The sequence below is a fragment of the Sandaracinobacteroides hominis genome, from assembly GCF_016464365.1.
In the GTDB taxonomy this organism is placed as follows: Bacteria; Pseudomonadota; Alphaproteobacteria; order Sphingomonadales; family Sphingomonadaceae; genus Sandaracinobacteroides; species Sandaracinobacteroides hominis.
Genome location: NZ_JADCUC010000003.1, coordinates 113,836 through 169,222, shown reverse-complemented (window position 1 = coordinate 169,222; position 55,387 = coordinate 113,836). Strand labels below are relative to the sequence as shown.

Sequence of the window (55,387 nt, the reverse complement as noted above, 5' to 3'; positions counted from 1 at the left end):
GGAGACACCCCTTGAATCGCAACTATTTGCCGCAGGGGGTAACAGATTTAGGCGCGATATATGTCAATGAATTTTACACCTAATCAACCGGTTAGTGTTTGCAAGCGTTAACCATGTTGTTCAGACGCGGAACGCGCCGATCAGCCCGTCGATGACAATCTGCGCGGCAAGCGCGGCCAGGATCACCCCCAGCAGCCGGGTGATCATCCCCTCCACCTTGGCCCCGACCCGCTGCATGATCGGGCCGGCGGCCAGCAGCGCCGCCAGCGTGAGCAGGAGGACGATGGCGAGGGCCAGATAGACCGCGAAGGACTGCATCGGGCCGGTCGCCTTGGAGGTCAGCAGCATCACTGCGGCTATCGATCCCGGGCCGGCGATCATCGGCATCGCCATCGGGAATACCGAGACATCCTCGACTGCTTCGTCGTTCACGGCCTGGGCGCGTTCCTCGCGCCGCTTCACGCGGGTTTCGAACACCATGTCGATGGCGATCAGGAACAGCATGATGCCCCCCGCCACCCGGAAGGCATCGAGGCTGATGCCCAGCGCGCGCAGGAAAGGTTCGCCGAAGGCCGCAAAGCCGAACAGGATGGCCGAGGCGATGAGGACCGAGCGATAGGCCATCGCCCGCCGTGCCGCATCGGTGGAGCGGGTGGTGAGGCTGGCGAAGATCGGCGCCGCGCCGGGCGGATCGATGACGACGAGAAGCGTCACCAGCGCCGAGATGAAGAGGTCGAGCGGGAAGCTCACTGGAGCGAGGCTGCCTTCAGCGTGTTTTCCAGCAGGCAGGCGATGGTCATCGGGCCTACGCCACCGGGCACCGGGGTGATGTGCGCGGCGACTTCGGCTGCCTCCGCGAAGGCGACGTCGCCGACCAGGCGAGTGCCTTCGCCGGATTCTTTCGGGACCCGGTTGATGCCCACGTCGATCACCGTGCAGCCGGGCTTCAGCCAGCTGCCGCGCACCATTTCCGGGCGGCCGACGGCGGCGATGACGATGTCGGCCCGGCGGACGAGGCCCGGGAGATCGCGGCTGCGGCTGTGGGCGACGGTGACGGTGGCCGAGGCGCCGATCAGCAGCGAGGCCATCGGCCGGCCGACGATGTTGGAGCGGCCGATGACGATGGCCTCGGCGCCCGCAATGTCGCCGAGCGTCGACTGCAGCAGGCGCAGGCAGCCGAGCGGCGTGCAGGGGACGAAGCCGTCTAGGCCGGTCGCCAGTCGCCCGGCGTTTACGGGCGAGAAGCCATCGACATCCTTGTCCGGCGAAATGGCCGAGATGATGCGGGCGCTGTCGATATGGGCGGGAAGCGGGAGTTGCACGAGGATGCCGTCGACGGCGGGGTCGCGGTTCAGCTGCTGGACCAGTGCGAGCAGCTCGGCCTCGGGCAGGGTGGCATCCCGCCGGTGCTCGATCGAGGTGATCCCGGCTTCGCGGCAGGCGGCGGTCTTGTTGCGGACATAGACGTGGCTGGCCGGATCGTCGCCGACAAGCACCACGGCGAGAGCGGGCGCACGGGCGCCGGCCGAGGCGCGGGCAATGACTGCCTGGGCGATATCGGCGCGCAGGCGGGCGGCGTGGGCCTTGCCGTCTATGATCTGGCCGGAGCCGGTCATGCGATGAGGTCCATCGCGAGGCCCTGCAGCAGGCTCTGCGTGAGGATGATGCCGAGCACGAGCACCAGCGGCGACAGGTCGATGCCGCCCATGTCGGGCAGGAGGTTGCGGATGGGGCGCAGGAACGGGTTTAGGAAGCGTTCGAGGCCGTTCAGGACGCTCCAGACGAAGCGATTCTGGGTGTTCACCACGTTGAAGGCGACCAGCCAGGACAGGATCGCCTGGATGACGATGACATAGATGAACAGCTGCAACACATAGACGAGGAAGCCGATCAGTTCCGCCACGGTATGCATGCTGGCTGTTGTCCTTGGCTAGGGAAGGGATGTGACGCCTCTAGCGGCTTGGGCGCCCGACCGCTAGACCGGCGCCGTGCCTCAGCCGCTTCATGTTGCATCTCTGACACTCGCCGGGTTTCGCAACCATGCGATGACGCGGATTGCGCCGGGGGCGGCGCCGTTCGTGCTGCTGACCGGGCCGAACGGCGCCGGCAAGACCAATGTGCTGGAGGCGCTGTCTTTGCTGGTGGTGGGGCGCGGGCTGCGTGGGCAGGCGCTGGGGCAGATGGCGCTGGCTGGCGGCGAGGGCGGCTTTCAGGTGCGCGCCGAGCTGGTCCCGGATGCGGCGCTGCCGCCGGTGGTGCTGAAGACGGGGACGCTGCCCGATGCGCCGGAGCGGCGCAGGTTGAGCGTGAACGGAGCGAATGCGCCGTTGTCGGCGTTGGGCGAGTGGAATGCGCAGCTGTGGATGACGCCGGCGATGGACCGGCTGTTTGCTGAAGCCGCCTCGGCGCGGCGGCGGTTTCTGGACCGGCTGGTGCTGGCGCTGAGCCCCGGCCATGCCGGGCATGCGACGCGCTATGATGCGGCGATGCGGGCGCGGACGCGACTGCTGACGGCGGATGCGCCGGCGGACCCGGCCTGGCTGGGCGGGCTGGAAGCGCAGATGGCCGAGCATGGGGCGGCGCTGGCAGAGGCGCGCAGCCTTACGGTTCGGGCGCTGGATGCAGCGCTGGCAGCGGTGCCGGACGGGGCGTTTCCGCGCCCTTCGCTGGCGCTGGAAGGGGAGCCGCCTGCCGATCTGGCGGCCGCCTTGCGCGCGGCGCGAGCTGTGGACCGGGCGGCGGGACGCGCGACGGTTGGGCCGCACCGAAGCGACCTGGCGGTGACGCATGCCGACAAGGCTTATGGGGTCGGCGCGATGCCGGCGGCGCTGGCCTCGACCGGTGAGCAGAAGGCGCTGTTGATCGCCATCCTGCTGGCGCATGCGGCGCTGGTGGCGGAGCGGTCGGGGCGGGCGCCGTTGCTGCTGCTGGACGAGGCGGTGGCGCATCTGGACCCGGAGCGGCGGCTGGCGCTGTTCGCGCGTTTGGCGACACTGGGCGGACAGGTGTGGCTGACGGGGACGGACGCGGCGCTGTTCGAAGGGCTGGAGGCGGCGCGGTTCGATGTGCGGGATGGGGCTGTGTTGCCGATTTAAGGCAGGATTTCTGGCGCTTTTTCTGGTGTTTCCCCGGCCTTGCCCCTATAGACTTTGCATGAGCGACGACGTGATGAATTCCGCCACCCCGACCGGTGACTATGGTGCTGATTCCATTCAGGTTCTTAAGGGACTTGAAGCGGTGCGCAAACGGCCGGGGATGTATATCGGCGATACCGACGATGGTTCGGGGCTGCACCATATGGTGTTCGAAGTTTCCGATAACGCGATCGACGAGGCGTTGGCGGGCTATTGCGACAGGATCCTGATCCAGCTGAACGCCGACGGCAGCGTGACGGTTGAGGACAATGGGCGCGGAATTCCGACCGGGATTCATGCCGAGGAGGGCGTTTCCGCCGCCGAGCTGGTGATGACGCAGCTGCATGCGGGCGGCAAGTTCAACAACCAGGAAGGCAATAGCTACAAGGTGTCGGGCGGTCTGCACGGCGTCGGTGTATCGGTGGTGAACGCGCTGTCGGACTGGACCGAACTGCGCATCTGGCGCGACGGTCACGAGCATTTCATGCGCTTCCGCCACGGCGTGCCGGAGGCTCCGCTGGCGGTTGTCGGCCCCCAGGGGGACAAGCGCGGCACGGCGGTGACCTTCCTGCCTTCGATCGAAACATTCCGTACCGGCATCGAGTTCGATTTCGACAAGCTGGAGCATCGCTATCGCGAGCTGGCATTCCTGAACTCGGGCGTGCGGCTGTTCCTGGTGGATGCGCGCCATGCCGATCGTCGCGAGGTGGAGCTGTTCTATGAGGGCGGGCTGACCGAGATGGTCCGCTGGCTGGACCGCACCAAGACGTCGCTGATGTCGGAGCCGGTGAGCATCCGCGGCCAGCGCGACGATATCGGCATCGAAGTCGCGCTGCAGTGGAACGACAGCTATTACGAGCAGGTTCTGGCCTTTACCAACAACATCCCGCAGCGGGATGGCGGCACGCACATGGCGGCGTTCCGCTCGGCATTGACGCGGACGTTGAATGCCTATGCGGAGAAATCCGGGCTGCTGAAGAAGGAAAAGGTCGGCCTGAACGGCGACGACATGCGCGAGGGGCTGACGGCGGTGGTTTCGGTGAAGCTGCCGGACCCGAAGTTCAGCTCTCAGACGAAGGACAAGCTGGTATCCTCTGAAGTGCGGCAGCCGCTGGAATCGCTGCTGGCCGACAAGCTGGCCGAATGGCTGGAGGAGAATCCCGGCCCGGCACGCGGCATCGTGCAGAAGATCATCGAGGCGGCGATCGCCCGCGAAGCCGCCCGCAAGGCGCGCGAAGCCAGCCGCAAGTCGGCGCTTTCCGTGGCGTCGCTGCCGGGCAAGCTGGCGGATTGCCAGGAGAAGGACCCGGCGAAGTCCGAGCTGTTCATCGTCGAGGGTGACTCGGCTGGCGGTTCGGCGAAGCAGGGGCGCGACCGGAGTTACCAGGCGATCCTGCCGCTGCGCGGCAAGATCCTGAACGTGGAGCGGGCGCGTTTCGACCGGATGCTGGGTTCCAAGGAAATCGGCACGCTGATCCAGGCGCTGGGCACCGGCATCGGGCGCGAGGAATTTTCGCTGGAGAAGCTGCGCTACCACAAGATCGTCATCATGACCGACGCCGATGTCGATGGCGCGCACATCCGCACGCTGCTGCTGACCTTCTTCTATCGGCAGATGCCGGATCTGATCCGTTCGGGGCACCTCTATATTGCCCAGCCGCCGCTCTATAAGGTGACGCGCGGACGTTCGGAGGTGTATCTGAAGGACGAGGCGGCGCTGGAGGATTATCTGGTTGCTGCTGGGGTTTCCGGAATGGCGCTGACCTCGGGCAACGATCAGCGTTCGGGCGAAGACCTGGTTTCGCTGGTGGATCATGCGCGGCGGATGAAGCGGCTGATGGGCTATGTGCCGCGCCGCTATCCGGCGCCGCTGGTGGAAGCGCTGGCGCTGGCCGGGGCGCTGGATCCGAACGCGACGGATACGTCCGCCGCCGCAAACCGGCTGGCGGCCTGGCTGAACGAGGGCAGCGCGGGCTGGAGCGCCGAGCCGGGGGCCGAGGGCGGCTTTGTGGTTCGGCATCTGGATCGTGGCGTGACCGACGCCTTTGTGGTGGATCGGGCGTTTGTCGCCAGTGCCGAGGCGCGCAAGCTGCATTCGCTGGCCGCCGAACAGGCAAAGGCCTGGGCGACGAACGCCAGCCTTGGCAGCCTTTCCGAGACGTCGCGCACGGCTGCGACTGCGGTTCGCCGGCCGTCCGAGCTGCTGGAAGCGGTGATGGAAGCCGGCCGCAAGGGTCTCGCCGTGCAGCGCTATAAGGGGCTGGGCGAAATGAATGCGGAACAATTGTGGGAAACCACGCTTGATCCTGCAGCACGTACGCTGCTGAAGGTGGAAATCGGCGACGCTTATGAAGCCGACGAGACTTTCACCCAGCTGATGGGCGACATTGTGGAACCTCGGCGGGAGTTCATTCAGCAAAATGCCTTGTCGGTCGCAAACCTTGATATCTAGGCCGCTGCGGCGGCTGGTTCCTCTGGCGCTTGCGCTGGCTGTTGCGGCCCCCGTAATGGCGCAGCAGCTGGAGCATCAGAACGAGCCTGACAGCGACGTGGAGCGGATCGGCAAGAAGGCCGAGAATATCGTGCGGCAACCGATCAAGGATGTCGGGCTGATGCGCGAAAATCCGCCCGAAGTGCTGCTGGATGCACAGAAGGCGCCCTATTCGCTGGCAGGCATCAAGAGCTGCGCCGACTTCCAGCGCGCCATTTCCGAGCTGTATCCGGTGTTGGGGCCCGACGTGGACGCGGTGGACGACAAGGGCGATGCACTGCCGGAACGGCTGGCCGACGCCGGGGCGAAATCGATCGTCAACTCGCTGATCCCGTTTCGCGGCATCGTCCGCGAGGCGACCGGAGCTGCCGAAGCCGACCGGAAGTTCCGGATGATGGTCGCCTCCGGCATGGCCCGGCGCGGCTATCTGAAGGGTGTCGCCCGCGAACGGAAGTGCAAGATCCAGGGCTGATGCCGGCGGGTTTGCCGCGTGCCGGCCGTCGGCAAAGCCGCCGAGTCCGGCCGGGGTTGCATTTCGATTCAGATGCGTAGCGCGGGCAAAGCCCGCGCCGTCGAACGGGCTGCTTCAGCTACAGGCGCGCATCCCGCCCACCGGTAGCGACATCGTTTCCCCGCCCTGCTGTTCCAGCCGCATCGAGCCGGAGCGGATGATCTGGCCGTTCTGGATGGCGTTGTTGTCGGCAAAGTCGAGGTTTACCAGCACCGTATAGCCGTGGCCGCCATATTGGCCCGGTGCATATTCGGCGATGTCGAACATCTGCTTTCCCTTGCGCATGCGCATTGTTTTCGATGTCTCGTCGATCATGGCCAGGCGCAGCGGTTGCTCGGTGCGGGTCCACAGGAAGATGCGGCAGCGGCCCGGCTCGGCCTTTTGCGGCGGCAGCTCGGTGAGGCCGAGAAGCGAGGCGGCAAGGATCGCGAGGATCATGGCGCGGCCGTGAAGCTGGCGGAAAGCGTCTCGTCGGCGTTGCGCGAGAGGCTGGCGGCGGTGAAGTTGGCGCCCTTCATTTCAAGGTCCGCGAGCAGCGGCAACAGCACCGTGGAGCGGGCGGCAGCGACCTGGATGGGGCCGCTGCTGCCCGGCTGCGACAGGCCGGCGGCGATGAAGGCGGCGGCGACTGCCTGTGGCTGCATCCGGCCACCGCGCGCCTTGGCAGCGGCGACAAGGGCAGCGTCGGAGCGGGCGGAGACCAGCCGCAGCATCGAGCGGGAAAGCGGTGTGTCGGTGGTGGCGATGCCGGCGCGGCGATCGCCCAGCGTCAGGCTGGTGCCGTCGGCCTTTGCCGTGAAGGCGCCGGCGGCCAGTTTCGGGCCTACCGCGTTGATGGCATCGGCACTGCCGCCCAGCACCAGCTGCAGCTCCCCGCCGGCGAGGCGAGCGCTGTCGAGGCGGGCGCCGGGGGTCTGTTCGACTGCCTGCGCGACGGCGGTGAGGCGGGCGGCAAGCGCGCCGCCTTCTGCTGCGCGACGGGCCTGTGCCAATGCGGCGGCGCCGGCCTCCGCGTCTGTCGGGCGGCTGCCGAGGGTGGCGGCTGCCAGCTCGACGACGGCGCGGTCGTGTGCGGCGACGGTGGCGGCCGTGCGGGCGCGGTCCACGAGGGCGGGTGCGATCAGCAGCAGCAGCGCCAGCGCCGTGAGCAGGGCCGCCCACAGGCGGAAGCGGCGTTCCTTCCACCATTTGCGGCGGGGAGCGAACAGGCCCTGCAGCATGTCGAGCGGCAAGGGATCGGGGATGGCGTCCGGGCCGAAGGCCGACATGCGCGCCATCCGGCCCAGCTGGCTGACGCCGGCAAGCGGCGAGGCGAGCGCGGGTTCGATCAGGCCCGCAACCTCGCCTGTCTTGATGAGTACCCTGTCGTGGAAACGGGCGAGGGCCGGGCCATCCGGCTCGGGCTCGAGCAGGAGAGCGGCGGGCAGCAGGTGCGCGGGCTTCACGCCGGCTGCATCGAAATGCGCGAGATGGCCTGCCATCCGTTCGCGATCCATGATGGCGATCCAGCTGGCACCCTCGGCGTCGGTCGGGCCGACGGCGATATGCAGCTCGTCGAGCGGGCGGGCGGCCAGATCCGTCGCCCGCATCCGCGCTTCCTCCAGCCGGGGGGTCGGATCGGTCTCGATCAGGTGCAGGCGATGCAGGGCGACATCGTCCCCCGGAATGACGGCGATCAGCGGCGCGTCGTCGGCGCCCTGCACCAGCGTCTCCACGCCCTCTTCGGTTGCAATCAGCATCGTCATGCAGCCACCTCTACCGCACGCCAGCGGCTGGAGGCCACCCTTGCCGGCTGCTGGATCGAATCGACGAGCAGTTCACGGCTGACCGTGGCACGCGGGGTACGGGCGATGACCTCCAGGGTCAGCCAGCGGCTGGTGGTGACGAGCGATTCGGCGGTGCCGGTGCCGTCACCGGTGCCGGAGCCTGCCCGCATGAAATCGTCGGCGCTGCCCCAGCCGCTTGCGGGACGGCTGGTGATGGCCCGGCGGGCTTCATCGGTGCTCATGCCGATTCCGGCCAGCAGCGGCGCATCTTCTGCCGCCAGCCGATTGATGTTGATTGCGGTGGCATCGCGGGTGGGCAGAGCGCACAGAAACCGGCCGGCGAGCTGCCAGTGACGGGCGGTGACACCCGGGATTGTCGTCCATTCGCTGCCATCGGCCCAGAGGACGCCGTTCTGCGCCAGGCGGGCGGCGGTGGCACGGGCGATGGTATCCGCTTCCAGCAGCGGGATCCCGGTGGCGGTGAGCAGGCGCGCGAAATCCTGCGGACTGGCGGCCGCCTTGCTTTCGCCGGTGCTGACGGTGGAAGGCGGGCGCGACAGGCTGTTGAGGTTGAAGCAGTTGCCGCCTTCGGAGAAGCGCAGCACGACTTCGCCCTCGCCATAGTCGAGCCTGATGGGGTCTTCCATGGATTGCGCGCCGGTGCGGGCGAGCGCCTTCAGCCGATAGACCAGCGAGAGGGCAGCCGAGGTGCCGGAATTGGCGAGGAACTGCGCCTCCGATCGGGCGCTGGAATCGGTGATCCGGTCGGTCGCCGCGCGCAGCCGGGAAAGGCCGACGGCGGCAAAGCCGGCGAGCAGCATGACCATCGCCAGCACGGCGAACAGCGCGGCGCCGCGTTCGGAGGGCTTGCCCGGCGCGCTCACGCGGCGACCAGGAATTTGAGGATGATCGGCACGCCGTCGGCGCGCAGCAGCGTCATCTCGACGGCGCGCGGCAGGTCTTCCGGGTCTTGCGGCTGCCAGCCGTCCTGCCAGCCCTGTTCGGTGGCGACGCGCAGGCGGATAGCGGAAATCCCCTCGATCATGGCCACCGGCTGGCCGGGGGGCGAGCGGTCTATGGTGGGGAAGGGCTGGCGGACCAGCTGGCCATCGACGAGGCCCCAGGAGACTTTCTCGAGCGCTGGAAGCGTGCCTTCCCTGCGACGGACGAAGACGAAACCGTCTGGCGTGAGGACGAAGGCGGGCATCGGTGCGCCGTCTGCGGCAAGGCTGGGGCGTTGCGCCGCCTGTCCGAGATCGGCGGCGAGGACGGCGCGGGTGGCTTCGAGGTTGGAGAGCGAGGCGAGCGCCGTGTCGGTGGCGGCAAAGCTGCGCGTGGCGCCCATGGTGAGGGCGGTGGCAACGGTGGCGATGATGCCGAAGATCAGCAGCGACACCAGCATCTCCACCAGCGTGAAGCCGAGTTGTGCGCGAGGCGGCAGCTTCATGGCTGCTGCCCGCGCTGCTCACCGCGCGGACGCAGCAGGGTGCGGGTGGCGAGCGGCGGGCCGCCGCCGGCTGATGCCACGCTGATATCCACACGGACGAGATCGGGCATGGCCGCGGGATCTGGCGGCGGGCCGGGCGTGATCGTTGTCGTCCATTCGCGGCCGGCGTTGAACTCGGTGCTGGTTTCGGCGGCGAGCGGGGCGCCGGGGGCTGCAAGCACGTCTATGGCGCGGTTGTCGGCCTGCAACCGGGCGCCGGCGGACATGCCGAGGCTGGCGGTGCCGGCGAGCTGGAAGGTCTGGAAACGGGCGAGGGTGAGGCCGACGAGGCTGAGAATCAGCATCGCCACGAGCATTTCGATCAGGGTGAATCCACCCGCCGCCGCAGAAGCTGTCTTGGCGGCGCCAGCCGCAGAAGCCGTGTTGACGGCCTCAGCCGTCGGAGCGGAGGTCCGCATTTTCGCCTTCGCCGCCCTCGACGCCGTCCGCACCCAGCGAGATGACGGCATAGGGTTTGTTGTTGGCGCCGGGGACGACATAGCCATAGGGCTTGCCCCACGGGTCGTTCGGCAGATTCTTTAGCTTGGCACCGGTCACCGTGGGCGCAACGAGGACGGCGAGGCCTTCCTCTGCCGTCGGGTAGCGGCCGGTGTCGATGCGCCAGAACTCCAGCCCCTGTTCGATGATGGCAATGTCGGCCTCTGCCTTTTGCACCTGCGCGCGGCTTTGCATCGGCAGGACATTCAGCACCACGACAGTGGTGAGCAGGCCGATGATGGCGAGCACGACGAGAAGCTCGACGAGGGTGAAGCCATTTGCCTGCGGGCGGGGGCGGATGGGTTTGGCGGACATTCAGGGGGCTCCGACGGCGGCACCGGCGAGGGTGTTGAGTTCGAGGATGGGCAGCAGCACGGCCAGGATGATGAGGCCGACGGCGCCGCCCAATAGCACGATGATTGCCGGCTCCGCCAGCGCCAGAAGGGTGCGGCTGCGGTCGCTGAGCTGGCGATCGAGGCTGGTTGCGGCGGATTCGAGCAGCGGCGCGAGGCGGCCAGAGCTTTCGCCTGACTGCACGAGGCTGACGAGGAGGCCGGGCGGGTTCGGCAGCAGCGGCAGCGTTGCGGTGAGCGAGGAGCCGGCGCGGACCTGCGCGGCGATGCGGTTGGAGGCGTCGCGCCAGGCGCTGTTGCCGAGTGTGGGCGAAGTGATGGCGAGGGCTTCTGCCAGCGGCAGGCCGGCGCCGAGCATGGTGGAGAGGAGGCGCGCCCAGCGCACGGCCTCCAGCGCGGAAAGCCAGCCGCCGATCAGCGGCAGGCGGAGCAGCCAGGCGTCGAAGCGGCCGCGGTTGCCGGGGCGCTTCATCCACTGCGAGAGGCCGAGGACGGTGAGCAGAGGCAGGAGGAGGAGGAGCCACCACCAGCCCTTCACGAAATCCGAGACGGCGAGGACGGCGCGGGTGAGCATCGGCAGCGGCTGGCCCGAGCCGGTGAGCTGGCCGGCGATGGCCGGCACCACGAACAGCAGCATGGCGATGATGACGCCGACGGCAACGAGGATCAGCAGCGCGGGATAGGCGAGCGAGGCGATCAGGCGCGAGCGGAGCGCGACCTGTGCCTCCAGCGCGTCGGCAAGCCGGTTCAGCAGCAGCGGCAGGCGGCCGGAGGCTTCACCGGCGGCGATGGTGGCCTTGACCTCGGGCGGGAAGGCGCTGGCGGGGAGCGCCGCGGCGAGCGGGCTGCCGGCCTGCAGCGCGCGGTTGGTGCGCTGCAGGATCTGCCGCTCATTCTCGCGGCCGGGCTGGCGGGCGAGCGTGGCGACGGCATCCGAAATGGGCATGACGGCGGCGAGCGTGGCCATCTGCCGGATGAGGGTGGAGCGTTGCTGGGCGCCGAGTTTTGGCGCCGCCGCGTCTGCCGGCTTGCCGAAGCCACCGATGTGGATCGGGCGCTTCCAGAAGGGCAGCTCGGCGGGGTTCGGCGGCTTTGCAGGCGCGTTCATGCGCCGAGGTTCGCCGGGTCTATGCCGCCGGTGATTGCAGCGTGGCTGAGGTCGCGCGCGGGCTCGCCCTGGAACAGCGGCAGGACTTCTGTGGGGGTGGTGCGCTTGTCGCGCACGGCGGCGCGGGCGGATTCTTTCAGCGAGCGGTGCAGACCGGCGGCCTCTAGGCGGCCTTCGCCGGCGCCGTCGTTGATGAGGGCGCGGACAGGGCCGTCTGCGGTGATGAGCTCGAACAGGCCGCGGCGCTTTGCAAAGCCGGTGTGGCGGCAGCTGGGGCAGCCGTTGGCCTTGGCGATGGGGATGCCGGCCGGCAGGCCGATGCGCTGGGCGAGCGGGGCGGCAAGCGGTTCCTCGGTGACGCAGACCTGGCAGACGAGGCGGGCGAGGCGCTGGGCGACGACGGCGCGCAGCGTGGCGGCGATGAGGAAGGTTTCGACGCCGAAATCGCGCAGGCGGGTGATGGCGCCGGCGGCCGAGTTTGCGTGGACGGTGGAGAGCACGAGGTGACCGGTGAGGGCGGCCTGCACGGCGATTTCCGCCGTTTCGCGGTCGCGGATTTCACCGACCATGACCACGTCCGGGTCCTGCCGAAGGATGGCGCGGAGGCCCTGGGCGAAGGTGAGGCCGACGCGGGTATCGACCTGCGTCTGGCCGACTCCGGGGACTGCATATTCGACCGGGTCTTCGACGGTCAGGATGTTGCGCTTGCCGTCGGTCAGCTTTTTCAGCGCGGCATAGAGGGTGGTGGTTTTCCCGGCGCCCGTCGGGCCGGTGACGAGGATGATGCCGTTCGGCGCGCCCAACGCTTCGGTGAGGGCGGCGTTGGTGGCCTCGTCGAGGCCGAGATCGGATAGTTCGAGGCCGACTGCCGCCTGATCGAGGATACGCATCACCACGCGCTCGCCGCCGCGGGCGGGCAGGGTGGAAACGCGGACGTCGAGGCCGCGCGAGCCGAGCGTGAGCGAGATGCGGCCGTCCTGCGGCAGGCGTTTTTCGGCGATGTCGAGGCGGGCCATCACCTTCACGCGCGAGACCAGCATCGGTGCCACTTCGGGCGGCAGCCGGAGGACTTCTTCCATCACCCCGTCGCGGCGGAGGCGGACGGCCATGCCCTCTTCGGTCGGCTCCAGATGGATGTCGGATGCGCCCTGCTGCACGGCCTGCGCGACGAGGGCGTTGATGAGGCGGATGACGGGGGCGGCATCGTCGTTGTCGAGGAGGTCGGCGGTGTCGCGCGCGAGGGTGGCGAGGTTGGTTGCAGCGGCAGCATCTGCGGCGGCGCTGAGGCCGTCGGTCGCGTAGGTTTCCGAAAGCAGCCGGTCGAAGGCTTCGTCGCCCAGTGTGTCGATCAACAGGGCCCGCCCTGCGATGCGCCGGGCCTCCAGGATGGCGGCGGGCCTGGCGCTGCGGCGGATGGCGAGCCGGTCGCCGCCGCTTTGCAGCAGCACGCCGTTGGCGCGGGCGAAGGCATAGGGGAGCAGCGCGGGGGCACCCGCCGGGCCGCCGATGCTGCCGAAGGCGGGCGGCGTGGACATGGGGCTAGCGCTTTGGCGCCGAGGGCGGGATCGCCGCCGGATCGGGTGCCGGGAAGGGAGCAGGCTTGTAGGGCGGGGGGGTGCGCATATAACCCCAGGCGAGCGCGTCGAGCGCGGAATAGCCTTCGCGGTCCTGCTGCTGCTCGCGCACATTGTCCCACCGGTTGGCGGTGATCAGGTCGCCGTCGGCCTGGGTGCGGACGATTGTGGGCCGGATGAAGATCATCAGGTTCGTCTTCACGCGGCTGTTGGTTTTTGAGCGGAAGAAGGCGCCGAGGCCCGGGATATCGCCCAGCAGCGGAATCTTCTCCATCGAGCGGCGCTCGGTGTCGTCCAGCAGGCCCCCCAGAGCGAGGATCTGGCCGTCCCCGACGGTAACGGCGGTTTCCAGCTCGCGCTTGTTGAGGATGAAATCCCGCTCGGCGACGGTGGCGGCGATCGAGGAAACGATCTGCTTCAGTGTGAGGGTGACGGTGCCCCCGGCGTTGATCTGCGGCTTCACCGCCAGCTGGATGCCGACATCCTGGCGCTGAACGGTGCGGAAGCTGTTGTCGAGGTTGTTGCCCAGCGCCTCGCCGGTGGTGACGGGAATCTCCTGGCCGACGAGGATCTTGGCCGGCTGGTTGTCCAGTGTCATGATCGACGGGGTGGAGAGGATGTTGGAATTGACGTCGCTCTTCACGGCGTTGATGATGAAGCCGAAGATGCCGTTCGAGGTGATCTGGCCGAAGCCCCCCGTGAAGCCGGCGGTGGCAAGCAGCGACTGCACCGCCGCATCCTTGAACTTGTCGGCCGCATCGCCGGTGATCACGCCCTTTTCGGCGGCGATCGCGCCGGTGATTGCCATGAGGTTGGGCGCGGCGTTGGAGAAGTTGGAAGACACCAGCGGCACCGAACCATCGGAGCCGGCGAGCAGGAACTGCACGCCCAGCTTGCGCGCGGCGGTGTCGGAGATTTCGACGATGATCGCCTCGACCTGCACCTGCGCGCGGCGGTTGTCGAGCTGGCGGATGACTTCGCCGAGTTCGCGCTGGATTTCCGGCGAGGCGGCGATGACGAGGGCGTTGGCGCCTTCGTAGCGGGCGATGATCGCCTTGCGGCGGCTGTTGGTGCCGGCAGCGGCGCCGACGTTGGCGGTGGTGGCAGCGGGCTGCTGCACCTGCACGATCTGATCCTGCTGCTGGCCGCGCTGGCCGAAGGGCGTGCCGGCCAGGCTGTTCATTGCCGTGGCGCTGGCGACCGGCGTGGGCGTCTGCCCCATCAGCTGCTGCAGCACCGGCATCACCGCCGCGGCATCGGCGTGCTGCAGGAAAATCACGCGGGAATCCGAGCCGCTGGCCGCGCCCTGATCCAGCTCGCGCGCCATCTTGGCGATGCGCTGGACCTGCGACGGCTCGCCCTTGATGGCGATGGCGTTGGAGGCGTCGACGGCGACAACCGTTGTCGGCATTCCGCTGCCGCCCTGATTGCCGGGCTGCTGCACGAGCCGCTGCAGCGATTGCGCAAGATCGCGGGCGCCGGCGTTGCGCAGCGTCACCACCTGCGAGACACTGCGATCGCGGTCGATCTCGCGCAGGACCTGCCTTGCGCGGGCGATATTGTCGGCGAAATCGGCGATGATGACGGCGTTGCCGGTGCGGTTGGCGGACGCCGTGCCGTTGCGGCTGAGCACGGGGCGGAGCGAATCGACCGCCTGCTGCGCCTCTATATTGGTGAGCGGGATGACGGCCGTGGCGTAACGCGCGCCACCGGCACCCGCGCCCGCCTCTGCCGGCTGGATGCGATACTGGCCGGCGGTGCCCGGGACGGCGACATAGCCGTTGGCGCGGAGCGTCGCCAGGAACAGCTCGAAATACTGGGTGCGGCCGAGCGGCTTGTCGGAAACGACCGAGACCTTGCCCTGCACGCGGGGGTCGATGACGAAGCTGGCGCCGGTGACGCGGGCGACATCGTCGATGAAGGCGCGGATATCGGCGTCGCGCAGGTTGATGGTGGCCTGCGCGTGGAGGGGGGCGGCGAGCGGCGACAGTGCCGCGAAGGCGGCGAGAAACGGGAGGATGCGGCGGCTCACTGGCTGCCCGCCTCGGGCTGCGGCGCCGGCCGCGCGGCAGGCGTAGCGTCCTCCGTGTCGGGCAGGTCAGACGGCGGCGCCGGATCTTCTGTGGCGTTCGCCCCGGCGGGCGGTGGCGGCGGTGTCGGCTCGAAGCGCTGCACGGCCTCGCCGCTGCCCGAATCGAGCCAGAGGGTTTCGCGGGTGCCGCCCCTGTCGAACACCACATGGTCGGCTGCGATGGCGGCAAGCGTCACGCCGTCGCCCACCGTGTCGCCGACCGCATAGACCTGCTGCTGGCCGTCACCCGACGCGATGATGGCGCTGCCCCGCCCGGTGGCGGAATCGGCGCGGACGCCGTGCAGGCTGAAAGGCAGGGCGGTGACGGGCAGATTCTCGCCGGAACCGGCGCGGGCCGGAAAGAAAGGATCGAAGCGGGCAAGCAGGGCGCGATCCGCCATCGGCGGGGCAGTGAAGGGCGGGAGCGCCGGCAGGGGCTGGGTTATCGACGCAAAGCTGCGCCAGCCGAGCAGGGCGCAGGCAAGAGCCAGCGCCAGCAGCACCAGGTGACCCGCGTTGAAACGCGCTACCGGCATTGCGGAATCGGCCCTGCAGAGCGGTGCGGGCTTGCAGGATATGCCTTCTTCACTGGTTGTTCGGCCCTGATGATTCGACGTCGCGCGCGACGTCTTGTCTATTCGCTGGAATGCTGGGCGTAAGGCGCTTGCTGATTCGTTTCAAGGGCTTGTCCCTGTATCCAGACGGGGCTCGTCGCAGCGATGAGGAGCCATAACGGAAAAGCGGCGGCGGCGAGGCAGGCCCCGAACGGAATCCGGGTGGCGGAATCCAGGCGCCTGCCGCGCAACCGGGAGACGCCCGCCATGCCAAGGCCGATGAGCGCCGCCAGCAGGAGTAACGGCGGAAGATGGGCAGGGCTTAACCATGCGCCGAGCGCCGCCATCAGCTTGATATCGCCCATGCCCATTCCTTCGCGGCCGCGCAGCCAGCGGAAGGCGAGGGCAATGGCCAGCAGCGCGCCGCTGCCGATCGCAGCGCCCAGCAGACGGTCTGGGAAAGGGGAAGGGCCGAGCAGCAGGCCGAAGGCGAGCAGCGGCAGGGTGAGGGCGTCGGGGAGCCAGAAGTGGCGTATATCGAGGGCGATAAGGGCGACGAGGAGCGAGCCCAGAAGCGCTCCGGCAAAGCCCTGCGGGCCGGGGAGTGCAACCAGCGCGAGCACGCCGGCGGTGGCACAGGCGAGCTCGATCAGCGGGTGTGTCGTGTCGATGGAGGCGCCACAGCGACGGCAGCGGCCGCGGAGCACCAGCCAGGAAAGCAGCGGCACGAGATCGCGCGGCGCAAGGGTTGCGCCACAGCTGTCGCAGGCGGAACGGCCGCTGAGTGGCCGGCCTTCTGGCCAGCGCAGCACCAGCGTGGCGAGAAACGAGCCCGCCACCAGGCCGAACAGGCCCCCCAGAATCGGCCAGAGAAACGGCAGCATCATCGATTTGCGTCGGCTTTGGTTCCAAAAAAGTAAAGGCTTGCGGCGGTTTGCCCGTCTTGCCTAAGGGTTAACTATCTTGCCTAAAGATTAATTTGGGCGGATACAGGCTGGACGAAGGGGGGAGCGATGTCGAACGTCGCCGGCAAGGCCTATGCCATGAACGTTGTGACGCCGATGCGTCCGCGCCGGACATGGGCCAATCATTTCCTGTTCTATGCAGCGCGCGCGCTTCCGGCGCGACTGATGGGGCTGTTGGGCCTCTCCATCATCCACTTCGCCCGCTGGGTGATTATCCGCCGCGATCAGTGGCCGGATCTGGGGCAGCCGAAGGAGCAGCTGTTGAACGACTATATGTTGTTTATCAGCAACTTCAACGGCACGTGGGACCAGTATATCGACGCCTTTGCCGATGGGCTTCCGGCGGGGCTGGACCTGTTCTGGTACTCTTCCACCAAATATCCGAAGTCGATCCCGATCACCGGGTTCAAGGGCTATATCCGCGCCAACCAGATCGACACCGACTATTACTATAATGCCACGCCCGGGGCGGCGCAGCGCGATGTGAAGGCGGCGCTCAGGGTGCGGGCGGCCGTGCTGCGGCTGAAGGCGGCACATGCATCCGGGCCGGAGGCGTTTGCGCTTGCCTGGGCGAAGGAGCTGCGCACGGTGCAGAACGATCTGGGCTCGCCGGGATTTGCGCCGGTCGCCTCCAACGATACGGCGCGGGCCGATGCGCACCGCCAGCCGATCGTGCGGGCGCGGTGGGGGACCGCCCCGGAGGGGGCCAAGAGGCAAGAGGCTCCGCATGCCTGATATCGATGGCGGCCATATCTTCCTGACCCTGCTGGCGCCGGTGAAGCTGGGCGACGTGCTGCATCCCCAGGGGCATATCAGTACGCACAGCCATATCCTGCGGGAGGAGCTGGCGAATCTGCCGACGGCGGCGCAAAGCCCGGTTTCGATCACGACCGGGCTGAACAGCCCGTTCTCGCGCTGCCGGCGGACGCATTTCCTGCGGATGTTCCTGATCGATCAGCCGATGTGGAATGGCCGCGATCCTTGCAATCCGCTGGTGAATGCGGCGATGGGTGTCGATCCGCTGGTGCACCAGACATATGATGTGCTGAGCCGGCCCTGGCTGGTGCTTTCGGCCGATATCGACCGGCGGCCGGACGAAGCGGACAACGGACTGCGCAGTTGGGCCGAGGGGCTGTGGAACACCAGTGAAGCGGAGATGCGGGCGGTTTTCTCGCACTGCCACGGCTTCGAGGCGGAGACGGCCGGTGCGTTCGCCGACTATCTGGCGCGCTGCCAGATCGAGACGACGATGAGCTTCAACGATTACTGGCAGGGGCGTCCGCCGCTGAAGGGCGAGAGCATCCGGCGCATCGCCATCGGCACGCTGGCGCTGGCGGCCGGCGTTGCGGCGCTGGTCTGGTTCCTGCTGAAGCCGGCCAGCCTGTGGTGGCTGCTGCCGATCCTGCTGGTGGGGCTGGGTGCGGCGCTGGCCTTCACGATCTGGAACCTGTGGACGAAGGGCAAGAAGGCCTTTCCGGCCGCTCCTGACAGCGACCTGCCGAGCGTGCTGAAATCGCTGCATGTGCAGCAGCGCTTCGCCTTCTTTGCGGAAGCTGTGCAGGGGACGGAGCCCGAGGTGCTGTTCAGGAGCTTCGGACAGTTTCTTGCGGATGTGCGGCCGGAGGATCTGACGAGCCCGACGCAGGTGCCCGGCGTGATCCGGTCTGACGGAGTGGAACTGGTGGAGCATAAGGCTGTGCAGCCGAAGCGGGTGGTCCTGTGAGCGCGTCGCTGAAGGCCGAGCTGGAACTGGCCGACCTGCAGGGCGGGATATTGTCGGCCTATGGCAAGCTGGGTTTCCCCAAGGGGCGGTTCCTGATCTTCCATGTGGAGAAGAGCGGCGCCGGGCGGGATTTCGTGGAGGCGCTGCGGCCGCTGGTGACGACGGCCCTGCGCTGGCCATCGAGCAAGGGGATTTCGACCGGCAAGGTGGAAGTGCCCCGGCCGGACTGCACGCTGAACCTCGCCTTCACCTTCTGGGGGCTGTACGCGCTGGGGGTGCCGACGCGGACGCTGCGCGGCATGCCCGACGAGTTTGTGGATGGCATGGCGATGCGGGCGCCGATGCTGGGCGACGACATTCTGGACAATACGCCCGCCAATTGGGACCCGGTGTGGAACCCCGAGGGGGACAAGCCGCACATCCTGGTGATGCTGAACGCCCGGGTGGACGAGAAGGGCGTGGCGCTGCCGGCGCTGGAGATGCTGACGGCGCGCGTGCTGGCGGCGGCGGAAGCGCAGGGCGGCGCGGTGCGGTTGCTGAGCGGCCATGCGGGGCCCGATCCGCGCTGGCAGGAGCTTTCCGCGATCTTTGCCGACGGGCCGGACGGCACCCGGCATCCGCTGCCGACCGAGCATTTCGGCTTTGTCGATGCCATCGGCGACCCGGTGTTCGAGGGGCAGTATCCCGGCAACGAGGAGCAGAAGCGCGCCATCGGGCAGGGCGCGATGGATGGGCAGGGCAATTGGCGGCCGATTGCGCCGGGCGAATTCATCCTGGGCTGGCCGGATGAGGCGCAGGAGGTGGCGGGCGCTGCCATGCCGCTGGAGTTCAGCCGCAACGGCAGCTTCTTTGCCTATCGCAAGCTGCACCAGCATGTGGAGGACTGGGACAGCTGGGTGGACGAACGGGCGAAGGGCCTGGCCGCAACCTGGAAGATCGCGAACCACGACGAAGCCAGGGCGATGCTGAAGGCGAAGATGGCCGGGCGCTGGCCGGATGGTGTGCCGCTGGTGCTGGCGCCTACGCTGGAAAGCTGGGCGGCGTTCAATGCACAGTGGAAACCGGGAAGCCCCGAGTGGATCGACCGGATCACCAGCTTCAGCTTTTGCGACGATGTGGATGGCAGCCGCTGCCCGGTGACGTCGCATATCCGGCGGGCCAATACGCGCGACATGCTGGACCCCTTGTGGGATCAGGCGAAATCCGAGCGGATGGGATCGGCGCTGAACAACCGGCGGCGGATCCTGCGGCGGGGGCTTCCCTATGGCGACACGGCCAGCCCCGATCACGATCATGGAATCGTGCTGCTGGCGCATTGTGCCAGCCTGTTCCGGCAGTTCGAATTCGTGCAGCAGCAGTGGATGAACTATGGGCTGGATTTCAACGCCGGCAACGACAGCTGCCCGATCGTGGGGGCGCATTCGCCCGGCGCGCGGTTCGTGATTGCGGCGCCCGACGACAAGACGCCGCCGTTCATCGCGTCGGGGATTCCGCAATTTGTTTCGACGCGCGGCGGAGATTATTTCTTTGCACCTTCGATGACGGCGCTGCGGATGATCGGGCAGGGCGTGGTGGATCCTACATGAGCCTGTGGCTGCAGCGTTTCGTGTCGGCGCTGAACGCCGTTTCGGGGCTTGGCGCGGCGTTCATCGGCGCCCGGGGCGGGTTCAAGGCCCGCTTGCAGCAGGTGCTTGCTGCCCCGGCGGGCGTGCGCCATGCAATGGCGGTGGTGCGATTTGCCAAGCCGCGCCTGCCGCTGAAGCAGAATCTGATCGCCTGCTATCAGGCGGAGCGCAGCCTGTTGCTGACGCGGGCGAGCGATTTTCATGCGGTGATCGAGCGGCAGGCGGAATTCGAGGTGGTCTATGCGCCGCGCATGCGGATGCTGACCGGCGGCCGCGACTTCTTTCTGGGGATGCAGGACGGGGCGGACTATCGGCGCGATACCGATGCCATGCGCTCCATCGTGAAGGCGGACGATCTGAGGCCGGTGCTGGCGATGGCGCGGGCGGAGGCTGCAGCGGCGCTTGCGGGGAGCGAGGTGGACTTGCCGCCGGCCCTGTCGGCGCGGATCCCGGCGTTGATGGTGCAGCAGTATTTTGGCGTTGAGATGGAGACGGAGCAGTTGATCGCCGATGCGACGACGATGTTCTGGTTCCTCTTTTCCGACCTGCAGGCCGACCCGAAGGTGACAGCGGCGGCGATGGCGGCGAAGGACCGGGTGAATGCGGCGATCGACGCCAGCAAGGCGACGGCTGGCCGCGAAACTCTGCTGGGGCGGGCGGTGGCGACGGGCGGCAGCGCCTTTGATGCGGACGGCATCCGCGCCAATATCATCGGCATCGTGATCGGGGCGATCCCGACGCTGTCGAAGGCGGCCTGCCTGGCAGTGGACGAGCTGCTGACGCGGCCGAAGGAACTGGCGGCGGTGCGGGCGCTGGCGCAGGCAGGCGATGAAGATGCGGTTGCGGCCTATATCTGGGAGGCGCTGCGCTTTTCGCCGGCGAACCCGCTGATCTATCGGCGGACGCCACGGGCGACCCATATCGGCGATACCGAAGTGGAGGCCGGCACGATGGTCCTGGCCTCCAATCTGTCGGCAATGTTCGACGAGGCGGTGGTGCCGCAGGCGACGAAGTTCCTGCCCGGGCGGCCGTGGAACGTCTATGCGCTGTGGGGCGAAGGCTTGCATCTGTGCTGGGGCGACAGAATCAACAAGACGATCTTGCCCGCGATGCTGATGCCGCTGCTGGCAAAGCCGGGGCTAAGGGCGCTGGCGGCGCCCGATGGCGGGGGTTCGCCGTTTCCGAAACATTATCGGCTGGGCTGGCGCTGAGGCTTTTCCGCGGCCTGCGGATAGGTCATCTTACGAGGTGCAGACAGATTCCAACCCGGCAGGGATGCGGAAAACGAGCGGAGGCTTACATGCCGGGTGCTGCGCGGCCTGTTCCTTCCCGTTGCTTCAGGCCCCGAGCCGCTTCAACGCTTCTTCCCGGCCGATGAGGGGGAGGATGGTCGCCATGTCCGGGCCGGTTTCCTGACCCAGCAGGGCGAGGCGCAGAGGTTGGAACAGCGCCTTGCCCTTGCGGCCGGTCTTTTCCTTCAGCGCGTTGGTAAGCCGGCTCCAGCTTTCGGGGCCGAAGTCCAGCGTTGCCAGCACGGCGGCGGCTTCGGCGATGTAGGGCTGGTCTTCTTCGGGGATCGCCGGTTTGGCGATGGGGCCGTGGAGGATGGCCTTCCACTTTTCGGCTTCGGCGACGCTGGCGATGTTGCCGCGCACGGCGTTCCATTCGGCTTCGCTGAGCGTGGTGCGGCCTGCCACGTCGGCATAGTCCATGTGGTGCAGGATGGCGGCGTTGAGCCGCTCCAGCTCGGCTTCGTCGAAGCGGGCGGTGGCGCGGCCGAGCTTGCCGATGTCGAAGCTCTCGATCAGCGGCGCGTCCGAAGTGACCGGCTCTACCGACTGGCTGGTGCCGAGGCGGGCCAGCAGGGCCTTGACGGCGATCGGCTCGATGCCGCGATCGCGGAATTCGGAGACGCCGATGGAGCCGAGGCGTTTGGAGAGGGCGCCGTCTGCGCCGGTGAGCAGGGCGGCATGGCCAAAGCGCGGGAAATCTGCGCCCATGGCGGCGAACATCTGCAGCTGGATGCCGGTATTGGTGACATGGTCCTCGCCGCGGACGACATCGGTGACGCCCATGTCGACATCGTCGATGACGCTGGGGAGCATGTAGAGCCAGCTGCCGTCGGCGCGGCGGATGACCGGATCGGAGAGCGAGGCCGGATCGATGTGGCTGTCGCCGCGGATGAGGTCGGTCCAGCTGTGCGGCAGGTCGGGCGAGAGCTTGAAGCGCCAGTGGGGCTTCACCCCTTCGGCCTCGAAGCGGGCGTGATCTGCGTCGGTGAGGGTGAGGGCGGCGCGATCATAGACCGGCGGCAGGCCGCGCCCCAGCAGCACCTTGCGCCGGAGGTCGAGCTCCTCGGGCGTTTCATAGGCGCGATAGACATGGCCGGCGGCGGCGAGCTGGTTCAGCACTTCCTCATAGCGGGCCATGCGGGCGGATTGCTTTTCCTCGGCGTCCGGCGTCATCCCCAGCCAGTCGAGATCGTCGCGGATAGACTGGGCATATTCTTCCGTGGAGCGGGCGACATCGGTGTCGTCGAGGCGCAACAGGAATTTGCCGGCGCTGCCCTGCTGGCGGGCAAGCAGCCAGTTCAAAAGGGCGGTGCGGACGTTGCCGACATGAAGCCGGCCCGTGGGCGACGGGGCGAAGCGCGTTACGATCATGGCGCGGGCGATAGACCTGCCCGCGCTGGAGGGCAAATGCGGAAAATCTAGAAGCGGGTTCCGCGCGGCACCTCTACGGGCGTGAACTGGCCGAGCACGCAGGTGCCGAAGTTCATGCGGCTGACGGCGTCGACGACCTGGAAGCTGTCCAGCTCGCAATGCTGGCTGGAGGCGTTGCGGAACACCAGCGTGGTGTTGGGCCGCATGGCGGTGCAGGTGCCGCGCAGATCGTTGCGGAACCACTGGTTTGCGCCCTGGCGGAACATCAGCGCATTCGGCCCGGCGGGCGTGGTGCTGGTGCTGCCGTTGTTGAGGATGCAGCGGCGCTGTTCGCCGGTGACCTTGAGCGTCATGGGATCGGTGCGGTTGCTGGCGGCGCTGCCGGGGGTGGCGGCGGCGGAGGTTTTGGTGCCCGAGGAGCAGCCGGCGAGCGCGAGGGCCGCGGCTGCGGCGACCAGCAGTTCAGAACGCATCCTTGGCTCTCCTTCTTTCGCCCAGTTGTTCCGCCGATGCTGCCCGCACAAAGGGGTTGGTTGCAAGCTCTTCCGAAAGGGCAAAGGGGACGGTGGGTTCGCTGCGCTCGCGCAGGGTGATGACCTGCGCCAGCCGCTGTTGCAGCGCCTCGTTCTCCGGCTCCACCGTTGCCGCGAAGCGGGCGTTGGACAGGGTATATTCGTGCGCGCAGTGAACCTGCGTTTCGGGCGGAAGGCGCTTCAGCTTGCCCAGTGCTGCAAACATGTCCTCCGGCGTGCCTTCGAACAGGCGGCCGCAGCCCATCGCAAAGAGCGTGTCGCCCGGAAACAGCCGGCCTGCGGCGGGGAAGTGATAGGCGATGTGGCCGGCGGTGTGGGCGCCCACGAAATGCACATCGGCCTTCTGATCGCCCAGCGGGACGGTGTCGCCTTCGTCGACGGCGATGTCGATGCCGGGAATGCGGGTTGCCTCCCGCGCGGGGCCGATGATGGTGCAGCCGGTCGCTGCCTTCAGCTCGGCATTGCCGCCGACATGATCGGGGTGCCAGTGGGTGTTGAGGATATGGGTGATGCGGATCCCGTGTTCGCGGGCGGCCTCGAGCACCGGGGGAGCGACCGCCGGATCGACGACGGCCCCAAGGCCCGGCGCATATTCGAACAGCCAGACATAGTTGTCGGAAAGAACGGGGATGCGGACGACACGGGCCATGGGGGCTTCTTACGCCTGTTGGCGGGGGAGTTCCATGGCCCGCGAGATTTGGGCTCTGCTAGGACGGGCGCTTTAGCTAGCGCGCGCGGGCTGTGGCGGAGAGCTTGTCGATCTGCGGCTTCGCCGAGGCGAGTACCGAATCATAGCAGATGTTCTGGTTGGTTTTGCCCACCAGCGACCTGTCGTTCATGCCGCAGAGCTTCCGCGCCTCTGCCTTCACCCGGTTTTGGAAGGTCTCTACGCCCTTGTCGGTTGCGAGATTGAGATCGCCGAACGGCACCTCTCCGGAGACCTTTTCCCAGCTCATCCGCAAATAGTCGCTGGTGACGACGATGTCGGCCTCCTGGGCGAAACCAGGCGACGCGACAAACAGGATCGCGACCGCTGCGAGCTTCAGTTCTTTTGACATCCTTGTGCCCCTAGCTCGGCGGACCGGGCCTGCCCCGGTCGACCGGACGCGGAAGCTAGGACGGGGGGCAGGCGGTAGCAAGATGGTGTTTACCACACCCCGATATTGGGGGCGGATGCCCAGGGTTCGGCCGGTTCGAGTGCGTTGCCGGACTGCAGCAGTTCTACGGAAATGCCGTCTGGCGAGCGGACGAAGGCCATGCGGCCGTCGCGCGGGGGGCGATTGATGGTGACGCCGCCTTCGGCAAGCGTCCGGCAGGTGGCATAGATGTCGTCGACCTCATAGGCGAGGTGGCCGAAGTTGCGGCCGCCCTCATAGCCCTTTTCATCCCAGTTGTGGGTAAGTTCGACCTGCGCCGATTCGTCGCCGGGGGCCGCGAGGAAGATGAGCGAGAAGCGCCCTGCCTCGACGTCGTAGCGCTTCACTTCCTGCAGGCCGATCAGGTTGAAGAAGCGGATGGTCTCGGCAGGATCGGACACCCGGATCATGGTGTGAAGATATTTCATGAGGCGGCCTTCGCTTGCAGGGTTTGCCCTTCATAGGCCTCGAACAGGTCGACAATCCAGCCGGGAACGGGGGCGGGACGTCCGCGGGCTTCGGCTACGTGCACCTGGATGGTTTCGCCCGTGGCGCGCAGGTCTTCGCCGGTTTCGCCGTTGGCGAGGCCGTGGATTTCCAGCGCGACGGTTATCGAACTGTTGCCGATGCGCTGGGTGCGGCAGCAGATGAAGATCTCCTCGTCCAGGGAGATGGGCGCCTTGTATTCAACGGTCGCCTTGGCGAGGTGGAACTCCACGCCGCCGGAAACAGGGGAGCGGTCGTACAAGCCGGCGGCGCGCCAGTATTCGGTGAGGGCGATGTCGAAATATTCGAGATAGCGGCTGTTGTAGACGACTGCCTGTGCATCGATTTCCGGGTAGTGGACGCGTTTGCGGTAGGCGAAGCGGTAGTCGGATCGGGGCATGGGTTCGGCTCCTTCAAAGGGTGGGTTGCGGGATGACGCCGACGAGTCAAGCTTGACTTGAGAGCCGGGAGGCGCAGCATGGCGCCGGTTTCGCGGGAGAGCATTGTGGCGGAGTGGACGAGTTCAACGGTGATTTCCGGGGCGCTGATCGGGGCGGGGCTGGCGCTGGCCGGGGCATTCGTGGCCTTTGGGCTGGCGGATATTCGCAAGGGCGATGCGGTGGTGACGGTGCGCGGCGTATCCGAGCGCGATGTCGCCGCCGATCTGGCGACCTGGACGATCGCCACGCAGGCGAACGGCAGCGATCTGGCGATCGTGCAGGGGAAGGCCGATGCCGATGCGGCGGCGGTTCGGGCCTTCCTCGCGGCGAATGGCTTCACGCCGGCGGAAGTGCAGCCGCGCGGATCGTCGGTGAGCCAGTATTTTGACAGCGGCCAGGGGCGGCTGAACATCACCATCCGTCAGCGCTTCCTGGCGCGGACGACCGACATTGCGCGGATGGAGAAGGCCTTTGCCAATCAGGCGGAGATCATCCGGAGGGGGGTGGCGCTGGACAGCGATGGCGGCGGCGGGGTTACCTATAGCTTCACCAGGCTGAACGATGTGAAGCCGGCGATGATCGCCGAAGCGACGAAGAGCGCGCGGGCGGCGGCCGAACAGTTTGCGCGCGACAGCGATACGCGCGTGGGCGGAATCCGGCAGGCGACGCAGGGGCTGTTTTCGATCACCGGCCGGGATGGCGATACCGGAAGCGGCACCGATACGCCGCTGCAGAAGGTTCGGGTGGTAACGACGATCGACTATAATCTGGATTGAGCGCCACAGGCACGACCGGCCGAAGGCCGCAAGCGCGACAGCGCGCCCGAGCCATTGCGCGGAACCGGCGCGGAGCGCCGCAGGCAAGACCGGGCGCAGCCCGCAAGCGCGACCGCGCGTCCGAGCCAGTGCGAGGGCCCGGCGCGGAGCGCCGCAACCAAGACCGGGCAAAGCCCGCAAGCGCGACCGCGCGCCCGCGCAAGTGCGCGGAACCGGCGCGGAGCGCCGCAAGCAAGACAGGCAAAGCCCGCCGTGGGCTACCTAAAAAATCATTCCATCGCGCCAGAGTATGGCGCCGTGGGCGACGGCGGCGAGCAGCAGGATGGCGGACAGCAGCAGCAGATAGTCCCAGGGAATATGGCTCCAGCGGCCGATGCCGCGGCGGGCGTTCATTCGCGCCGAGAGGATCAGCAGCGCGAGCGCGATGCCGCCGCCGAATATTGTCGCATTCCAGCCCATGGCGGTTGCTTCTAGATTCGGGCAGCTTATCTGGCGAGGGATAATGCGCCGGCAGAGGGCAGGCGAGGGAGAAGGGGAAAGACGTTGCGCCAATTCCGTATCGCTGCCTTGCTGGCGGCGGCCGCCGTGTTGACGCTGGCAGCGCCTGCCGTGACGCTGGCGGCGCCTGCCGTTGCGCCGGCCGGCAAGACTGCGAAGACCGCGAAGGCCGAGGATGTGGGACCGTTGCTGGATGCGGCTATTGCCGGCTCCTGGCGGACCGATGCGAACAAGGCGCGCGACCAGTATCGGCATCCCAAGGAGACGCTGACCTTTTTCGGGCTGAAGCCGACGATGACGGTGGTGGAAATTTCACCGGGCGGCGGCTGGTACACGGATATTCTGGCGCCCGTCCTGCGGGACAGGGGCCTGTATATCGGCGCGCACAACAACCCGCAGGGCTCGCCCGGCGCGAAAAAGGCGCGCGCGGCGTTCATCGACCGGAAGACCGCCAATCCTGACCAGTTCGGGAAGATGGTGGTGACGAGCTTTGGCAAGGGCATCGAGAATAATGTCTCGGCGCCGGGCTCTGCGGACATGGTGCTGACCTTCCGCAACGTGCACAATTGGGATGCGGCCGGTTTTGCGCCGCAGGCCTTTCAGGCATTTTATGCGGCGCTGAAGCCGGGCGGGGTGCTGGGCGTGGTGGAGCACCGGATGCCGGAAACCCGTGAGCTGACCGAGCAGGCGCGCAAATCCGGTTACATGAAGCAGAGCGAGATCATCCGGCTGGCAGAGGCGGCGGGGTTCAAGCTGGCGGCATCGAGCGAAATCAACGCCAATCCCAAGGATACGGCGGACTGGCCGGCCGGGGTGTGGACGCTGCCGCCCAACCTGTCGCAGGGCGATACGGACCGGCAGAAATACCTGGCGATCGGCGAAAGCGATCGGATGACCTTGAAGTTCGTCAAGCCGGCGAGCTAAGCGGGGAGTGAACGGGGGTTCAGAGCTGGTTAAAGCCGCCGAGGCCACGCGCATTTGCATGTTCCCCACCCTTGTTGCCCCTGCTTGTTGCGCATGACGGATTTCTTTGCCGGGCTGCTGCGCGCGGCTGGCCTGTTGCTGTTGTGCGCTGGCCAGCCCGTGCTGGGGCAGGGTTCGCAGGTGGGCGTTGTGCCGGTGCGTCCGATGCAATCGCAGACGAGGGAGCAGTGGGTTCCGGGCAAGCCTAGCGCCACCGGATGCATCGATGTTGCCCGGATCGGCGGCGCCGTGGTGATGGATCCGCGGACGGTGGACGTGGTGATGCGGGGCGGGCAGCGCTGGCGGCTGACGCTGGCGCAGCAATGTCCGCAGCTGAGCTATTATGGCGGATTCTATTATCAGCCGACGCAGCCCGGGAAATTCTGCGCCGGGAAGGACCGGATCATGGGGCGTGCAGGTGGCCCGTGCCGGGTGATGAGCATCAGCAAGATGCGCAAGGTTTCGGCCCGATAATCGGGTTATGGCACCGGTAGTTGCCATTATGTGACACCGAGTGCCATCAATTAGAACAGGGTCCCATTTACCCCGATGTGACTGGACAAGCGATAAGGGGGCTGATTGAATATCCATGTCGGCCTGGGGAGGACCGGCGGGATCGAATGGCTGCCATGCGTGCGGCCCAGCCCTTGCGGCTATCTGCGCTACTTCCCCTGTGCTCGTGAGGGAGACGGCCTGGAACGGACGCTAAAGTCCGCCTGGCCATGGGGAGGAAGACCATGACGATATCGAAACTTGCGTTTCGGGCAGCCTTGATTTCCGCCGTTTCGGCGCAGGGAATTATGGGCTGGACGGCAAACGCGCAGACGGCTTCCACGGCAACCGGTGTCGAGGACATCATCGTCACCGCGCAGCGGCAGGCGCAGAGCCTGCAGGACGTGCCGATCGCGGTTTCGGCCTTTTCGGCGGAAACGCTGACCGAAAAGCAGATCAACAACGCCCAGCAACTGCAGCTGACGCTTCCCAACATCACCTTCTCCAAGGGCAACTTCACCGGATCCAGCTTTACGATCCGCGGCATCGGCGACCTCTGCGTGGGCGGCACCTGCGACAGTGCCACCGGCATCGCCACCAACGATATGCCGCTGTTTGGCACCCGCATCTTTGAAACCGAGTATTTCGACCTTGAGCGGGTGGAAGTGCTGCGCGGTCCGCAGGGGACGCTGTTCGGGCGCAACGCCACGTCGGGTGTGGTGAACTTCATCACGGCCAAGCCGGACGCCTCGGGCTTCAAAGCATCGGGCGAGGCCGGCTATGGCAACTTCAACGAAATCCGCCTGCAGGGCATGGTGAACGTGCCGCTTACGGACACGCTGGCGGTGCGGGTAGCCGGCTTCTACCTGAAGCGCGACGGCTATACCGAGAACCTGTATGACGGCAACGATCTGGATAACCGCGACATGTACGCCATTCGCGGATCGCTGCGGTGGGAGCCGACGGATGCCACCACCATCGACCTGATGGGATATTATTTCCGCGAAGACGACAAGCGGCTGCGCATTCAGAAGCAGCTGTGCCAGCGCGATCCTACCGGTGTGCTGGGCTGCCTTCCGGGCCGCCTGGACTATGGGGTCACCAACTCCAACTCGACCTTCGTGGGCACGCTGTCCTCCAAGGAGTTCCTGACGACCCAGGGCGGGGCCGGGATTGGCGCGCTGGGGCTCGGCAGCCTGTACGGCAAGGATACCTATGCAAATGCGGTGAACCCGTCTGATCCGCGGAAGGTGAACACCGACTATACCCCCAGCTATTTCACCGACGAACTGCAGGCGATGGCGCGCATCGAGCATGATTTCGGAAGCTTTCGCGTCAAGGCGTCGGGCATGTATCAGCGCAACGAGGTGGACAGCTCGCAGGATTATAACCTGTCGGTGCAGGATCCTTCGGGTTATGCCGCTGGTCTTGCAACGATGGCAGCTTATGCGTCGGGCGCCTTTGGCCCCGGGCTGGCACAGTTCGGGCAGGTAAAGAAAGCGGTCAATCCTTCGGCGGGCGTCTATTGCACGTCGCTGCCGATTTCGAATTCCGGGGGTACGTTCAGCGGGGACAGCCTGTGCGCCGGTACGCCGCTGGATTTCGACCGCTCGCGCGCCGATACGGAAGCCTGGACGGGTGAACTGATCTTCACCAGCCAGTTCGATGGCCGGTTCAACTTCCTCCTGGGCGGTATCTACAGCAAACTGGAGTCCAATGATGTCGACTATTATGTGAACAGCTTCGGCATCGACTATATCACCGGCGTGCTCGGCACGGCCACGGCCCTGGGTCAGCAGGCGACCAATCCTGCCTTCCCGAACGTGTTCCTGGCGACCTCTTACTATCGGTCGAACCAGGAATATTATAAGCTGAAGACCTACGGCATCTTTGGCGAAGGGTATTTCGACCTGACGGACACGGTGAAGATCACCGCCGGTCTGCGCTATAACAGCGACAGCAAGTCTGTGCGGGCACGGACGACGCTCGCGAACTTCCCGACGCCCTATGGCATCGACAACGTGTTTGACTCGCCCTTCTTCGGCAGCTTTGACGCCGATCCGGGCACCCCGGGCAACCAGGCGTGGCAGGAACGCAGCGTGAGCTTTGACGAGTTCACCGGCCGCTTTGTCATCGATTGGCGGGCAAGTGACGACAACCTGCTGTATGCTTCCTACTCGCGCGGCTACAAGTCGGGCGGCATCAACCCGCCGCTGTCGCCGGTCTTTGCGGTGGCCGACGCATTCGAGCCGGAGTTTGTGGACGCCTTTGAAATCGGTTCGAAGAACCGCTTCCTCGACGGCACGCTGCAACTGAACCTCACGGGCTTCTACTATAAGTACAAGGGTCTGCAGCTGAGCCGGATCGTGAACCGGACGTCGGTGAACGACAACGTCGATGCAAACATCTGGGGCGTCGAAGTCGAGGGTGTTGTGCGTCCGATACCGCCGCTGGCTGTCAACCTGGGCTTCAGCTACCTGAACACCGAGGTCGCCAGCGACAAATATCTGGCAAACCCCCGTGATCCGTCCGGCGGACGCAGCGATGCCGTTATTATCAAGGACATTACCAACGGCGCCAACTGCACCGTCGTTTCGAACGCGGGCAATGCCGCGATTGCCAATGGTTTTGTTACCAACGTGAACAATGCCATCAATGCCGGGGCCATCCCCGGGCTGCAGGCGGGGGCTGGGTTGCGCGCACCGACTGCATTCCCGAACGACAGCGGGATCAACGGGGCAACGGGGGCCTTCAGTGTTTGCGCGGCGCTTACGGCGTTGGCCGCAAACCCTGCGGCGGGCGTTTCGGTGATCCCCGTCGGGGTGGAGCAGAACATCCGTGGCAACCAGTTGCCGCAGGCGCCGGAGTTCAAGGTTTCCGTCGGCGTGCAGTACACGTTGGAGATGGACAATGGCATGAGCATTGTTCCGCGCTGGGATCTTGCCTTCACTGGCCAGAGCTATGGCAACATCTTCAATGGCTCCATCAACCGGGTGCCGGCCTACGAAGTGATGAACGCGCAAATTCAGTTGAACGGCGCAGACAACCGCTGGTTCGTGCGCGGCTTCGTCCAGAATCTCACCGACAATTCCGCCGTTACCGGCCTTTATGTCACCGACCAATCGTCTGGTATGTTCACCAACATCTTCACGCTGGAACCGCGGCGTTACGGTGTTGTGGCGGGCTTCAACTTCTAGTAGGAAGTCGCCACGCATTGATGGGGAGGGATGGGCGGTACACCGCCTGCCCGGGGGAGCGCCTAGGCGCTCCCCTTTTCATTTGGGCCCGCAACGACGGCGCGTTTATTCTGGTCCTGCTTGACCTGTTTTTGAATGGGGCCGAACGTCGCAAGACCATTGCCCTTTCCAACCGGCGTGCGCCGATGTATGCCGCCGCTCACGGCGCGCGGACCATCCGCGCGCCCTCGCCCTTTCTGGGGCGCATTTTTCCGAGGATCGCTATTGCCTTTTTCCGACCTGCACCTGTCTGACGCGCTGCTGAAAGCCGTCGCCGATTCCGGCTATGACGAGCCGACCGCCATCCAGGCGGCGGCCATTCCGCCCGTGCTGATGGGCAAGGATCTGATCGGAGTCGCCCAGACAGGGACTGGGAAGACGGCCAGCTTCGTGCTGCCGATGATCGACATCCTGGCCGAAGGGCGCAGCCGGGCGCGGATGCCGCGCAGCCTGATCCTGGAGCCGACACGGGAACTCGCCGCGCAGGTGGCAGAGAATTTCGAGAAGTACGGCAAGTATCACAAGCTGAGCATGGCGCTGCTGATCGGCGGTGTTGCATTTGGCGATCAGGACAAGGCGCTGGAAAAGGGCGTGGACGTGCTGATCGCGACTCCGGGCCGGCTGATGGACCAGCATGCGCGGGGCAAGATCCTGCTGTCGGGCGTTGACGTGCTGGTTATCGACGAAGCCGACCGCATGCTGGACATGGGCTTCATTCCCGATGTCGAGAAGATCTGCACGCTGATCAAGGCCGACCGGCAGACGCTGCTGTTTTCCGCCACCATGCCGCCGCCGATCAAGAAACTGGCGGACCGCTTCATGAACAATCCGAAGATGGTGGAAGTGAGCCGTCCGGCCACCACTAACAAGGATATCGCCCAGAGCGTGGTGATGACCGACAGCCGCCACAAGCGCGACGTGTTGAAGGAGCTGATTCGCTCTGAGGATGTGCAGACCGGGATCATCTTCTGCAACCGCAAGACGACGGTGCGCGACCTGGCGACCAGCCTGAAGCGGAGCCGGATGAAGGCCGGCCAGATCCATGGCGACATGGAGCAATCCGACCGGATCAAGGAACTGGACCGGTTCAAGGCCGGCGACATCAACATCCTGGTCGCATCCGATGTCGCCGCGCGCGGGCTGGACGTGAAGGGCGTGAGCCATGTGTTCAATTTCGATGTGCCCTGGCATCCGGACGATTATGTGCACCGGATCGGCCGCACCGGCCGCGCCGGCAAGAAGGGCGTGGCGATCACGCTGGTGACGCCGGAAGATGCCGAGGCGCTGGCGCAGATCGAGAAGCTGACCGGGCAGAAGGTGCCGCGGCGTGAGCTTGGCGGGCACGAAGCGGCTGAACCCGAGGGCGTTGCCGACGCTTCGGATGCGAGGGAAGCGCCTGCGCGCGGTCGTGGGCGTAGGCCCAGGGCGGAGAAGGCTGTGGTCGCGGCTTCGGATGAAGCGGACGTGGCGGTGGAGCGACCCCGGGAGGCGCGCTCGCAGGAACAGCCTGCCCGTGGAGGGCGTTCGCGGCGGGAAGAACGTCCGAAGGAAGACGCGCCGCGGGAAGAACGTCCGCGCCGTGAGGAGCGTTCGCGTCGCGACGAGCGCCCGCGCCGGGACGAGCGTCCGCGGGATGATCGCCAGCGGCGGGATCGGGACGAGCGCGAGCCGGCTTCGGCGCCGGGCTTTGGCGAGGAAGGCATTCCCGCCTTCCTGCTGGTGAAGGCCACACGCAGCTGAACTGGATCCGGCAGCGGCGACCCTCCCCATATGCCGAGCGGCGGTGGCCGCTCGCTCCGCGCTAGAGCTTGGGCTCTGCACGGGAGAGACAAGATGGCATATGAGCATATCCTCTGGTCGGAGGAAGACGGTGTCGCGACGCTGACCATCAATCGGCCGGACCGGTTGAATTCGCTGAACACCGATGTGATCGCCGAGATGATCGAGGCGGTCGATACCATTCGCGATGGCGTCTCCACGGCGCGCTGCCTGGTGCTGACCGGTGCGGGGCGTGGGTTCTCCTCTGGTGCCGACCTCAATCCGGGGACTGCTGGCGGCGAGGCGTCTTCGGGGCCGCCGGATGCCGGCAAGGTGCTGGAAACCCACTTCAACGTGCTGCTGGAGCGGCTGTTTGACCTGCCGGTGCCCTATATCACCTCGGTGAACGGGCCTGCCGCCGGTGCCGGCTGCTCTTATGCGCTGTCGGGTGACATCGTGATCGCCGGGCGCTCGGCCTATTTCCTGCAGGCGTTTGTGAACATCGGGCTGGTGCCGGATGTCGGCTCCACCTGGTTGCTGCCGCGACTGGCCGGCAAGGCGCGGGCGCAGGCGATGATGATGCTGGGCGAGCGCATTCCGGCGGAGACGGCGGCCGAGTGGGGCATGATCTACAAGGTGGTGGACGATGCCGAGCTGGCGGCGGAGACGCGCAAGATCGCGGTGAAGCTGGCGAACGGGCCGACCAAATCGCTGGCGCTGATTCGCTCGGGCATTCGCGAGTGCCTGGACAAGACGCTGACCGAGGGCCTGATGGTGGAACGGCGGAACCAGTTGGCCGCCGGCCGCAGCGCCGACTTTGCGGAAGGGGTGATGGCCTTTCTGCAGAAGCGGCCGACGGCGTTCACCGGGAAATAGCGGGTTATTCAATCGATCTAAAATAGTTCAAGATATATCTTGACTATGTTCTGAAATGCTCCGATATGACGGGGCATGAAAGGACATATCATGAGAACATATCATCATTCCGGCCCGGACGGGCGCGAGCATGGGCAGCACGAGCATGGCGGGCGCGGGTTCGGCGGTCATTTCGCTGCGCGCTTTGGCGGCCGTGGATTTGGCGGTGGCTTTGGGGGCTTTGGCCCGGAGCGGGGCGAGGAATTCGGCGGGCGCCGCCGGCGCCGGCAGTTTGACGGGGAGGCTTTGCGGCTGATCCTGTTGAAGCTGATCGCCGAAGAACCCCGCCACGGCTATGAGCTGATCCGCGCGATCGAGGAGCTTTCCGGCGGTGCCTATGCGCCGAGCCCCGGCGTGGTTTACCCGACGCTGAGCCTGCTGGCCGAGCTGGGGCTGATCGCCGAGACCGAAGCCGAGGGTGCCCGCAAGCGCTTTGCGGCTACTGCGGAAGGCACGGCGCAACTTGAGGAACATGCCGAGATCGTTGCGGCCCTGATGGAGCGGCTTTCGGCCATGGCCGGGCCTTCCGGTCGGGTCGATCCGGCGCCGCTGAAGCGGGCGATGGCGAACCTGGGCAATGTGCTGCGCACGCGCATGCACGAGGACGGGCTCGACAAGGCGAAGCTGCTGGATATCGCGGCCCTCATCGACGAGGCGGCCTCCAAGATCGAACGTCTGTAAGCGAAACGCCGTGGGCCGAAAGGCCCGCGGCGTGCGCGCCACCACAAACGGCCGGAGGCCGCAAGGCCGACCGGCCGGCCGCGCTGGATCGGCCAAAGCCCCGCACCAAAACCGGGCGCAGCCCGCAAGCGCGACTGCGCGCCCGCGCCCATGCGCGGAACCGGGCAAAGCCCGGCCCTAACCCAAATGTCCGGTCTTTCCGCTTGTCTTGTGATGCAAAGATGGCTTCATGTCGCTATGAACGACCATCGCGCTCTGAGAGATGCTTTTGGCTGCTTTGCCACTGGCGTTACCATCATCACCAGCGTCGATGCGGCGGGCGCCCATGTGGGCTTTACCGCCAACAGTTTTACATCCGTTTCGCTGGACCCGCCGCTGTTGCTGGTGTGTCCGGGAAAGCATGCCTCGAGCCTGCCGATCATCCGGAAATCCGGGGTTTTCGGGGTAAGCGTGCTGTCGGATGCGCAGCGTGCCGTCGCCGAACGCTTTGCCGCGCGCGGCGTCGATCGCTTTACCGAGGGTGAGTGGGTGGAAGCGGAATCCGGCGTGTTGCTGCTGGAGGGGGCCTGCGCGAATTTCGCCTGTTCGCTGGAGCAGGAAATCGAAGGCGGCGACCATCTGGTGCTGCTGGGACGGATCCAGAGCTTCCGCTCGGCGGATACGCGCGATCCGCTGATGTATCTGCGTGGACGCTACGCTTGATTTGATTTGGGGGGGTGCTGACGCCCGGTTCCGCGCATTGGCGCGGCCGGCCGGTCGGCCTCCGGCCGTTGGGTTACGCGGTTTGAGCCTTGCGGGCCGGTTGCCATAGGGCGACCATGAGCCCGAAAATGGCGAGCGCTGCGCCGGCTGCTGCCAGCGGGGTCCAGCGGTAGCCTTCGGCAACCGTCGAGATGGCCATGGCGACGATGGGGATGGGCACGCCTGTCCATGCGGCTTCTGCCGGGCCCAGCTGGCGGATGAGATCGAAATAGAGGGCGAAGGCGACGGCGCTGGCGGCGACCCCCAGATAGAGCAGCCCGAGCCAATATTGCGGGCTCGGATCCCATTGCGGCGGACCGGCGATGAAGAGGGCGAAAACGGCGTTGATGCCGGCGCCGATCAGCATCGCATAGGCGAGGCCGGCGAGCGGCGGATAGCGCAGCGCCTGCGGGCTGCCCTGCATGACGTTCGAGACCGAGGCCGAGAGAACGCCGGCGGTGACGAACGCCAGACCGATCAGCGTTTCCGTGCGGCTGCCCGGCAGGTTCAATTGCTGCGCGAAGAGCATGGCGACCCCGGTGACCCCCAGCATCGCGCCGACGATGAACCGTCGGCTGGCGCGGCGGCCAAGGAAGATGGCGGCCAGAATGGCGTTGGGGATCATCAGCAGCGCATAGGCGACGGCCGGGATGCCCGAGGGTACATGTTGTTCGGCCCGGTAGACGAAGTTGAAGTTCAGCATGAACTGCATGATGCCGAAGATGGCGATAAAGGGCAGGCTGCTGCGGGGGACATGGAGCGGCAGGCCGCGCAAGGCGCACCAGCCGAACAGGGCAATGCCGCCGACGAGGAAGCGGTAGGTGACCGACCAGCTGGGGTTCACGCTGCCCAGCTGCCAGGTGATGACATACCAGGTGGTGCCCCAGATCAGCACGACCAGAACGAACTGCAGGATCGAGCGGGCGCTCATCCAAGCGCCGCCAGATCGCGGGCCAGCGTTTCGAGGACTTCGGCGGACTGATCCCAGCGAACGACGAGACGGGCGGCATCGGGGCCGGAAATTTCCCAGTCGTAGAAGCTGTAGCCCTTGGCGCGGAGCGTTTCGCGTTCGGCAGGCGTGAGGCGCAGGAACAGCTCGTTGGCCTGAACCGGCACCAGCAGACGATGGGGGGCGGCGGTGGCGAGCTTTTGGGCGCCGGCATTGGAAGCGCGGGCGTTTTGCAGCCAGACGTCGTTTTCGAGCATGGCCAGGATCTGGGCGGCGGCGAAACGGCCCTTCGACGGCATCAACCCGGCGCGCTTGCGGCGGATGGGGATGCTGGCGGCGAGATCGGCGTTGAAGACGACGAGGGCCTCGGCCGACATGCCGCCATTCTTGATGCAGCCGAACGAGAGGATGTCGACGCCCGCCTTCCAGGTGACGTCGGCCGGGTGGCAGCCGAGATGGGCGATGGCGTTGGCGAAGCGGGCGCCATCCATCTGCACGGCGAGGCTGCGGGCCTTTGCCCAGCCGGCCAGCGCGGCGACTTCGTCCGGCGTATAGACGGTGCCCCATTCGGTGGCCTGGGTGAGGCTGAGGGCGGCGGGCTGCACCTGATGCACGTCGCCGCGGCGGCGGGAGGATGCTTCATCGAGGGCGGCTGGGGTGAGCTTGCCGTGCGGCGATGGCACCAGCATGAGCGATCCGCCGCCAGTATAGAAGGGGACGGCGCCGGCTTCATCGACTTCGATATGGGCCTCGGCGTGGCACCAGACGCCTCCGTAAGGCGGGGTGCAGGCGGCGAGACCGACGGCGTTGGCTGCCGTGCCGCTGGGAACTGCGAAGGCGCGGGCGGATGTTCCGAACAGCTCCGAGAAGGCCGCATCCAGGCGGGAGGACCATTGGTCGGCGTCATAGCCAGCCGCCTGCGGGCCGGCGGCGTTGGCAACGGCGGTGAGCACGGCGGGGTGTACGCCCGCGGCATTGTCGGAGTTGAAGTCCATGCGCGATGCCGTAGCCGGCTTAATCGTAATCGGGAACCCAATCACCTTCGGCAGGGTCGGAAAAGCGGGTGAATTCGCGGGTGAACATCAGCGGCACGGTGCCGGTGGCGCCGTGCCGCTGCTTGGCGATGATGACTTCGGCGCGGCCGCGCACGCGCTCGGCCTTTTCGATCCATTGCTGGAACTTCTCGCTGCCGTCCTCGGGCTTCTTGCCCTCGTGATAATATTCCTCGCGGAAGACGAACATGACGATGTCGGCGTCCTGCTCGATGGTGCCGGATTCGCGAAGATCCGATAGCTGCGGGCGCTTGTCCTCGCGGTTTTCCACCTGGCGGCTGAGCTGGGAGAGGGCGATCACCGGAATATCCAGTTCCTTCGCCAGCGTTTTCAGGCCGCGGGTGACTTCGGAGATTTCCGCGACCCGGTTCTCGGAGGCGTTGCGCGCGGTGCCCTGCAGCAGCTGCAGATAGTCGACGACGATGAGACCGATTTTCTTCTGCCGCTTCAGACGGCGGGCGCGGGTGCGCAGCGCGGCGATGGAGAGGGCGGGTGTATCGTCGATGTAGAGCGGCAGGTCGTAGAGTTCCTGCGAAGCGCGGGCGAGCTCGTTGAATTCCGACTGGTTGATCTTGCCCATGCGCAACGCTTCGGAGCTGATGCGGGCCTGTTCGGCGAGGATGCGGTTGGCCAGCTGGTCGGCCGACATTTCCAGGCTGAAGAAGGCGACCGGCGCGCCGCTGGAGGGGGAGATGCCGTCGCGTTCGTCAAGCTTGGCGCGGAAGGCAGTGTTGAAGGCGATGTTGGTGGCGAGCGCGGTTTTCCCCATGGCCGGGCGCCCGGCAAGGATCACAAGGTCGGAATTGTGCAGGCCGCCGATCTTGTTGTTGATTCCCGTAAGGCCCGTTGTGAGGCCGGAAAGGTGGCCGCCGGATTTCATGGCCTTGGCGGCCATGTCCACGGCCTTTTTCGCCGCTCCCGCGAAATCGATGGTGGCGCCGGAGACTTCGCCGGATTCGGCGACCTTGTAGAGCGCCTCCTCGGCGAACTCGATCTGCTTCATCGGCGCGACTTCGCCGGAGGTGTCGGTGGCGGATTGCACGAGTTCGGTGCCGACCATCACCAGGGCGCGGAGCAGGGCGAGATCATAGATCTGCTGGGCGCAGTCGCGCGCGGCGATCAGGACGGAGGGGTCTTCGGTGAGCTTCAGGAGATAGGTGGGGCCGCCGAGCTCGGCGAGCGCCGGGTCGCTTTCGAAGAGCGGGCGAAGCGTGACCGGGTTGGCGACCATGTTGAGATCGGCGAGACGCTTCAGCTGGACGAAGATCCGGCCGTGCAGCGGTTCGTAGAAATGTTCGTCGCGCAGGTGGAGGAGGATTTCCTCCAGCAGGCGGTTTTCGATGAGGAGCGCGCCAAGCAGGGCCTTTTCCGCGTCGATGTTGAAGGGCAATGGCGTGACGCGCCCCTCATCCAGAACATGATGAAGCGTTATGGAGTGCGGTCTAAGTTCGACGGGGGAGGGCATTTCTGCCTCTTGCCGGAACTATCATTAACTGCGCCAGAGCGCGCAGAAAGTTTTTCGTATCGCCTAAATTTTTGCAAAATCAGATAGTTGGAAACGTTACCCACCGTTCGGATCGATGTTTTACCTGAACCATCCACAACAGACAGTCGAGTTTATAGGCATGCGTTGATTCCTACCATTGCTGCGATGCCCTCTCAAATGACCCAATGTCCTCTGCGTTGACTCGCTCGTCCCCCTTGCGCATGGGGTTCCGCGCTAGGACCATGATCCGGGGAGCCTGATACCCATGAAGATTCTCGTGCCCGTAAAGCGGGTGGTCGACTATAATGTGAAGGTGCGGGTGAAGCCCGACCAGAGCGGCGTCGAGCTTGCAAACGTAAAAATGAGCATGAATCCGTTCGACGAGATTGCCGTCGAGGAAGCGGTTCGGCTGAAGGAAAAGGGCGTGGCGACGGAAGTCGTCGTCGTATCCGTCGGCCCGGCGCAGGCGCAGGAAACGCTGCGCACGGCGCTGGCCATGGGTGCCGACCGCGGCATTCTGGTGACGGTGGATGGCCCGGTGGAAAGCCTGGGCGTTGCCAAGCTGCTGGCGAAGATCGCCGCCGAGGAAGCCCCCGGGCTGGTGATCCTGGGCAAGCAGGCGATCGACGACGATTCGAGCCAGACCGGCCAGATGCTGGGCGCGCTGCTGGGCTGGGGCCAGGGCACCTTTGCCTCGAAGGTGGAGCCGAGCGCCGACAAGGTTTCGGTGACCCGCGAAATCGACGGCGGCCTGGAGACGGTGGAGCTGAAGCTTCCCGCGATCGTCACCACCGACCTTCGCCTGAACGAGCCGCGCTATGCATCGCTGCCGAACATCATGAAGGCGAAGTCGAAGCCGATCGCCAACAAGACGCCGGCTGACTATGGCGTCGATGTGGCGCCGCGCCTGTCGGTGCTGAAGGTGACCGAGCCGCCGAAGCGTTCGGCCGGCATCAAGGTGAAGACGGTCGACGAACTGATCGAGAAACTCAAGACTTCGGGAGCCATCGCATGAGCGTGCTCGTCCTTGCTGAACATGACAACACGCATCTGAAGGATGCGACACTGAGCGCGGTGACGGCGGCGACCCAGCTGGGTGGCGACGTGCATGTGCTGGTGGCCGGGAACGGCGCCGATGCCGTGGCCGCCGAAGCCGCCAAGGTGGCCGGCGTTTCCAAGGTGCTGCTGGCCAACGACGCCGCCTATGGCGATGCGCTGGCGGAGAATGTGGCGCCGCTGATCGTCGGGCTGATGGCCGGCTATGATGCCGTGCTGGCGCCGGCGACTTCGCGTGGCAAGAACATCCTGCCGCGCGTGGCGGCGGCGCTGGACGTGGCGCAGGTTTCGGAAATCCTCTCTGTCGAGGGGCCGGATACCTTCACCCGGCCGATCTATGCCGGGAACGCGATTGCGACGGTGAAGTCTTCCGACGCCAAGAAGGTGATCACCGTTCGCGGAACGGCCTTTGCGAAGGCCGGTGGCGGCGGTTCGGCTGCTGTCGAGGCGGTTTCGGGTGCTGGCGACGCCGGGCTTTCGAGCTTTAAGGGTGCCGAGCTGACGGTTTCGGCGCGTCCGGAACTGACGGCTGCGAAGATCATCGTCTCGGGCGGCCGGGCGCTGGGTTCGTCCGAGAAGTTCCACGAGTTCATCGACCCGCTGGCCGACAAGCTGGGCGCGGCCGTTGGTGCTTCGCGGGCAGCGGTCGATGCGGGCTATGCCCCGAACGACTATCAGGTGGGGCAGACCGGCAAGATCGTCGCGCCCGAGCTGTACGTGGCGGTCGGTATTTCCGGCGCCATCCAGCACCTGGCGGGGATGAAGGACTCGAAGACCATCGTCGCCATCAACAAGGACGAGGAAGCCCCCATCTTCCAGGTGGCGGATTTCGGGTTGGTGGGCGACCTGTTCACGCTGGTGCCCGAACTGACCTCGAAGCTGTAATGGATCTTACCCGCCGCCTGATCGATGGGCGGCAGGAAGTTGCCGGCGCGCTGCCTGTGGCAGGCGCTGGCCTTGTCGACGGCTGCCCGGATCCAGCCGGCGGATCCTGATTGGCCGGGCGGGCGGCCTTTTCCGTCTGCAGGGTGGCCTCTCGGACGGGGTGAACCCTGTCGCGAATTGGCTGCGGTCGACGCTTGCGGTTGCAACATGCAAGCCGGACAAAAGGGCGCCGTCATCCAGCGGACACAATAACGTCAACGAATCTTAACCGTGCAAGCGCATGCGGGCGACGCCAATTGTCATCCTGACATCCAATTGGGGGGATCTACATGCTTCGTTCCACGATCGGCGGGCTTGCGCTCGCGCTGTTCACCTCGCTCGCCGCGCCGGCCATGTCTGCCATCGTCTATACCGGCAGCACCAGCTTTGCCGGCAATGCGACAGACCTTTCCGGCATGGATCCGGCCTTCGGCGGCAATCGCCTCTCCATCGGGTCCGATCTCTGGTATGATAGCAAGACCAACAGCTATTGGGGCAATACCGATCGCGGCCCCGGCGGTGGGTTGATCGACTTCGCCCCCCGCGTCCACAATTTTTCGCTCGATATCGCGGCCGATGGCAGCGTGGGCGGCTATGTGCTGCTGAAGACGGTGGTGTTCAAGAAGGATGGTCAACCCTTCACCGGCCTGAACCCGCGCCTGGCGCCGCAGGGCGATGCATCCGTGCTGGGGCTGTCGTTCGATCCGGAAGGTCTTGTCGTGCTGAAGAACGGCAACTTCCTGGTGGCCGACGAATATGGCCCTTCGGTGTATGAGTTCGACAAGGACGGAAATTTCATTCGCGCCTTTGCGACGCCTGGTAACCTGCTGCCCAAGGAAGCCGGCGGCACGCCGAACTTCGTCGATGGGCGGCCGACCATCCGCACGGGTCGACAGGATAATCGGGGTTTTGAGGGCATATCCATCTCTCCGGACGGCAAGACAGTCTATGCGGTGCTGCAGGATCCGCTGGTGAATGAGGGCAACCCCGATGGCCGCCGCAGCCAGAATGTGCGGATCGTCGCCTATGATGTGGCCACCGGCACTTCGACGGGCCAGTTCATCTATCAACTGGAAAGCGTAGCCTCGATCAACACGCGCGTGCCCGGCGAGGAATTCGGCCCCAACGCATAGGGCCGCAACATCGGCCTTTCCGGCATCATCGCGCTGGATAACGGCAAGTTTCTGGTACTCGAACGCGACAATCGGGGGCTGGGAGTCGACGATCCGACGGCCGCCAACTCGCCGGGCTCGAAGCGTGTCTATCTGGTGGACCTCGCTGGCGCGACCGATGTGACGAACGAAAGCCTGGCCGGCACCAACACCCTGCCCGGGAGCGTGGTGCCAGTTTCCAAAACCTTGTGGCTGGATATCCAGGCGCAGCTGGAGGCCAATGGCATCACCGTGACCGAGAAGATGGAAGGCATTGCCATCGGGCCACGGATCGAGGGCGGCTATAGCTTCGTCGTGGTGACCGACAACGATTTCTCCGTCACGCAGACGGGTGAAGGCGTGCAGTTCAACCGCTGCACCACTGGCAAAGGGGGCTCGTCCATCGACGTGGCGCTGAACGAGCTGTGCCCGGACGGCTATTCGCTGATCGATACCTATGCCTATGTGTTCAAGGTGAACGGCGCCGACCTTGGCGTGCTGGGTGTGCCGGAACCGGCGACCTGGGCAATGCTGATCGCCGGCTTCGGGCTGGTGGGCGGCATGGCCCGCCGGAAGCGGGCGCTGGCGGCCTGAATGGAGCGGCCGGCGGGCGTGGCCCCGCCGGCTTTCCCATTGCGGCAGGCCTGAGCGGCCGCTAACCCCGCTGCAGCGCAGCAACGGGAGTATGGCGATGAAGGTCGGCGTTATCGGTTCGGGGATGATGGGCGCGGGAATTGCGCAGGTTTCGGCTGCGGCCGGGCATCAGGTGGTGCTGACCGATGTGGCGCTGGATCGGGCTGAAAAGGGCAAGGCCGGGATTGAGAAGCTGCTGGCGCGGCAGGTTGCGAAAGGAACACTGGAGGAAGCGGCTGCCGCCGCGACGCTGGCGCGGATTTCGCCAGCGGGCGATACGGCCGGGCTGGCCGATGCGGACTTCGTGATCGAGGCAGCGACCGAGAATGAAGGGCTGAAGCAGAAGATCTTCGCCGGGCTGACGCTGGCACCGCATGCGCTGCTGGCGACCAACACCTCGTCGATTTCGATCACCATGCTGGGCGCTTCGACCGATCGGCCCGACCGCTTCCTGGGGCTGCACTTCTTCAACCCGGTTCCGGTGATGCAGCTGGTGGAGATCATTCCCGGGCTGGCGACGTCGGATGCGACGCGGGCAGCGGCGCGGGACTATATCGGCACGCTGGGGAAGACGGCGATCGTTTCGGAGGACAGCCCGAGCTTCATCGTGAACCGGGTGCTGTGCCCCATGCTGAACGAGGCGATCTTTGCGCTGGGCGAAGGCGTGGGGAGCGTGGTGGACATCGACACCGGCCTCAGGCTGGGCGCCAACCACCCGATGGGGCCTTTGACACTGGCGGACTTCGTGGGGCTGGATACGCTGCACGCGATCATGCTGGTGATGCAAAAGGCGACCGGTGACCCGAAATATCGGCCGGCGCCGCTGTTGAGCAAATATGTGGAAGCCGGCTGGTTCGGGCGGAAATCCGGGCGCGGTTTCTATGATTATTCAGGCGAAGCGCCTGTGCCGACACGCTGATTTCGGCTTTCTCCTGCCGCTAGGGGTGTTAGTATAGTTCACCCGAGGGGGGAGGATGCATATGAAACGTCTGGGTATTTTATCGACTGCGGTATTTCTGGCGGCTTGTGCGGGCGGGGGCGATGCCTCCAATCGCACCGTCTGGGTGCCTGACGGACCGAGCGTGAACTGCATCAGCACCCACAATATCCGCTCCATGCGGGTGATCGATGACCGCACCATCGATTTTCAGCAGAACAGCCGCCGGATCTGGCGCAACGAGTTGCCGCAGCGCTGCAGTGGGCTGACCTTTGGAAATGCCATCCGGCACAATTCGCGCGCCGGGCAGCTGTGCAGCCTGAATTCGATCACGGTGGTGACGCCCGGCCCGGGACCGAACGGGCCTACGTGCAACCTGGGGCGGTTCCAGCCGATGAAGCCCGCGCCGCAGCCGGAAGCGCCCGCAGCGGGCTAGTCTTCTTCGGCGATACTCGGCGGAGCTCGGCCTTCGAGGTCGCGGGAAACGCGCGGCATACGCAGCAAGGCGTCGATGCGCGCGGCCTCGGCGTAGCTGTCGTCCACCTTGAAGTGGATTTCGGCGGCATATTTGGTGTTCACGCGTCGGGCGACTTCGCCCTTCAGGCGCTTGGCGTGGCTGTTCAGCGCCTTCAGCACTGTCGTCTGCTCGTCTTCGCTGGCGCCGACCGGCATGATGAAGGCGGTTGCGTGCCGGAGATCCGGCGAGACGCGGACTTCGGAGACAGAGACGATGTGCTTTGCCAGCACATCGTCCTGGATGTCTCCACGCGCGAGAAGATCGGCGAGGATGTGGCGCATGGCCTCGCCGACTTTCAGCGTACGGACCGAGGAGCCGGCCTTCTTGTCTCCACTACGCTTCATGGCTGGATGGTCCGCTCCGCGTCACAGCGTGCGGAGCCTTTCCTCGACCTCGAACGTCTCGATGACGTCGCCCTGCTGGATGTCCTGGAAGTTCTCCAGGCCGATGCCGCATTCATAGCCCTTTTCGACCTGCGTGACGTCGTCCTTGAAGCGACGCAGCGAGGCGATGGAGCCGGTGTAGACGATGACATCTTCGCGCAGCACGCGCGCCTTGAGGTTGCGGCGGATGAAGCCTTCGACCACGAGGCAGCCGGCTGCCTTGCCGAACTTCCCGGCCTGGAAGACTTCGCGGACTTCCGCGCGGCCGACGACGTTCTCGAAATACTCCGGCCCAAGCTTGCCGGCCATCCCGGCCTTCACCTCGTCGATGAGGTCGTAGATGATGTCATAGTATTTCAGCGGCACGCTGCCCGCATGGGCGGCTTCGCGGGCCTTGGCGTTGGCGCGGACGTTGAAGCCGATGATGACGGCGCCCGAGGCCCTGGCCAGCGTCACGTCGGATTCGGTGATGGCACCGACGCCGGAGTGCAGCACGCGGACCTTGATCTCGTCGGTCGACAGCTTGTTGAGCGCCGAGACGATGGCTTCGGTGGAGCCGTGCACGTCGGCCTTGACGACGACGGGGAATTCCACCGCCTTCTTGTCGGCGAGGCCGGCGAACATGGTTTCGAGGCTGGCAGGTGCCGAGGTGGTGCGCTTGGTTAGCGCGACCTGCTGGCGATAGTCGGCGACTTCGCGGGCGCGGGCTTCGGTTTCGACGACCGAAAGGATGTCGCCCGATTGCGGCACGCCGGAAAGCCCGAGCACCTCGACCGGCATGGACGGGCCTGCCTCCTTGATCGTCTGCCCCTTGTCGTTGACGAGGGCGCGGACCTTGCCCCACTCGACGCCGACGACGAAGATGTCGCCGGTGCGCAGCGTGCCGCGCTTCACCAGCACGGTGGCGAGCGGGCCGCGGCCCTTGTCGAGCTTCGCTTCGACGACGATGCCTTCGGCCATCCGGTCGGGATTGGCGGTCAGCTCCATGATCTCGGCCTGCAGCAGGATCTTCTCGGCCAGTTCGTCAAGGCCGGTCTTTTTCAGCGCAGAGACTTCGACGTCCTGCACTTCGCCGCCCATTTCCTCGACCTGGATGTCGTGCTGCAGCAGCTCGGTGCGGACGCGGTTGGCGTCTGCGCCGGGCTTATCCATCTTGTTGATGGCGACGATCATCGGAACGCCGGCCGCCTTGACGTGGTTGATGGCCTCGATCGTCTGCGGCTTGATGCCGTCGTCGGCGGCGACGACCAGCACGACGATGTCGGTCGCCTGCGCGCCGCGGGCGCGCATTTCGGTGAAGGCTTCGTGGCCGGGGGTGTCGAGGAAGCTGATCTTCTCGCCCGATTTCAACGTCACCTGATAGGCGCCCATGTGCTGGGTGATGCCGCCGGCTTCGCCCTTCACCACGTCGGTGCCGCGCAGGGCATCCAGCAGCGAGGTCTTGCCGTGATCGACATGGCCCATGATGGTGACGACCGGCGGGCGCGGCTGCAGGTCTTCGACGCGGTCGGCGTCGCCCTCGATGCCGATTTCGACGTCTGAATCCGACACGCGCTTGATGATGTGGCCGAACTCGGTGACCAGCAGCTCGGCCGTATCCTGATCGACGAACTCGTTCATCGTGGTCGGCATGCCCATCTTGAACAGTGCCTTCACCAGATCGGCGCCGCGTTCCGCCATGCGGTTCGCAAGTTCCTGCACGGTGATCGATTCAGGCACCTGCACTTCACGCGGCGTGCGTGCGGTCGCAGCCGCGCCGCCGCCATGGGCGGAGCGCTTCTGCTTTTCCTGGGCGCGGCGCATGGAGGCGAGCGAACGGGTGCGGCCGTCGTCGTCGCCCAGCGCGCGGGTGACGGTGAGCTTGCCCTGGCGGCGCTGCTCTTCGCGCGGGTTGCGCGAAGGCTTTGCAGGCTCCGGCGGGCGGCGGAGCGACGGACGGCCGGCGACGGCACCGCGCGGACGCTCTTCCTCGTCCTCGACAGGTGCCGGGGCGGGGGGGGCTTCGGCGGCGCGCCTGGCTTCCTCGGCTGCGCGGGCGGCCTCCTCGGCCTCGACGCGGGCCTTTTCCTCCAAGCGGAGGACTTCGGCTTCGGCGGCTTCCGCGCGCGCGCGGTCTTCGCGGATGCGGACTTCCTCGGCGCGCTGGAGACGCTCTTCCTCGGCGAGACGCATCATCAGTTGCGTGCGTTCGCGCGGCGTAAGCTTCGGATTCTGCAGGGCCTTCTGCACAGCCGTCAGTTCCGGCTTCTGCGGGATCGGCGCAGGGGCCGGCTTTGGCGCCGGCTTCGGAGCTTCAACGGGCTTTGCTGCAACCGGCTCAGGTGCAGGTGCCGGCTGCGCAGGCGCTTCGGCAACGGGTTCCGGTGCCGGCGCCGCGGCGGCTTCTGCCGCGGGCTCGGGCGCAGCGGCTTCTGCAACCGGCCTGGCTTCGGGCTCGGCCTTGGGCGCGGGTCGGGGCTGTTCCCTGGCGACGGGCTCGTCCTTCACCACCACGAACGGCGGCGGCGGTGCGACGGGCATGGCGGGCTGGGCCGGGGCGGCGGGGGCAGCAACGGGTGCAGGTGCAGCCGCAGGTGCAGGCGCGAGGGCGCTGGCCTCGTCCTCGGCTTCGAGCACGTCGACTTCGGACTCGGTCGGGGCCGGGTCTCCGGGCTTGCGGAATACGCGAGCCTTCTTGGTTTCCACCACCACCTTGTGCGTGCGGCCGTGGCTGAAGCTCTGCTTCACCTGGCTCACTTCCGTGGTGCGCTTGACGCCGAGTTGCGGCTTGAGGCCCAGCTTCGGCTTTTCGTCTTCGCTCATTCCCGTCCTTCGTCGTTTCGCCGCCCGGGCATGTCCCGGTCGTCGCTTGCATGTTCTGTCTTGCCAATGAAGGCAGCCCAGCGCGCAACCTCTGTTGCGATCCGCGCCGCCGCCTTGCCATCAGTTACGCCCGAATGCACGATATTCTCACGCCCGAGGGCCCGAGACAAGGCATCGCGACCCGCGGGGAGGCGAATGGCCTCAGCTGGTTCGCTTTCGGTATTTCTTGCGCCGCTCCGGAGCGCCTGTTCCAGCTTGCCCACCCCGTCGTCGGCCGCATCGGTTGCGTGCAGGACGAGGTAAAGACGGCCGGCGCGGGCCCATTCGATAAGTTTCTCCGAGCCGAATATAAGGTGCCCGGCGCGATGTTCGAGTCCCAGCCGGTCGAGCGCACGCCTTTCCAGCCCGTCGGCGATGCGCTGGGCGAGATCGTCGGGGACGGTTGCCGCTTCCTTGAAGGCGCGAGCGAGCGCGCCCTTCAGCCTGCCCTTTGCGATTGCCGTTTCAAGCGCCGCGCGATCCGGCGAGATCCAGGCGCCGCGTCCGGGCAGGCGGGCGCCGAGATCGGGCCAGACAGCACCGTCTGGCCCGAGGGCAAGACGGATCAACTGCGCACGTTCGCCATGCGCACCCGTAAGGATGCACTTCCGCTCCGGCGCGGATGCGCCTTTCCCACCGTCGGGCGTTGCCCGAGCGGGGGATGCAGGCTCTACAGTCGCATCTGGGGTGTCATTGGAGGACATACGCGTTAGCGTCCTCCCTGTTTATGGGGTCGTCCGCTGACGCGCCCTCCGCGACTGCGAGGAAGAGGGTGGGCTGCATTATACGGCGCTTTCCTCTTCGTCGAACCAATGCTTGCGGGCGGCCATGATGATGGCGTTGCCGTCGTCGAGCGAGATGTTGAAGCTGGCGAGGAAGCCCGGGGCGATCTCGCGGCGCTTGTCGCCCTTGCCGATCAACTCGTCGGTGGCGAGGTCGGCGAGATCGTCGAGCGTGCGGATGCCCTTCTGGCCGAGGCGGACCAGCATTTCCTCGGTGAGGCCGGGGATTTCCGCCAGCGCATCCTCGACACCGAGCGCACGGCGGGCTTCGCGATAGCCGGATTCGCGGCGCTCCAGCGCTTCGGTGGCGCGGCTCTGCAGCTCGGCTGCGACATCTTCGTCGAGGCCCTCGATGGAGGCAAGTTCCTCGGTTTCGACATAGGCCACTTCCTCGAGGCTGGTGAAGCCTTCGGCGACCAGCAGCTGGGCCAGCGTTTCGTCGAGCTCGAGCTCCTTTTCGAACAGCTCGGAGCGCTCGACGAATTCCTTCTGGCGCTTCTCGCTTTCGGCGGCCTCGGTCATGATGTCGATCTGGTGACCGGTCAGCTGGCCGGCCAGGCGCACGTTCTGGCCGCGGCGGCCGATTGCCAGGCTGAGCTGGTCGTCAGGAACGACGACTTCGATGCGGCTGTCTTCCTCGTCGATGACCACCTTGGAGACCTGGGCCGGCTGCAGGGCGTTGACGACGAAGGTCGCGGTATCGGGCGACCAGGGGATGATGTCGATCTTTTCGCCGGCGAGTTCCTGCACGACGGCCTGGACGCGGCTGCCGCGCATGCCGACACAGGCGCCGACCGGGTCGATCGAGCTGTCGTGGCTGAGCACGCCGATCTTGGCGCGGCTGCCCGGATCGCGGGAGCAGGCCTTGATCTCGATGACGCCGTCATAGATTTCCGGCACTTCCTGCGCGAACAGCTTCTTCATGAAGTCCGGATGGGCGCGCGAGCAGAAGATCTGCGGCCCGCGGTTCTCGCGGCGGACGATGGTGATGAGGCTGCGCACGCGGTCGCCGACGCGAAGCACTTCGCGCGGGATCTGCTGGTCGCGGCGGATGACGCCTTCGGCACGGCCGAGATCGACGACGATGTGGCCGAATTCCACCCGCTTCACGAGACCGGTGATGATCTCGCCCTGGCGGTCCTTATACTCTTCGTACTGGCGCTCGCGCTCGGCGTCGCGGACCTTGGTGACGATGACCTGCTTGGCAGCCTGCGCGGCGATGCGGCCGAATTCGATGGGGGGCAGCGGATCGACGATGAAGTCGCCGAGAGCGGCGTCCTTTTCCTTTTCGCGGGCATCGACGAGGCTGATCTGCTTGAAATAATCTTCCGGCTCTTCAACGACTTCGAGGACGCGCCACAGGCGCAGATCGCCGCCGCGCGGATCGATCTTCGCGCGGATGTCGTTTTCGGCGCCATAGCGGGCACGAGCGGCGCGCTGGATCGCTTCTTCCATCGCTTCGATCACGATCATGCGATCGATGGACTTTTCCCGCGCAACTGCGTCGGCGATGGCGATGAGTTCGGCCTTGTTGGCGGCAATCGGATTCATCTGTTTCGGTCCTCAGTTCTTCAGGTCGTTTGCAGGCTCGCCGGTGTTCAGGTCGGCCTCGTCTTCTTCTTCGATTTCATCTGCGCCTTCCTCGGTGAGGTGTGGCACGGTTTCGGCAATCAGGCGATCCGTCAGCATCAGCTTGGCGGTGCGGATCGCAGCGAAGGGCAGGGCGACTTCGCCGAGGCCTTCGACATTGATGCGGATGTCTTCGCCGGAGGTGCCCAGCAGCGGCCCCTGAAAGCGCTTGCGGTCTGCGCCGTTGATCTGCAGCCCGTCGGCCAGCTCGATCTTGGCGTCGTGGCCGGCCCAGCGATCATAATCCTTCAGGCGGGTCAGCGGGCGATCGATGCCGGGTGACGATACCTCGAGCATATATTCGCTCTCGATCGGGTCGGCTTCGTCCAGCAGCAGGGAAATCCTGCGCGAGACGCGGGCGCAGTCATCAACCTTCATCTGGCCGGTGGCGGGGTCCTCCAGCATGATCTGCAGCGTAAGGCTGGGGCCTTCGATCAGCGCCACGCGCACCAGGTCGAAGCCGGCGTCGGTCACGACGGGTTCGATCAGTTGGGTAATGCGCTTGATATCGGCCATTTTTGCTCCACAGGCCCGACTCGGCAATGCCCCGGTTGGCCCCGCAGCCGGTTGGCTGGAGGTTCCTGTGAGGCTTAGCTGTCAGGAATTGATTGGGCATATAACCGTCCAGCGCGGTTGCCGCAAGCCTTGAAGCCCGGCATAGGCCGCGGCGCTATGACACCACTTGTGATCGCCCTGCCGAAAGGCCGAATCCTGAAGGAAGCCCTGCCGCTGCTGGCGGAGGTGGGGGTGCATCCGGAACCGGCGCTGTTCGACGAGGACAGCCGGGCGCTGAAGTTTGCCACCAATCGGCCCGACGTTTCGGTGATCCGCGTGCGCAGTTTCGACGTGGCGACCTTCGTGGCCTTTGGTGCGGCGCAGATCGGCATCGTCGGCAATGATGTGCTGGCGGAATTTGCCTATTCCGAGCTCTATTCGCCTGTGGATCTGGGGATCGGGCGTTGCCGCTTGTCAGTGGCGGAGCCGGCTGGGACGCCGCCCATTGTGTCCGAGAGCCATGTGCGGGTGGCGACGAAATATCCGCATCTGACGGCGGCGCATTATGCCGCGCAGGGCATCCAGGCGGAGTGCGTGAAGCTGAACGGGGCGATGGAGCTGGCGCCGCTTCTGGGGCTGGCGCCGCGCATTGTCGATCTGGTCTCCACCGGCAAGACGCTGAAGGAGAACGGGCTGGTGGAACGCGAGATCATCCTGGAGGTGACGTCGCGGCTGGTAGTGAATCGGGCGGCCTTCAAGACGATGGGGGCGGTGACCGAATTGGTCGACGCCTTTCGTTCGCGGGTGGCGGCCTGATGCAGCGGCTGCATGGCGGGACCACGGATTTCGCGGCGCGCTTTGCAGCGCTGGTGGCCGATACGCGGGAGCCTGACCGGGGCGTAGGCGGACAGGTGGCGGCCATATTGGAGCGGATCCGCGGCGAGGGATTTTCGGCGGTTGCCGATCTGACGCGGCGGTTCGATCGCGTGGATATCACGCGGGACAGCGTCGAGGTGCGCGACAGCGAGCGGCGGGCGGCAGTGGCGCGGGTGCCGGCGGCCGACCGCGAGGCCCTGGAGCTGGCGGCTGCACGCATTCGTGCCTTCCATGCGGCGCAGAAGCCCGCCGATGGCAGCTACACGGATGCGACCGGCGTGAAGGCCGGCTGGCGCTGGACTCCGGTCGAGCGGGCGGGGCTCTATGTGCCGGGCGGGCGGGCTGCCTATCCGTCTTCGGTGCTGATGAATGCGATTCCGGCGCAGGTGGCGGGCGTGGACGAGCTGGTGATGGTGACGCCGACGCCGGACGGTCGGCTGAACCCGTTGGCAATGCTGGCGGCCGAGCTGGCCGGGGTTTCGCGCATCTATCGGATCGGCGGGGCGCAGGCGATTGCGGCCCTGGCGTTCGGCACCACGCCCTTGCCGAAGTGCGACATGATCGTGGGTCCGGGAAATGCCTGGGTCGCCGAGGCGAAGCGGCAGCTTTACGGCACCGTCGGCATCGATATGGTGGCGGGACCCAGCGAAATTCTGGTGATTGCAGATGCCTCGGCGCGGGCGGACTGGATTGCCGCCGACCTGTTGTCGCAGGCGGAGCATGACCCGGTGGCGCAATCGATCCTGATTACCGACAGCGCGACCCTGGCGGATGCCGTGGTGGAGTGGGTGGAGCGGTTGCTTCCGACGCTGGCGACCGAAGCGGTCGCCCGGGAGAGCTGGGATGCCTATGGCGCCGTGATCGTGGTGGATGAGCTGGCCGAAGCGGCAGCGCTCGCCGATGCGCTGGCGGCGGAACATGTCGAGCTGATGCTGGCAGACCCGGCGCCGATGTTTGCCGCCATCCGCCATGCCGGCTCGATCTTTCTGGGCGCGCATACACCGGAACCGGTGGGCGACTATATCGGCGGGCCGAACCATGTGCTGCCGACCGGTCGCCGCGCGCGGTTTTCCGGCGGGCTGGGGGTGCATAATTTCATGAAGCGGACGACCTGGCTGGATGCCGGAGCGCAAGGATTGGCGGCGCTGGGCGAAGCGACCGCAACGCTGGCCGATGCCGAGGGGCTGGCGGCGCACGCGCTGGCGGTGCGGATACGCCGGGAGCGTTAGCTGCGCTTGCGGACCGGTTTCCTCGGGGGCGCCGGTGCCGGAGGGACGGGGGTGACGGCCACCTTGCGGGCGTTGATCAGCATCTGCAGGCATTCGCCCGGCGCGAAATCGCGGCCGTCTGCCAGCCGGCTGTCGGCATGGGTGGCGACCGGCACGGTGCCGACGCCGGGATAATAATAGACATCGAGGACACAGCCGCCGGTGAACTGCAGCTGGCGGGCGGGGCCTTCGCGGCGGTCGAGGCGGGGCGTGCCGAGCAGCTTGGTTGCCGTTTCCGCCGGCTGGCCGAGAAGCTGCTCCATGCCTGGCGGTGGCGGAGGCGGCGCCTGCACCACTGCAGCCGGCGTGGTGGCGCATCCGGCGAGGAGGGCGAGTGCGAGAAGGGGGAGGGGAAGGCGCGACATATGTGCCGCTCTAGCCAGTGGGCGCTGCCGATGCTAGCGGCGCCAAAACGCCTTCCCGCACGCCTTAGCGCACTAGGAGCCCCACTTGGCTGACAGTTTCGACGTTCTCGCCATCGGCAATGCCATTGTTGACGTCATCGTTTCGCACCCCGACCAGTTTCTGGAAGCCAACCGGATTCCAAAGGGCTCCATGCGGCTGATCTCCGCCGATGAGGCGGCCGCGCTGTATGCGAAGATGGGGCCGGGGCGGGAGATTTCGGGCGGGTCTGCCGCGAATACGACGGCGGGAATCGCGGCGCTGGGCGGGCGTGCTGCGTTCATCGGGCGGGTTTCCGACGACCAGCTGGGCAAGGTTTTTGCGCATGACATCCGCGCGTCGGGCGTGGATTATCGCACCCCGGCGGCAACCGACGGCCCGCCTACCGGGCAGTGCCTGATCGTGGTTTCGCCCGACGCACAGCGGACGATGAGCACCTATCTCGGCTCTTGCCAGGAAGTGGACGAGGGCGACGTCGACGAGGCAATGGTGAAGGCCGCGCAGGTGACCTATTTCGAGGGCTATCTGTGGGATCCGCCGGCGCCGATCCGCGCCATCCGCAAGGCGAAGGCAATTGCCCACGCGCACGGCCGCAAGGTGGCGCTGACGCTGTCGGATGTGTTTTGCGTGGAAGGGCATCGCGCCGAGTTCATCGAGATGATGCAGGCGGGGCTGGTGGACATCGCCTTCGCCAATGAGAACGAAGCGAAAAGCCTGTTCCAGACCGACGATTTCGAGACCGCGGTGGCCGGACTTGCGGCGATCGTGCCGTTGGCCGTGGTGACACGGAGCGAAAAGGGTGCCGTGGTGGTGAACGGCTCGGGCCGCTCGGAAGTGCCGATCACGCCCGCCGTGCGCGTGCTGGATACGACCGGGGCTGGCGATCTGTTTGCGGCCGGGTTCCTTTCGGGCTTCACCCAGGGGCGTGACCTGAAATCCTGCGCAGTGATGGGAACCATCGCGGCCGCCGAAGTGATCGAGCATTATGGTGCACGGCCAGAGGCGGACCTGAAGGCGCGGGTCAGGGCGCTTTTGGGGTGATCTCGCTGAAGCGGGCATTGCCGATCGGGTAGCGTTCCCAGCCGATCTGGTCGAAGTGCCACCATTCCTGCGGATAGACGGTAAAGCCATCGCCTTCCATCGCGTTGCGCAACACCTCGCGCAGCCAGCGTTGTTCGTCGGAGCCGCCGACATAGTTGGAGTAGGAACGGCTGGAAAATTCGTCGTAGCGGCCGGTGGTGACGATGGGTTTGCCCGTTGCGAGATCGAACAAGGTCAGGTCGACGGCCGCACCGCGGTTGTGGCGGGAGCCTTTCGACGGGTCGGCGACGAACATGCGGTTTGCTTCGGGCGTCGCGTCCCAGAACATCTTCGTGACATACCAGGGGCGATAGGCGTCGTGGATAAGCAGGCCAAAGCCCTGCTGCTGCAGCTTCCGGTGGATGCGGCCCACGGCCTGGGCTGCGGATAGCTGCAGGAAGGCGCCGGGCTGTTCGTAGATCTGCTTGCCCATGAAATTGTTGGTCGTGGCATAACGGATATCGAAACGGAGGGTCGGATCGATGCTGGCGAGCGGGGTGAGGTTTGTGGGCTTTGGCGGTTCGACGGGCGGCGTGGCCTTCTGCGCGTTGGCGCGCAGGCTGTCGATGCCGGTGTTCATCGCCGCGCGGATCATCGCCTCCGCGTCGGCGCCGAAATCACGACGCCGGAAGCGGATGGCGCCTAGCATGGCCGCCGTCACCTTGCCGTTGGAGTCGCGCTCGAACTTCAGGGATTCCAGCGGATAAAGGCCGCGATCCGCGGGGAAGGCATACTGGTCTGCGGCGAGGCGCGTTAGCGGTAGCCAATCGGTCCATTCGATGCGGACATACGGCTTGCCGTCGCGCTCGTAGATGCGCAGCACGTTGTAATCCCAGCCATATTCACCGATCAGTGCGGCAAGTTCCGGTTCGGGCGGTTTCGGCCGGGGCCATTCGGCGCGCCGGTAGGTGCGGTTGCCGAGCGTGACCGTGTTGGCGGCAAAGGCCAGTTTGTCGTCGAAAAGCTGGACGTCATCGAGGACAAAATTGGCGCCGAGCTTGCGCACTTCCGCTGCGCGTTCGGGGGCGTCCAGGACGAGGCCGCCGTCGAAGATGCGGAGGTTGACGCTGTCCGCACCGTCGACATAGCGACCGGAGAGGCGCACGGCCTCGTCGCCGGTTATGGCGGTGGTGCGTTGCCAGATCGGGAGCGGTTTTCCCTGTCGGGCGGCCTGCAGGGTGCGGAGTGCGAAGCTGCCGAGGCGGCCGGCTACCGGACTGGAATCGACGGTTGCGAGCACCACCGTCGCGAGGCCTGCTTCGGGCAGGAGGCGGAGGTCGGCGACGTGGCCATAGACGGCGCCGCCGTGGCCGACCGTGCGCTTGCCGTCCAGTTCGCCAAGCGCGAAGCCAAGGCCGAAGCGGCGGCCGCCTGCGGGCGTATATTGCTCGCGCCACATTTCGCTGACGCTGGCGGGGGTGAGCAGGGGCTTGCCGCCGTTCAGCATGGCCTGGGCAAAGCGGGCGAGGTCGGTGGCGCTGGTGTAGAGGCTGCCGGCGGCGGGCGTGCCGAGCTCCAGCGGCGGGGCCTCCCAGCGGCCGCCGTCGAAGGAGGCCATCTGCGAGCTGGCGACCGGGGATTTGAGGGCGGCGAGGCTGAAGCCGCTGGCACCCATCGCCAGCGGTTCCAGGACAAGTCTGGAGACGGCCTGTTCGTAGGGCAGGCCGGTGACTCGGGCGACGACTTCGCCGACCACGGCGATGCCGGCGTTGGAGTATTTGGTGACGCTGCCGGGTTTCGCGACAAGGG

53 protein-coding genes and 2 pseudogenes (1 of these 55 cut by a window edge) are annotated in these 55,387 nt (G+C 66.3%); 24 read left to right on the top strand and 31 right to left on the bottom strand.

The genetic code is table 11. The features are described 5' to 3' along the window. Window positions 1-120 precede the first annotated feature (120 nt). Genes IM784_RS08085 through IM784_RS08075 form a run of 3 tightly spaced genes read right to left on the bottom strand, consistent with a single transcriptional unit; the run spans window position 121 to window position 1,912 of the window. Complete coding sequence (locus IM784_RS08085; protein ID WP_199554813.1) at window positions 121-750, bottom strand: MarC family protein; 630 nt, start codon at window positions 748-750, stop codon at window positions 121-123. Continuing rightward, complete coding sequence (folD, locus tag IM784_RS08080) at window positions 747-1,616, bottom strand: bifunctional methylenetetrahydrofolate dehydrogenase/methenyltetrahydrofolate cyclohydrolase FolD (RefSeq protein WP_199554812.1); 870 nt, start codon at window positions 1,614-1,616, stop codon at window positions 747-749. Before folD ends, IM784_RS08085 begins: the two co-directional genes overlap by 4 nt. Further along, window positions 1,613-1,912: a YggT family protein gene (locus IM784_RS08075; protein ID WP_199554811.1), complete on the bottom strand. Its 300-nt coding sequence runs from the start codon at window positions 1,910-1,912 to the stop codon at window positions 1,613-1,615. Before IM784_RS08075 ends, folD begins: the two co-directional genes overlap by 4 nt. Before the next feature lie 76 nt (window positions 1,913-1,988). Here IM784_RS08075 and recF point away from each other — a divergent pair, with 76 nt between their 5' ends. The 3 genes from recF to IM784_RS08060 all read left to right on the top strand — a co-directional run bounded on the left by recF (window position 1,989) and on the right by IM784_RS08060 (window position 6,097). Next, window positions 1,989-3,095, top strand: a complete 1,107-nt coding sequence (gene recF, locus IM784_RS08070; RefSeq protein WP_199554810.1) for a DNA replication/repair protein RecF — start codon at window positions 1,989-1,991, stop codon at window positions 3,093-3,095. 73 nt (window positions 3,096-3,168) lie between these two features. After that, entirely contained in the window at window positions 3,169-5,586 is a 2,418-nt protein-coding gene (gyrB, locus tag IM784_RS08065; protein ID WP_199555062.1) for a DNA topoisomerase (ATP-hydrolyzing) subunit B, read from the top strand. Between the two features lie 55 nt (window positions 5,587-5,641). Beyond that, a complete protein-coding gene (locus tag IM784_RS08060) occupies window positions 5,642-6,097 on the top strand; it encodes a hypothetical protein (protein WP_199554809.1) in 456 nt (151 codons plus the stop codon). 114 nt (window positions 6,098-6,211) lie between these two features. Here IM784_RS08060 and IM784_RS08055 read toward each other — a convergent pair whose 3' ends face one another. The 11 genes from IM784_RS08055 to IM784_RS08005 form a co-directional block, all read right to left on the bottom strand. Next, the gene (locus IM784_RS08055) at window positions 6,212-6,574 is read right to left on the bottom strand and encodes a hypothetical protein (protein ID WP_199554808.1); all 363 of its coding nucleotides are present in this window, start codon (window positions 6,572-6,574) and stop codon (window positions 6,212-6,214) included. Beyond that, window positions 6,571-7,881 carry a type II secretion system protein GspL gene (gspL, locus tag IM784_RS08050; protein WP_199554807.1) on the bottom strand — a complete coding sequence of 437 codons (1,311 nt, stop codon included), beginning with the start codon at window positions 7,879-7,881 and terminating at the stop codon, window positions 6,571-6,573. The genes IM784_RS08055 and gspL overlap by 4 nt, the downstream gene beginning before the upstream one ends. Next, window positions 7,878-8,786, bottom strand: coding sequence for a type II secretion system minor pseudopilin (locus IM784_RS08045; protein ID WP_199554806.1), 909 nt, complete (start codon window positions 8,784-8,786; stop codon window positions 7,878-7,880). Before IM784_RS08045 ends, gspL begins: the two co-directional genes overlap by 4 nt. Beyond that, complete coding sequence (locus IM784_RS08040; RefSeq protein ID WP_199554805.1) at window positions 8,783-9,349, bottom strand: type II secretion system protein GspJ; 567 nt, start codon at window positions 9,347-9,349, stop codon at window positions 8,783-8,785. Before IM784_RS08040 ends, IM784_RS08045 begins: the two co-directional genes overlap by 4 nt. Continuing rightward, window positions 9,346-9,807: a type II secretion system protein gene (locus IM784_RS08035; RefSeq protein WP_199554804.1), complete on the bottom strand. Its 462-nt coding sequence runs from the start codon at window positions 9,805-9,807 to the stop codon at window positions 9,346-9,348. Before IM784_RS08035 ends, IM784_RS08040 begins: the two co-directional genes overlap by 4 nt. Then, the gene (gspG, locus tag IM784_RS08030) at window positions 9,782-10,201 is read right to left on the bottom strand and encodes a type II secretion system major pseudopilin GspG (protein ID WP_199554803.1); all 420 of its coding nucleotides are present in this window, start codon (window positions 10,199-10,201) and stop codon (window positions 9,782-9,784) included. The genes IM784_RS08035 and gspG overlap by 26 nt, the downstream gene beginning before the upstream one ends. Then, window positions 10,202-11,347: a type II secretion system F family protein gene (locus tag IM784_RS08025; RefSeq protein WP_199554802.1), complete on the bottom strand. Its 1,146-nt coding sequence runs from the start codon at window positions 11,345-11,347 to the stop codon at window positions 10,202-10,204. Continuing rightward, the gene (locus tag IM784_RS08020; protein WP_199554801.1) at window positions 11,344-12,882 is read right to left on the bottom strand and encodes a GspE/PulE family protein; all 1,539 of its coding nucleotides are present in this window, start codon (window positions 12,880-12,882) and stop codon (window positions 11,344-11,346) included. The genes IM784_RS08025 and IM784_RS08020 overlap by 4 nt, the downstream gene beginning before the upstream one ends. 4 nt (window positions 12,883-12,886) lie before the next feature. Next, window positions 12,887-14,953, bottom strand: coding sequence for a type II secretion system secretin GspD (gene gspD, locus IM784_RS08015; protein WP_199554800.1), 2,067 nt, complete (start codon window positions 14,951-14,953; stop codon window positions 12,887-12,889). Beyond that, a complete protein-coding gene (locus IM784_RS08010; protein WP_199554799.1) occupies window positions 14,950-15,528 on the bottom strand; it encodes a type II secretion system protein N in 579 nt (192 codons plus the stop codon). The genes gspD and IM784_RS08010 overlap by 4 nt, the downstream gene beginning before the upstream one ends. A 98-nt stretch (window positions 15,529-15,626) precedes the next feature. Beyond that, complete coding sequence (locus IM784_RS08005) at window positions 15,627-16,430, bottom strand: prepilin peptidase (protein ID WP_408015288.1); 804 nt, start codon at window positions 16,428-16,430, stop codon at window positions 15,627-15,629. Window positions 16,431-16,559: 129 nt separating this feature from the next. Here IM784_RS08005 and IM784_RS08000 point away from each other — a divergent pair, with 129 nt between their 5' ends. The 4 genes from IM784_RS08000 to IM784_RS07985 are packed head-to-tail and all read left to right on the top strand — an operon-like array spanning window position 16,560 to window position 21,070. Next, a complete protein-coding gene (locus tag IM784_RS08000) occupies window positions 16,560-17,246 on the top strand; it encodes a hypothetical protein (protein WP_199554797.1) in 687 nt (228 codons plus the stop codon). Then, on the top strand, window positions 17,239-18,234 hold the full coding sequence (locus IM784_RS07995) for a hypothetical protein (protein WP_199554796.1): 996 nt from the start codon (window positions 17,239-17,241) through the stop codon (window positions 18,232-18,234). The genes IM784_RS08000 and IM784_RS07995 overlap by 8 nt, the downstream gene beginning before the upstream one ends. Beyond that, window positions 18,231-19,820, top strand: a complete 1,590-nt coding sequence (locus IM784_RS07990; protein ID WP_199554795.1) for a Dyp-type peroxidase — start codon at window positions 18,231-18,233, stop codon at window positions 19,818-19,820. Before IM784_RS07995 ends, IM784_RS07990 begins: the two co-directional genes overlap by 4 nt. Beyond that, the gene (locus IM784_RS07985) at window positions 19,817-21,070 is read left to right on the top strand and encodes a cytochrome P450 (RefSeq protein WP_199554794.1); all 1,254 of its coding nucleotides are present in this window, start codon (window positions 19,817-19,819) and stop codon (window positions 21,068-21,070) included. The genes IM784_RS07990 and IM784_RS07985 overlap by 4 nt, the downstream gene beginning before the upstream one ends. Window positions 21,071-21,196: 126 nt before the next feature. Here the strand turns inward: IM784_RS07985 and IM784_RS07980 are convergent, their stop codons facing one another. The 6 genes from IM784_RS07980 to IM784_RS07955 form a co-directional block, all read right to left on the bottom strand. Next, on the bottom strand, window positions 21,197-22,522 hold the full coding sequence (locus tag IM784_RS07980; protein ID WP_199554793.1) for a glutamate--tRNA ligase: 1,326 nt from the start codon (window positions 22,520-22,522) through the stop codon (window positions 21,197-21,199). A gap of 47 nt (window positions 22,523-22,569) precedes the next feature. Next, on the bottom strand, window positions 22,570-22,995 hold the full coding sequence (locus tag IM784_RS07975) for a DUF6491 family protein (RefSeq protein ID WP_199554792.1): 426 nt from the start codon (window positions 22,993-22,995) through the stop codon (window positions 22,570-22,572). Then, the gene (gene gloB / locus IM784_RS07970; RefSeq protein WP_199554791.1) at window positions 22,985-23,704 is read right to left on the bottom strand and encodes a hydroxyacylglutathione hydrolase; all 720 of its coding nucleotides are present in this window, start codon (window positions 23,702-23,704) and stop codon (window positions 22,985-22,987) included. Before gloB ends, IM784_RS07975 begins: the two co-directional genes overlap by 11 nt. Window positions 23,705-23,780: 76 nt before the next feature. Continuing rightward, a complete protein-coding gene (locus IM784_RS07965) occupies window positions 23,781-24,113 on the bottom strand; it encodes a UrcA family protein (protein ID WP_199554790.1) in 333 nt (110 codons plus the stop codon). 89 nt (window positions 24,114-24,202) lie between these two features. Beyond that, on the bottom strand, window positions 24,203-24,619 hold the full coding sequence (locus IM784_RS07960) for a VOC family protein (protein WP_199554789.1): 417 nt from the start codon (window positions 24,617-24,619) through the stop codon (window positions 24,203-24,205). Further along, a complete protein-coding gene (locus IM784_RS07955; RefSeq protein WP_199554788.1) occupies window positions 24,616-25,077 on the bottom strand; it encodes an acyl-CoA thioesterase in 462 nt (153 codons plus the stop codon). Before IM784_RS07955 ends, IM784_RS07960 begins: the two co-directional genes overlap by 4 nt. Window positions 25,078-25,155: 78 nt before the next feature. Here IM784_RS07955 and IM784_RS07950 point away from each other — a divergent pair, with 78 nt between their 5' ends. After that, window positions 25,156-25,893: an SIMPL domain-containing protein gene (locus IM784_RS07950; RefSeq protein ID WP_199554787.1), complete on the top strand. Its 738-nt coding sequence runs from the start codon at window positions 25,156-25,158 to the stop codon at window positions 25,891-25,893. Between the two features lie 261 nt (window positions 25,894-26,154). Here IM784_RS07950 and IM784_RS07945 read toward each other — a convergent pair whose 3' ends face one another. Continuing rightward, on the bottom strand, window positions 26,155-26,352 hold the full coding sequence (locus IM784_RS07945; RefSeq protein WP_199554786.1) for a hypothetical protein: 198 nt from the start codon (window positions 26,350-26,352) through the stop codon (window positions 26,155-26,157). Between the two features lie 84 nt (window positions 26,353-26,436). Here IM784_RS07945 and IM784_RS07940 point away from each other — a divergent pair, with 84 nt between their 5' ends. The 7 genes from IM784_RS07940 (at window position 26,437) to IM784_RS07910 (ending at window position 35,138) form a co-directional block, all read left to right on the top strand. Then, on the top strand, window positions 26,437-27,315 hold the full coding sequence (locus IM784_RS07940; protein ID WP_235976683.1) for a class I SAM-dependent methyltransferase: 879 nt from the start codon (window positions 26,437-26,439) through the stop codon (window positions 27,313-27,315). A 93-nt stretch (window positions 27,316-27,408) separates the two neighbouring features. Continuing rightward, the gene (locus IM784_RS07935) at window positions 27,409-27,828 is read left to right on the top strand and encodes a hypothetical protein (RefSeq protein WP_199554785.1); all 420 of its coding nucleotides are present in this window, start codon (window positions 27,409-27,411) and stop codon (window positions 27,826-27,828) included. Between the two features lie 263 nt (window positions 27,829-28,091). Next, window positions 28,092-31,043, top strand: coding sequence for a TonB-dependent receptor (locus tag IM784_RS07930; RefSeq protein ID WP_199554784.1), 2,952 nt, complete (start codon window positions 28,092-28,094; stop codon window positions 31,041-31,043). Between the two features lie 264 nt (window positions 31,044-31,307). Then, a complete protein-coding gene (locus IM784_RS07925; protein WP_199554783.1) occupies window positions 31,308-32,822 on the top strand; it encodes a DEAD/DEAH box helicase in 1,515 nt (504 codons plus the stop codon). 93 nt (window positions 32,823-32,915) lie between these two features. Next, window positions 32,916-33,716: an enoyl-CoA hydratase-related protein gene (locus tag IM784_RS07920; RefSeq protein WP_199554782.1), complete on the top strand. Its 801-nt coding sequence runs from the start codon at window positions 32,916-32,918 to the stop codon at window positions 33,714-33,716. A gap of 90 nt (window positions 33,717-33,806) precedes the next feature. Beyond that, window positions 33,807-34,436, top strand: a complete 630-nt coding sequence (locus tag IM784_RS07915; protein WP_199554781.1) for a PadR family transcriptional regulator — start codon at window positions 33,807-33,809, stop codon at window positions 34,434-34,436. 237 nt (window positions 34,437-34,673) lie between these two features. Then, window positions 34,674-35,138 (top strand): flavin reductase family protein, encoded by a 465-nt coding sequence (locus IM784_RS07910; RefSeq protein ID WP_199554780.1) that lies wholly within the window; start codon window positions 34,674-34,676, stop codon window positions 35,136-35,138. Window positions 35,139-35,211: 73 nt separating this feature from the next. Here the strand turns inward: IM784_RS07910 and IM784_RS07905 are convergent, their stop codons facing one another. The 3 genes from IM784_RS07905 to IM784_RS07895 are packed head-to-tail and all read right to left on the bottom strand — an operon-like array spanning window position 35,212 to window position 38,643. Beyond that, window positions 35,212-36,108 carry a DMT family transporter gene (locus IM784_RS07905; RefSeq protein ID WP_199554779.1) on the bottom strand — a complete coding sequence of 299 codons (897 nt, stop codon included), beginning with the start codon at window positions 36,106-36,108 and terminating at the stop codon, window positions 35,212-35,214. Further along, the gene (locus tag IM784_RS07900; RefSeq protein WP_199554778.1) at window positions 36,105-37,121 is read right to left on the bottom strand and encodes a threonine aldolase family protein; all 1,017 of its coding nucleotides are present in this window, start codon (window positions 37,119-37,121) and stop codon (window positions 36,105-36,107) included. The genes IM784_RS07905 and IM784_RS07900 overlap by 4 nt, the downstream gene beginning before the upstream one ends. A gap of 19 nt (window positions 37,122-37,140) precedes the next feature. Beyond that, window positions 37,141-38,643, bottom strand: coding sequence for a replicative DNA helicase (locus tag IM784_RS07895; protein ID WP_199554777.1), 1,503 nt, complete (start codon window positions 38,641-38,643; stop codon window positions 37,141-37,143). Between the two features lie 286 nt (window positions 38,644-38,929). Between IM784_RS07895 and IM784_RS07890 the strand changes: the two genes are divergently transcribed. The 6 genes and pseudogenes from IM784_RS07890 to IM784_RS07865 all read left to right on the top strand — a co-directional run bounded on the left by IM784_RS07890 (window position 38,930) and on the right by IM784_RS07865 (window position 43,801). Further along, window positions 38,930-39,679, top strand: a complete 750-nt coding sequence (locus IM784_RS07890) for an electron transfer flavoprotein subunit beta/FixA family protein (RefSeq protein WP_199554776.1) — start codon at window positions 38,930-38,932, stop codon at window positions 39,677-39,679. Continuing rightward, the gene (locus IM784_RS07885) at window positions 39,676-40,605 is read left to right on the top strand and encodes an electron transfer flavoprotein subunit alpha/FixB family protein (RefSeq protein ID WP_199554775.1); all 930 of its coding nucleotides are present in this window, start codon (window positions 39,676-39,678) and stop codon (window positions 40,603-40,605) included. Before IM784_RS07890 ends, IM784_RS07885 begins: the two co-directional genes overlap by 4 nt. A 329-nt stretch (window positions 40,606-40,934) precedes the next feature. Further along, window positions 40,935-42,119: pseudogene (locus IM784_RS07880) on the top strand (esterase-like activity of phytase family protein); the annotation flags it as partial. A gap of 177 nt (window positions 42,120-42,296) precedes the next feature. Beyond that, window positions 42,297-42,389: pseudogene (locus IM784_RS17705) on the top strand (PEPxxWA-CTERM sorting domain-containing protein); the annotation flags it as partial. A 91-nt stretch (window positions 42,390-42,480) separates the two neighbouring features. Continuing rightward, window positions 42,481-43,347 carry a 3-hydroxyacyl-CoA dehydrogenase NAD-binding domain-containing protein gene (locus tag IM784_RS07870; protein WP_408015285.1) on the top strand — a complete coding sequence of 289 codons (867 nt, stop codon included), beginning with the start codon at window positions 42,481-42,483 and terminating at the stop codon, window positions 43,345-43,347. A gap of 61 nt (window positions 43,348-43,408) precedes the next feature. Beyond that, complete coding sequence (locus IM784_RS07865) at window positions 43,409-43,801, top strand: DUF6491 family protein (protein WP_199554772.1); 393 nt, start codon at window positions 43,409-43,411, stop codon at window positions 43,799-43,801. On the opposite strand, the gene rbfA is transcribed toward IM784_RS07865, so the two are convergent. From rbfA to rimP, 5 genes are all read right to left on the bottom strand, one after another. Beyond that, window positions 43,798-44,226: a 30S ribosome-binding factor RbfA gene (gene rbfA, locus IM784_RS07860; protein WP_199554771.1), complete on the bottom strand. Its 429-nt coding sequence runs from the start codon at window positions 44,224-44,226 to the stop codon at window positions 43,798-43,800. The genes IM784_RS07865 and rbfA overlap by 4 nt on opposite strands. A gap of 21 nt (window positions 44,227-44,247) precedes the next feature. Further along, window positions 44,248-47,067, bottom strand: a complete 2,820-nt coding sequence (gene infB / locus IM784_RS07855; RefSeq protein WP_199554770.1) for a translation initiation factor IF-2 — start codon at window positions 47,065-47,067, stop codon at window positions 44,248-44,250. Next, entirely contained in the window at window positions 47,064-47,810 is a 747-nt protein-coding gene (locus IM784_RS07850) for an RNA-binding protein (protein WP_199554769.1), read from the bottom strand. The genes infB and IM784_RS07850 overlap by 4 nt, the downstream gene beginning before the upstream one ends. Window positions 47,811-47,888: 78 nt before the next feature. Then, on the bottom strand, window positions 47,889-49,439 hold the full coding sequence (gene nusA, locus IM784_RS07845; protein ID WP_199554768.1) for a transcription termination factor NusA: 1,551 nt from the start codon (window positions 49,437-49,439) through the stop codon (window positions 47,889-47,891). Window positions 49,440-49,451: 12 nt separating this feature from the next. Then, window positions 49,452-50,033, bottom strand: a complete 582-nt coding sequence (rimP, locus tag IM784_RS07840; protein WP_199554767.1) for a ribosome maturation factor RimP — start codon at window positions 50,031-50,033, stop codon at window positions 49,452-49,454. Between the two features lie 156 nt (window positions 50,034-50,189). Here rimP and hisG point away from each other — a divergent pair, with 156 nt between their 5' ends. Next, window positions 50,190-50,828, top strand: coding sequence for an ATP phosphoribosyltransferase (gene hisG, locus IM784_RS07835; protein WP_199554766.1), 639 nt, complete (start codon window positions 50,190-50,192; stop codon window positions 50,826-50,828). Next, window positions 50,828-52,117 (top strand): histidinol dehydrogenase, encoded by a 1,290-nt coding sequence (gene hisD / locus IM784_RS07830; protein WP_199554765.1) that lies wholly within the window; start codon window positions 50,828-50,830, stop codon window positions 52,115-52,117. The genes hisG and hisD overlap by 1 nt, the downstream gene beginning before the upstream one ends. Here the strand turns inward: hisD and IM784_RS07825 are convergent. Continuing rightward, the gene (locus IM784_RS07825) at window positions 52,114-52,521 is read right to left on the bottom strand and encodes a hypothetical protein (protein WP_199554764.1); all 408 of its coding nucleotides are present in this window, start codon (window positions 52,519-52,521) and stop codon (window positions 52,114-52,116) included. The two genes, hisD and IM784_RS07825, sit on opposite strands and share 4 nt — an antisense overlap. 85 nt (window positions 52,522-52,606) lie before the next feature. Here IM784_RS07825 and IM784_RS07820 point away from each other — a divergent pair, with 85 nt between their 5' ends. Continuing rightward, window positions 52,607-53,599: an adenosine kinase gene (locus IM784_RS07820; protein ID WP_199554763.1), complete on the top strand. Its 993-nt coding sequence runs from the start codon at window positions 52,607-52,609 to the stop codon at window positions 53,597-53,599. On the opposite strand, the gene IM784_RS07815 is transcribed toward IM784_RS07820, so the two are convergent. Then, a protein-coding gene (locus tag IM784_RS07815) for a serine hydrolase (protein WP_199554762.1) crosses the window boundary here: on the bottom strand, window positions 53,580-55,387 show its 3' portion. Its footprint extends 520 nt past the window's final position; 1,808 of the gene's 2,328 nt are visible here — the last part of the coding sequence; the start codon falls outside the window, past its right edge; it ends in the stop codon at window positions 53,580-53,582. The genes IM784_RS07820 and IM784_RS07815 overlap by 20 nt on opposite strands.

What these genes read in the sequence shown, in the direction of transcription:
- folD (WP_199554812.1), bottom strand. Translation starts at nt 1,616, where the DNA reads ATGACCGGCTCCGGCCAGATCATAGACGGCAAGGCCCACGCCGCCCGC.
- IM784_RS08075 (WP_199554811.1), bottom strand. Translation starts at nt 1,912, where the DNA reads ATGCATACCGTGGCGGAACTGATCGGCTTCCTCGTCTATGTGTTGCAG.
- gyrB (WP_199555062.1), top strand. Translation starts at nt 3,169, where the DNA reads ATGAATTCCGCCACCCCGACCGGTGACTATGGTGCTGATTCCATTCAG.
- IM784_RS08060 (WP_199554809.1), top strand. Translation starts at nt 5,642, where the DNA reads ATGGCGCAGCAGCTGGAGCATCAGAACGAGCCTGACAGCGACGTGGAG.
- IM784_RS08055 (WP_199554808.1), bottom strand. Translation starts at nt 6,574, where the DNA reads ATGATCCTCGCGATCCTTGCCGCCTCGCTTCTCGGCCTCACCGAGCTG.
- gspL (WP_199554807.1), bottom strand. Translation starts at nt 7,881, where the DNA reads ATGACGATGCTGATTGCAACCGAAGAGGGCGTGGAGACGCTGGTGCAG.
- IM784_RS08040 (WP_199554805.1), bottom strand. Translation starts at nt 9,349, where the DNA reads ATGAAGCTGCCGCCTCGCGCACAACTCGGCTTCACGCTGGTGGAGATG.
- IM784_RS08035 (WP_199554804.1), bottom strand. Translation starts at nt 9,807, where the DNA reads ATGCGGACCTCCGCTCCGACGGCTGAGGCCGTCAACACGGCTTCTGCG.
- gspG (WP_199554803.1), bottom strand. Translation starts at nt 10,201, where the DNA reads ATGTCCGCCAAACCCATCCGCCCCCGCCCGCAGGCAAATGGCTTCACC.
- IM784_RS08025 (WP_199554802.1), bottom strand. Translation starts at nt 11,347, where the DNA reads ATGAACGCGCCTGCAAAGCCGCCGAACCCCGCCGAGCTGCCCTTCTGG.
- IM784_RS08020 (WP_199554801.1), bottom strand. Translation starts at nt 12,882, where the DNA reads ATGTCCACGCCGCCCGCCTTCGGCAGCATCGGCGGCCCGGCGGGTGCC.
- IM784_RS08010 (WP_199554799.1), bottom strand. Translation starts at nt 15,528, where the DNA reads ATGCCGGTAGCGCGTTTCAACGCGGGTCACCTGGTGCTGCTGGCGCTG.
- IM784_RS08005 (WP_408015288.1), bottom strand. Translation starts at nt 16,430, where the DNA reads ATGCTGCCGTTTCTCTGGCCGATTCTGGGGGGCCTGTTCGGCCTGGTG.
- IM784_RS08000 (WP_199554797.1), top strand. Translation starts at nt 16,560, where the DNA reads ATGTCGAACGTCGCCGGCAAGGCCTATGCCATGAACGTTGTGACGCCG.
- IM784_RS07995 (WP_199554796.1), top strand. Translation starts at nt 17,239, where the DNA reads ATGCCTGATATCGATGGCGGCCATATCTTCCTGACCCTGCTGGCGCCG.
- IM784_RS07985 (WP_199554794.1), top strand. Translation starts at nt 19,817, where the DNA reads ATGAGCCTGTGGCTGCAGCGTTTCGTGTCGGCGCTGAACGCCGTTTCG.
- IM784_RS07980 (WP_199554793.1), bottom strand. Translation starts at nt 22,522, where the DNA reads ATGATCGTAACGCGCTTCGCCCCGTCGCCCACGGGCCGGCTTCATGTC.
- IM784_RS07975 (WP_199554792.1), bottom strand. Translation starts at nt 22,995, where the DNA reads ATGCGTTCTGAACTGCTGGTCGCCGCAGCCGCGGCCCTCGCGCTCGCC.
- gloB (WP_199554791.1), bottom strand. Translation starts at nt 23,704, where the DNA reads ATGGCCCGTGTCGTCCGCATCCCCGTTCTTTCCGACAACTATGTCTGG.
- IM784_RS07965 (WP_199554790.1), bottom strand. Translation starts at nt 24,113, where the DNA reads ATGTCAAAAGAACTGAAGCTCGCAGCGGTCGCGATCCTGTTTGTCGCG.
- IM784_RS07960 (WP_199554789.1), bottom strand. Translation starts at nt 24,619, where the DNA reads ATGAAATATCTTCACACCATGATCCGGGTGTCCGATCCTGCCGAGACC.
- IM784_RS07955 (WP_199554788.1), bottom strand. Translation starts at nt 25,077, where the DNA reads ATGCCCCGATCCGACTACCGCTTCGCCTACCGCAAACGCGTCCACTAC.
- IM784_RS07950 (WP_199554787.1), top strand. Translation starts at nt 25,156, where the DNA reads ATGGCGCCGGTTTCGCGGGAGAGCATTGTGGCGGAGTGGACGAGTTCA.
- IM784_RS07945 (WP_199554786.1), bottom strand. Translation starts at nt 26,352, where the DNA reads ATGGGCTGGAATGCGACAATATTCGGCGGCGGCATCGCGCTCGCGCTG.
- IM784_RS07935 (WP_199554785.1), top strand. Translation starts at nt 27,409, where the DNA reads ATGACGGATTTCTTTGCCGGGCTGCTGCGCGCGGCTGGCCTGTTGCTG.
- IM784_RS07930 (WP_199554784.1), top strand. Translation starts at nt 28,092, where the DNA reads ATGACGATATCGAAACTTGCGTTTCGGGCAGCCTTGATTTCCGCCGTT.
- IM784_RS07920 (WP_199554782.1), top strand. Translation starts at nt 32,916, where the DNA reads ATGGCATATGAGCATATCCTCTGGTCGGAGGAAGACGGTGTCGCGACG.
- IM784_RS07915 (WP_199554781.1), top strand. Translation starts at nt 33,807, where the DNA reads ATGAGAACATATCATCATTCCGGCCCGGACGGGCGCGAGCATGGGCAG.
- IM784_RS07910 (WP_199554780.1), top strand. Translation starts at nt 34,674, where the DNA reads ATGAACGACCATCGCGCTCTGAGAGATGCTTTTGGCTGCTTTGCCACT.
- IM784_RS07905 (WP_199554779.1), bottom strand. Translation starts at nt 36,108, where the DNA reads ATGAGCGCCCGCTCGATCCTGCAGTTCGTTCTGGTCGTGCTGATCTGG.
- IM784_RS07900 (WP_199554778.1), bottom strand. Translation starts at nt 37,121, where the DNA reads ATGGACTTCAACTCCGACAATGCCGCGGGCGTACACCCCGCCGTGCTC.
- IM784_RS07895 (WP_199554777.1), bottom strand. Translation starts at nt 38,643, where the DNA reads ATGCCCTCCCCCGTCGAACTTAGACCGCACTCCATAACGCTTCATCAT.
- IM784_RS07890 (WP_199554776.1), top strand. Translation starts at nt 38,930, where the DNA reads ATGAAGATTCTCGTGCCCGTAAAGCGGGTGGTCGACTATAATGTGAAG.
- IM784_RS07885 (WP_199554775.1), top strand. Translation starts at nt 39,676, where the DNA reads ATGAGCGTGCTCGTCCTTGCTGAACATGACAACACGCATCTGAAGGAT.
- IM784_RS07870 (WP_408015285.1), top strand. Translation starts at nt 42,481, where the DNA reads ATGGCGATGAAGGTCGGCGTTATCGGTTCGGGGATGATGGGCGCGGGA.
- IM784_RS07865 (WP_199554772.1), top strand. Translation starts at nt 43,409, where the DNA reads ATGAAACGTCTGGGTATTTTATCGACTGCGGTATTTCTGGCGGCTTGT.
- rbfA (WP_199554771.1), bottom strand. Translation starts at nt 44,226, where the DNA reads ATGAAGCGTAGTGGAGACAAGAAGGCCGGCTCCTCGGTCCGTACGCTG.
- infB (WP_199554770.1), bottom strand. Translation starts at nt 47,067, where the DNA reads ATGAGCGAAGACGAAAAGCCGAAGCTGGGCCTCAAGCCGCAACTCGGC.
- IM784_RS07850 (WP_199554769.1), bottom strand. Translation starts at nt 47,810, where the DNA reads ATGTCCTCCAATGACACCCCAGATGCGACTGTAGAGCCTGCATCCCCC.
- nusA (WP_199554768.1), bottom strand. Translation starts at nt 49,439, where the DNA reads ATGAATCCGATTGCCGCCAACAAGGCCGAACTCATCGCCATCGCCGAC.
- rimP (WP_199554767.1), bottom strand. Translation starts at nt 50,033, where the DNA reads ATGGCCGATATCAAGCGCATTACCCAACTGATCGAACCCGTCGTGACC.
- hisG (WP_199554766.1), top strand. Translation starts at nt 50,190, where the DNA reads ATGACACCACTTGTGATCGCCCTGCCGAAAGGCCGAATCCTGAAGGAA.
- hisD (WP_199554765.1), top strand. Translation starts at nt 50,828, where the DNA reads ATGCAGCGGCTGCATGGCGGGACCACGGATTTCGCGGCGCGCTTTGCA.
- IM784_RS07825 (WP_199554764.1), bottom strand. Translation starts at nt 52,521, where the DNA reads ATGTCGCGCCTTCCCCTCCCCCTTCTCGCACTCGCCCTCCTCGCCGGA.